The following is a 55,984-nucleotide window of genomic DNA, read 5'->3' as shown; positions in this document are numbered from 1 at the left end:
CACATGCACGTCCTGAGCGGTTTGTGCCGCCCGCCGCAGCCCGCGCGCATGACTTTCCGCCTCGGGACGGGTCGCGGCACTGACGATGATGCCGGCGAGGCGGCCGAAAGGAGGCAAGGCCGAACGCTCGCGCTCGGCGATCTCGCGGTCATAGAAGGCCTCCGAATCGCCCGAAACGATCGCCCGCATCACCGGATGGTCGGGCTGGAAGGTCTGCAGCAGGCCTATACTCTTCTTGCCGGTGCGCCCTGCCCGCCCCGTCACCTGCGATAACAGCTGGTAGGTGCGCTCGGCGGCGCGCGGATCGCCATTGGCGAGCCCCAGATCGGCATCGACCACGCCGACCAGCGTCATGTTGGGAAAATTGTGGCCCTTGGCGACAAGCTGGGTGCCGATGACGATGTCGGCCTCGCCATTGGCGATCGCCTCGAGCTCGAGCCTCAGCCGCTTCACCCCGCCCAGCATGTCCGACGACAGCACGATGGTGCGCGCGTCGGGAAAATGCGACACGACCTCCTCTGCAATACGCTCGACACCGGGTCCGCAGGCGACGAGGTGATCGAAAGTGCCGCATTCCGGGCAAGCTTCGGGGCGCCTTTCGTTGTGGCCGCAATGGTGGCAGACGAGTTGGCCGCGGAAGCGGTGCTCGACCAGCCAGGCCGAGCAGACCGGGCAGCCGAACCGGTGGCCGCAGACCCGGCAGAGCGTCAGCGGCGCATAGCCGCGACGATTGAGGAACAACAGCGACTGCTCCTGGCGGCCGAGATTCTCCCGCATCTTACCGAGGAGGACGGGGGACAAAAATCCGCCGCGCGCCGGCGGCGAGCGGCGCATGTCGATGGTCACCAGCCGCGGCAGCGCCGCTTCGGCGAAGCGCGCCGACAAGACCGACCGCGCATACTTGCCCTGCTCGGCATTGACGCGGCTTTCGACCGAGGGCGTCGCTGACGCCAGCACGACGGGGAAGCCGCCGATGTGGGCACGGACCACCGCCATGTCGCGGGCGTTGTAGAAGACGCGGTCCTCCTGCTTGTAGGCAGGGTCGTGCTCCTCGTCGACGACGATCAGGCCGAGATTGTTGAACGGCAAAAACAGCGCCGAGCGCGCGCCGGCAACCACCCGCACCCCACCTTCCGCCACCTGGCGCCAGACGCGCTCGCGCATCCTGGGCGGCAGGTCCGAGTGCCACTCCGCCGGCTTGGCCCCAAAGCGGTTCTGGAAGCGCTCGAGGAAGGCTTGGGTCAGCGCGATCTCGGGCAGCAGGATCAGCACCTGCTTGCCCTTCTCGAGTGCTGCCGCCACCGCCTCGAAATAAACTTCCGTCTTGCCCGAGCCTGTGACGCCGTCGATGAGTGTGACGCCAAAGCGGTCGGCCGCGACCTGCTCGCGCAGCTTTGCTGCCACCGTGGCCTGGTCGCCCGTCAGCTCGGCGCCGGCATAGGACGGGTCGGGCGCGGCCACCACTGGTCGCGGCGGGATCATCACCGTCTCGAACACGCCTTGCGCCCGAAGCCCCTCGACGACGGTCGAGGACACGCCGGCGGCGTGCGCCAGGCCGGAGCGGGTCCAGGCCATGCCGTCGCTTGCCATCTCGAGAACGCGTTCCCGCGCCGCCGTCATTCGGTCCGGCTCGGCCTCGGTGCGCCTGAGGCCCTCGGTCCACGGTTCCGGATCGAAGGCTTCCGGCGCGCGCAGGATCATGCGCGCCACCATGCCCGGCGGCGAGATCGTGTACTGGGCCACCCAGTCGACAAAGCGGCGCATCTGCTCGTCGACCGGGGGGCAATCGAAAAGATGGGCGATTGGCCTGAGCTTTTTCGGATCGACCGCCTCGACCGGCCCGTCCCAGACGATGCCGGCAACCTCGCGCGGGCCGAGCGGCACCCGCACGATCGAGCCTGGCACCACCACCATGCCCTCGGGCACCGCATAGGAGTAGGCGCGCTCGGCCGGCATCGGCACGAGCACGGGGGCGGCCCTTCTTGTTGGCGAATCGGCAGTCATGACGCGTGACCTTGCCCCGAACTTCGGCTAGAGCAAAGGCCAGCAGGTTTGGCGCCGCGCAGGTGCCCCGCAATCGCCAAGGAGCATGCCATGAAGTTTTTCGTCGACACCGCCGACGTCAAGGAAATCCGTGAGCTCAACGAGCTCGGCCTCCTCGACGGCGTCACCACCAATCCGTCGCTGATCCTCAAGTCGGGCCGCAACATCCACGAAGTGACCAAGGAAATCTGCGACATCGTCGAGGGTCCGGTTTCGGCCGAGGTCACCGCGACCGAATATTCCGAGATGATGAAGGAAGCGGCGATCCTGTCGAAGATCGCCGACAACATCTGCATCAAGGTGCCGCTCACCCTCGACGGCCTCAAGGCCTGCCGCTCGCTGACCTCTGACGGCCGTCTGGTCAATGTCACCTTGTGCTTCTCCGCCAACCAGGCCCTTCTCGCCGCCAAGGCGGGCGCCACCTTCATCTCGCCCTTCGTCGGCCGTCTCGACGACATGGCCGTCGACGGCATGGAACTGATCGCCGAGATCCGCCACATATATGACAATTACGGCTTCGACACCGAAATCCTGGTCGCTTCGATCCGCTCGACCGAGCACGTCAAGCGCGCGGCAATGATCGGCGCCGACGTCGCCACCATTCCGCCGGCAACGCTCAAGGCGTTGGTCAAGCACCCTCTGACCGACAAGGGCCTCGAGATGTTCTTGGCCGACTGGGCCAAAACCGGCCAGAAGATCGGCTGATTCCCTTAATCCGAAAGCAAAGAGCCGGCGCATCCGATGCGCCGGCTTTTTTTGCGACCAATAGCTGGTCAGTCTTCCTCGGGCATCATCCCGGTTGCGCGCATCCCCTCGATCGTTGTCGCGCCGTCGCGGCGCATGACCGTCAGCGCCCTTGCCCCGGTCCGTTCACGCACGAGGTCGGCCAGTTCACGGGAGTGGGTGACGATCCACACCTGGGTGCGCTCGGCGGCCGCCGCGATCATGTCGGCAAGGGCCGGCATCATGCGTGGATGCAGGCTCGCTTCGGGCTCGTTCAGCGCAATCAGCTTGGGCAGCCGGTAGGACATCAGCGCGCCGGCAAGCGCCAGGAACCTCACTTGCCCGTCTGACAGTTCCTGCGGCCGGAAGATGCGCTGCGGAAATTCCGGCAGGACCAGGCCGAAGGTCGCGGTCTGGGCCGGCACCGGCACGTCGAGCTGAGCCCCACCCAGTGCCTCGGCGATGCAACGGTCGAGCTCGACGGTGTCGCCGCGGATATGCCTCAGCGTCGCAAACACGGCGGCGAGGTTCGCGCCGTCCTCGTCGAGCATCGGCGACGTCGTCGCCAGCGCCGACCGGCGGACCGGCGATTCGGCGTCGGTGCGGAAGCCGTGGTAGAAGCGCCAGCCGCTCAATGCGGCGCGCAGGTCGCCGATCTCGGGGTAGCGCCCCGCCCCGCCGAGCAGGGCCAGCGCCGTCTCGGAGTTCAGGATGCGCTCGGGATGCTCGACGCGCCGGCCATCGGCATCGCGGGCGAAGATGGCCTGGCCCTTGCGGGTCATCATCTCGACCGGGCGCCGCCCGGCGTCCACGGCCAGGGTCTCGTCCTTGACGTGGGGCTCGAAGGCGAACCCCGCGGACACCGGAGGCGGCAGGCCGATCTCCACCTTGTAGGTATATTTCGCCGCGGTCTCGTCATCGAGGAACTCGGCCTCGATGACGATGCGGACAGGCTGCCCCATTCGCCTCTTGCCGGACCAAAGGGCCGAGGCCATGCCGCCTTCGCCCGCTATTTCGCGGGCCAGCCTGCCCTCGGCCGAGGCCTTGATGAGTTGGAGGGCACGATAGAGGTTGGACTTGCCGACCCCGTTCTCGCCGACGAAGATCGAGACTTGGCCGAGGTCAAGCCTGATCTGCTTGAGCGACCGGTAGCCGGAAACCGAAAACGAGGTCAGCCGCATCGACCGAACCGCCCCATGGTCGAAGCCTCAGCGTTTCGACATGTCCTGCGCGATGGCGAGCTGGAGCATTTCCGCCAACTCGCGCGCGGCACGATTCTCCGCATCGCGTTCGGCGCGCCAACGGGCGAATTCCTGGCGCGGGCGGTCATAAGCCGACGACACGCTGCGCTTGCCCTTGGCGATTTCCTTCCCAGTCTTGATGTCGGTGACGACATAGGTAGCCGTCAGCGTCATCGTGCCTGCGGTCGGCTCGTCGTCCCTGGTGGTCACTCGCGCATACAATAGCTGTTCGTTGCGCTCCACGACCGCGAGATCCATCGAATAGGGTGCCGCAGCCGGCTGGCCTGCGCCGCCATTGAAAATGAAGATCAGGTGGTTGCGGACTTCCTGGGCGTAGCGCGTATTGACCGGCTTGATGTTGATCGAGGCCAGCTGTGTCGCCGTACCCGTTTCGACGCCGGCCGAAACCGGCCCATCAGAATAAAGCGGCCGCACCGTACAGGCCGAAGCCAGCACGAGCGAAGTAAACAGTGCCAGCCCCGCGGCGACGCGCCGCGAAGCGGAAGATTTCCGCGCTTCAGGCAACGACATTGACGATCCTCTGCGGCACAACGATCACCTTGCGCGGGGCCTTTCCATCCAGCGCCTTCTGCACTGCTTCCAGTGCCAGCGCCGCCTTTTCGACCGTCACTTGATCTGCGTCGCGGGCAATTGTCAAATCCGCCCGCTTCTTGCCGTTGATCTGCACCGGATAGGTGATTTCGTTGTCAACAACGAGTGCCGGATCGAACTTCGGCCATGGCCGGTCGGCGACCATGCCGTCGCCTGCCAGCGCGACCCAGCATTCCTCCGCCAGGTGCGGCATCATCGGCGCGATCATGACGATCAGGATGTCGACCGCCTCGCGCAGGGCGGACACCATCTCGACCGATGCCTTGCCGGCCGCAGCATCGGCAAGCGGCGCCTGCAACGCATTGCTCAGCTCGTAGATACGCGCGACGGCCTTATTGAAGGCGAGCTTGGCGATGTCCTCGCCGACCGCCTTCAGCGCCTTGTGGGCCGCCTTGGACACCGCAGATGCATCGCCCTCGGCTGCCGCCTTGGCCTCGGCCTTGGCCAGCACTTCGGCCGATTCCGAGATCAGCCGCCACACGCGCTGGACGAAGCGATGGGCGCCCTCGACGCCGGCCTCGGTCCAGATGACGTCACGCTCGGGCGGCGAATCCGACAGCATGAACCAGCGCGCCGTGTCGGCGCCGTAGCTGGCGATAATGTCGTCGGGGTCGACCACGTTCTTCTTCGACTTCGACATCTTCTCGATCGAGCCGATTTCGATCGGCGTGCCGTCGGAGAGCAGCGCGGCACGGCGCTTGCCGTCGACTTCCTCGATCTTGATCTCGACCGGCGTCACCCAGCCGTCCGGCCCCTTGTAGGTCTCGTGTACGACCATGCCCTGCGTGAACAGGCCCTTGAACGGCTCGGCGATGTTCAGGTGGCCGGCCTCGCGCATGGCGCGGGTGAAGAAGCGCGAATAGAGCAGGTGCAGGATCGCGTGCTCGATGCCGCCGATATACTGGTCGACCGGCAGCCACTCGTTGGCCGCCTTCGGATCGGTCGGCTCGTTGAGCCAGGGTGCGGTGAAACGCGCGAAATACCACGAGGAATCGACGAAGGTGTCCATCGTGTCGGTCTCGCGGCGCGCCGCCTTGCCGCATTTCGGGCAGTTGACGTGGCGCCAGGTCGGATGACGATCGAGCGGATTGCCGGGACGGTCGAACTCGACGTCGTCGGGCAGCTTGACCGGCAGGTCGGCCTTCGGCACCGCAACCACGCCGCAATCGTCGCAGTGGATCATCGGGATCGGGCAGCCCCAGTAGCGCTGGCGCGAAATACCCCAGTCGCGCAGGCGGAACTGCACCTTGCGCTCGCCCATCGGGCGATTGCCGATCGAAATCTGCTCCAGGCGGCTGGCGACGTCGTTGAAGGCGTCCTTCGGCTTCATGCCGTCGAGGAAGCGCGAATTGATCATCACGCCGTCGTCAGTATAGGCCTCCTCGGTGACCTGGAAGGTCGCGGCATCCGCGCCCTCGGGCATCACCACCGGTACGACCGGCAGGCCATATTTGTTGGCGAAGTCGAGGTCGCGCTGGTCGCCCGACGGGCAGCCGAAGATGGCGCCGGTGCCATAGTCCATCAACACGAAGTTCGCGACATAGACCGGCAGCGTCCAATTCTCGTCGAAGGGATGGACGACACGGATGCCGGTATCAAAACCCTTCTTCTCGGCGGTCTCGAGCGCCGCCACCGAGGTGCCCATGCGGCGCACCTCTTCCATGAAGGCAGCGAGTTCGGGCTTGTTCTCGGCTGCCTTCTTGGCCAGCGGATGGTCGTCCGAGATCGCCATGAACGAGGCGCCGAAGATCGTGTCCGGACGCGTCGTGTAGACCTCGAGCTCGGTCTCGCCTGATGGTGCGGTTCCTTCGGCCAGCGGCCAGCGGATCAGCAGGCCTTCCGAACGGCCGATCCAGTTGCGCTGCATCAGCTTGACCTTTTCGGGCCACTCGTCGAGTCCATCAAGCGCGTCCGACAGATCCTGCGCGAAGTCGGTGATCTTGAAGAACCACTGCGTCAGCTCGCGCTGCTCGACCAGCGCGCCGGAGCGCCAGCCGCGCCCGTCGATGACCTGCTCGTTGGCAAGCACAGTCATGTCGACCGGGTCCCAGTTGACCTTGGAAGACTTGCGCGTCACCAGGCCCTTCTCGACGAAGTCGATGAACAGCATCTGCTGGCGGTGGTAGTAGTCGACGTCGCAGGTGGCGAACTCACGGCTCCAGTCGAGCGACAGGCCCATCGACTTGAGCTGCGTGCGCATCGTGTCGATGTTCTGGTAGGTCCAGGCCTTGGGGTGGACCTTGTTCTGCATCGCGGCGTTTTCCGCCGGCATGCCGAAGGCGTCCCAACCCATCGGGTGCAGCACGTTGCAGCCCATGGCGCGGCGGTAGCGCGCCACCACGTCGCCCATCGTGTAGTTGCGGACGTGGCCCATATGGATGCGTCCCGACGGATAGGGGAACATCTCAAGCACGTAATATTTCGGCCTGGGATCGTCGTTGTTGGTCTCGAAGAGCTTCGCCTCGGCCCAGGCCTTCTGCCATTTGGGTTCGGACGCGCGGGGATTGTATCGTTCGGTTGCCATCGGATGTTTTTCACTTAAAAGCGTGCATGGACCGGGGCGAAAACCCGCGGATCAGGAAATCGTTGCCGGGTGTTCACCATGGATTCCCGGACCCGTCAACTCCGACTGGCCGGAGCCGGGCAAAATGCAGCAGGGCGATGGTATGGAAAGTTCGGTCGAACAGCTAGCGCTGGTGAAGCAGAAGATAGGCGCGGCAGAGCGCGAGGCCAACCGCCCGGCAGGCTCCGCCGTGCTCGTCGCGGTGTCCAAGACCTTCGATGCCGAGCACATCCGCCCCGTCATCGAGGCCGGCCAGCGCGTCTTCGGCGAAAATCGCGTCCAGGAAGCACAAGGCAAATGGCCTGAACTGAAGGCCGAGTTCCCCGACATCGAATTGCACCTGATCGGCCCGCTGCAGTCCAACAAGGCCAAGGAGGCCGTTGCCCTGTTCGACGTCATCGAGACGGTCGACCGCGAAAAGATCGCAGTCGAACTGGCCAAGGAGATCGAGAAACAGGGCCGCGCCCCGAAGCTCTTTGTGCAGGTCAACACTGGCTCGGAGCCGCAAAAGGCCGGCATCGAACCGCGTGAGGCTGTCGCATTCGTCAAGCGCTGCCGCGACGTTCACGGCCTCGCCATCGAAGGCCTGATGTGCATCCCGCCGGCCGAGGAGAATCCCGGTCCGCATTTCGCCCTGCTCGAAAAGCTGGCGCGCGAGGCGGGCGTCGAAAAGCTGTCGATGGGCATGTCCGGCGACTATGAGATCGCCGTCGCCTTCGGCGCCACCAGCGTACGTGTGGGTTCGGCGATTTTCGGCAGCCGATAGAGGTGCCATCACCACGGCTCAGTTGAGTGGAACGTCGTTCTTCACTATATTCTGGCTAGCCAAGCTAGCCAGGTGATGACGATGAACTGGCATCTGCAGGACGCCAAGAACAATTTCTCCAAGCTGGTCCAGCGCGCCCGAACGGAGGGGCCGCAGACGGTCACCGTGCGCGGCGAACCGGCCGTGGTCGTGCTGTCGGCTGAAGAATACGAGAAGCTGGTGGGCAAACGGAAATCGCTTGCCGAGTATCTGCTGTCCGGTCCGGTTTGGGATGAAGAGTTTGCGGCAGAGGTGGAGCGCCGTTCGGACACGATGGTCCGCGATATCGAGTTTTGATATGTATCTACTTGATACGAACATTGTCTCCGACGTCCAAAGACGTCTGCCCAAACCCACGGATTGGCTTGCCTCCATCGACCCGTATTCGGTCAATTTGAGCGTGATCACCATCGGCGCGATCGAACGCGGTATCGTCAAGCGACGGCAGCAGGACGCCGAGCGGGCGAAGCCGTTGGAGCTTTGGTTGTGCGAGCTGCGTCATGAAAACGCGGATCGAATTCTGCCGATAACAGAAGAAATAGCGCTGGCTTGGGGCCGACTGACTGCTGGCCGGACAAGAGGCAGTGCCGATACGCTCATTGCCGCAACATCGCTGGTTCACGATCTGGTTCTTGTGACGCGAAACGTCGCCGATTTCGAGGGCATCGGCCTTCCGCTGCTGAACCCCTGGACTCTCTAGGCCTGCCGGCACTGTGTGAGCGTGGACTAAACATTCATAGGCGCAAGCAAAAAGGGCCGGGATTTGCACCCCGGCCCTCTTGAAAGAAATTCTCGCCGGCCTATTCAGCCGCGACGATCTTGCCATTCTCCCACTTGAACAGCGAGAAGCTCGGCGAGGTCAGGTCGCCGCTTGCGCCATAGGTCAGATTGCCGAGCGCGGTGGCGATCGGCTCGCCCGACTTGAGGGCTGCGGCAACGGCTGCCGTGTCGTCGGCCTTGCCAGCCTTCTCGATGCCGGCTTTCAGCACCTCGACCGCCGCATAGGCGTTGAGCGTGAAGGCTTCCGGCGGAATGCCCTTGTCCTTCAGGATCTTCACGGCATCGGCGGAAGCCTCGCTCTTCAGCGCATCGGCGGCATTGGTGAACAGAGTGCCGGCCGCGGCATCGTTGGCGATTGCCCAATACTCGGTGTTCGACAGCCCCTCGCCGCCGATGATGACGACCTTGATGCCGCCATCGTGCAACTGGCGGGCCAGCAGGCCGCCCTCGGGGTGATAGCCGCCGAAATAGATCACATCAACATTGTCGGCCTTGAGGCGAGTGATGAGCGCCGAGAGGTCCTTCTCGCCCGGCGTCAGCGAGTTGTACTGCACTTCCTGCAGGCCGCCGGCATTGATCGCCGCCTTGAAGGCATCGGCCAGGCCCTTGCCGTAGGTGCCCTTGTCGTTGATGACGGCGACGCGCTTGTCCTTCATGTTCTTGAGCACGTAGGCGGCGGCGACTTCCGCCTGCTGGTCGTCGCGGCCGCAGGTGCGAAGCACGTTGGTAAGACCCCGGGTGGTGAGGGCCGGTGCGGTCGCGGTCGGCGTCACCATCAGGATACCGTTCTCGGCAAAGACGTCGGAAGCAGGAATCGCCACGCCCGAGGTGACGGGCCCGACAACGTACTGCACGCCTTCGCCGACCAGCAGGTTGGCGGCCGAGACACCCTGCTTGGGGTCGCCCGCGTCGTCGGCAAATTTCAGCACGACCTTCTCGCCAAGGATGCCACCCTTTTCGTTGATGGCGTCCACGGCCGCCTGCGCGCCGTTCTTGACCTGGTCGCCATAGGCCGCGACCGGTCCGGTGAGCGGCGCGACGAGGCCGATGGTGATGTCGGCCCACGCAGCCGATACGAATGCAACAGAAGCCGCGAGCGTGACGCCCGCAAGGGTTTTCATGTTCATGGCGTATCTCCTCTAGAACCCCCAAAGGGTTCGGCGGAAGTCCTCGTGCCGGGATACGCCTCCCGGCGGCGCCTCGCAACCGGCCGCGCCGCCCCGTGACTTGAATTGATTTGTGCCCGCCGGCCGGCACGCCCCCGAAAATCGCCCTGCCGGCATTTGAAACCGCAGGCACCAGCCCCACATGCACTATATGTTCCAAACACCTGGAGCGAGCCGATGCGCTACAACCAGCTTGGAAATACGGGGATGTTCGTCTCCGAAATCTGCCTCGGCACCATGACGTTCGGAACGGGGGGCGAGAATGTGCACTGGGGCGCCATCGCCAGTCTCGGCCAGGACGGGGCCGACGCCATCGTACAGCGCGCGCTCGCCGCCGGGGTCAATTTCTTCGACACGGCCGATGTCTATTCGTTGGGACAGGCCGAGCGCATCCTCGGCCAGTCGCTGCGCAACCTCGGCGTCAAGCGGCAGGATGTCGTCATCGCCACCAAGGTCCACGGCGCAATGGGCGACGGGCCAAACCAGCGCGGTTCCTCGCGCGGCCACGTCATGGATGCAGTCGATGCCAGCCTCGAGCGCCTGCAGACTGACCACATCGACCTCTATCAGCTTCACGGCACCGATACGGTAACGCCGATCGACGAGACGCTCGGGGCGCTCGACGACCTCGTTTCGAGCGGCAAGATTCGCTATGTCGGCGTATCGAACTGGCAGGCGTGGCGCATCGCCAAGGCGCTGGGTATTTCTGACAAGAATGGTCTTGCCCGCTTCGTAACCGTCCAGGCCTATTATTCCATCGCCGGCCGCGACCTCGAGCGCGAAATCGCGCCCCTGCTCGACCAGGAAAAGCTGGGCCTGATGGTCTGGTCGCCGCTTGCCGGCGGGCTGCTCTCCGGCAAATACGGGCCCGGCGCACCCGGCCTTGGCGCGGGACGCCGCGCCACCTTCAACTTCCCGCCAGTGAACGAAGACCGCGCATGGGCCGCGGTCGCGCTGATGCGCGAGATCGCCCAAAAACATGGCGTCTCAGTCGCCACGGTCGCGCTCGGCTATGTGTTGGCCAAGCCTTTCGTGATGAGCGTCATCCTCGGGGTGACCCGCATGGACCAGCTCGAACAGGATCTTGCTTCGACCGAACTCAAGCTTGACGAGGACGATCTGGCGCGCCTCGACGCGGCCAGTGCGCTGCCTGCCGAATATCCCGGCTGGATGGTCGAGCGCCAGGGAATGGGAAGGCGTCCCGCTCCATTCACGCCGCAGTGACCGACGCTTGGCGCGGGCCGCGGCGTTTCAATGCAGCTGGAACTCGCCGTCGACCTTGCGCCATTCGTTTGGCGCAATCAGCTTGCGATGGGTGTAGTGCACCGAGTGCAGCGGACCGTCGAGCTTGGCGCGCCAGAATTCGATGAAGCCGAACAGGTTGGGGAATTTCGGGGCGAGATCGTAGTCCTGCCAGATGAAGGTCTGCAGCAAATGGGGGTGATCCGGCAGGTGATAGAGAATTTCCGCCGTGGTTAGGCCGTAGCCCTTGAGCATAAGTTCCAGTTCAGAAGCGTCGCGCATCGCAAACCTTCCACAGCGAACGGTTCCTCCACGGTCAAAGCCTGCGCAGCCAAGGTTGACCATCCGTTAAAAAAACGAAAGCCACAATCGATAGTTCCGTAAATTCAGACATTTAGCAGCCACCTGGCCGATCTGCTGACAGTCGGGCAGTCTCTGCGGCCTGCCGCAGCGCAATGTCGCGACACAAATCCAAGGTCTAATATTGTGGTGCGCCGGGAATTGATAATAATGCGCCCAACGCGCGGCACAGGTGCCGCCATCCGCCGGCAATGACAAAGTGCCGGCTCGTCTTCCGGGAGGAAAGGAAAAAAATGTCCGAAGCCCGTGTCCACCGCGTCCAGCCGGCGTGGAAGAAGAATGCGCTCATCGACAACGAGACTTACCTGAAATGGTATGCCGATAGCGTCAATCACCCCGAGGCATTCTGGGCCGAGCATGGCAAGCGCATCGACTGGTTCAAGCCTTACACCAAGGTCAAGAACACCTCCTTCACCGGCGACGTCTCGATCAAGTGGTTCGAGGACGGGCTGACCAACGTCTCCTACAACTGCATCGACCGCCACCTCGAAGAGCGCGGCGATCAGGTCGCCATCATCTGGGAAGGCGACAACCCCTACGACGACAAGAAGATCACCTACAACGAACTGCATGAGCGCGTGTGCCGCCTCGCCAATGTGATGAAGAAGCACGGCGTCAAGAAGGGCGACCGCGTCACCATCTACATGCCGATGATCCCCGAAGCGGCCTATGCGATGCTTGCCTGCACGCGCATCGGCGCCATCCATTCGATCGTCTTCGGCGGTTTTTCGCCCGACGCGCTCGCCGGCCGCATCGTCGACTGCGAATCGACCTTCGTCATCACCGCCGACGAAGGTCTGCGTGGTGGCAAGGCGATCCCGCTCAAGGAAAACACCGACAAGGCGATCGACATCGCCGCCAAGAATTTTGTCATGGTCAAGAACGTGCTGGTGGTGCGCCGCACCGGCGGCAAGACCGGCTGGGCCAACGGCCGCGACCTGTGGTACCACGACGAGGTCTCGAGCGTTGCCGCCGAATGCGAGCCCGAACAGATGAAGGCGGAAGACCCGCTGTTCATCCTCTACACCTCGGGCTCGACCGGCAAGCCCAAGGGCGTGCTGCACACCACCGGCGGCTATCTCGTCTTCGCCTCGATGACCCACCAGTATGTATTCGACTACCAGGACGGCGACATCTACTGGTGCACGGCCGATGTCGGCTGGGTCACCGGCCACAGCTACATCGTCTATGGCCCTCTCGCCAACGGCGCCACCACGCTGATGTTCGAGGGCGTGCCGAACTACCCGTCGCCCTCGCGCTTCTGGGACGTGGTCGACAAGCACAAGGTCAACATCTTCTACACCGCGCCCACCGCCATCCGCGCGCTGATGGGGGCGGGCGACAACCATGTGACCAAGACCTCGCGCAAGACGCTGCGCGTGCTGGGCTCGGTCGGCGAACCGATCAACCCGGAAGCCTGGGAGTGGTATTTCAACGTCGTCGGCGAACAGAAGGTGCCGATCGTCGACACCTGGTGGCAGACCGAGACCGGCGGCATCCTGATCACGCCGCTGCCCGGCGCCACCGACCTCAAGCCCGGCTCGGCAACGAGGCCGTTCTTCGGGGTGGTTCCCGAACTGGTCGACAACGAGGGCAATATTCTCGAAGGTGCTGCCGACGGCAATCTGTGCATCGCCGATTCCTGGCCGGGCCAGATGCGCACGGTCTATGGCGACCACGAGCGCTTCATCCAGACCTACTTCTCGACCTACAAGGGCAAGTATTTCACCGGCGACGGCTGCCGCCGCGACGAGGACGGCTACTACTGGATCACCGGCCGCGTCGACGACGTCATCAACGTATCGGGCCACCGCATGGGCACGGCGGAAGTCGAGTCGGCGCTGGTCAGCCACGACAAGGTCTCGGAAGCCGCCGTCGTCGGCTATCCGCACGACATCAAGGGCCAGGGCATCTACTGCTACGTCACCTTGATGAACGGGGTGGAATGGTCCGACGACCTGCGCAAGGAACTCATCGCCCATGTCCGCAAGGAGATCGGCGCCATCGCCTCGCCCGACAAGATCCAGTTCGCGCCGGGCCTGCCCAAGACGCGTTCCGGCAAGATCATGCGCCGCATCCTGCGCAAGATCGCCGAGGACGATTTCGCAGCCCTCGGCGACACCTCGACGCTGGCCGATCCGGCTGTCGTCGACGATCTGGTCGAAAACAGGCAGAACAAGCGGACCTGAACCTGGCTACCCCCTCGTGCCACCGGTGCGAGGGGATGCGGCCATTGCGAACTTGCAAAAGCCACAAAGGCACCCCACCTTGTGCCGGTGTTCAACGAACTGAAAGGAGGTGATCCGATGTCGAGTGATTTCGTTTTCCAGAACGTGGCCTCAGCGGATTGCCCTTTCGGGAAGCAGTCTTCCCGCTAAGGCGCGCGACGCGCGGCCGGTGACCTCAGAGTCACGGCCATGAGCCGCGTCTGGACGGAAACACGGAAGGCCGCGCTTCGCAGGAAGCGCGGCCTTTTTTTCATGTCGGTCTGGTTCCGCTACTGCGTCAATGCCAGCTGTTCGATGTTGCGGGCGATGGCTTGGAAGGCCTCATCGAGTTCGGCGCCCGTCGCCGCCTCGAAGTAGCGCTTCATGGAGCCGGAACCCGGCGACGCGCAGTCCTTCATCGTCTGCTTCGCCGCCGCGTTGTCGAGCTGGAAACCGACCGTGAAGATCTCGATGCCCTTGTTGCGCATTGCCTTGCACAGGGTGGTCGCGGCCGTTCTGGGGGCCTGCTTGCCATTGTCGTTGTAGACCTCATCCGAGGTGGAGGCGTCGAAGTAGGAAAGGTTGAACTCGCCGTCCGTCATGAGAATGGCAACCTTGGTGACATCTTTCGGATCGGCCTTCGCCGGCCGCTCCGAGGCCTTCATCACCTGGCCCCAGTTTTCCGAAAGCGTGTACCAGGCCCACTGGATGCCGATATGGCCTGCGGTGCCGCCGGAGGCCACGTAGCTCTTGATCGAGGCTTTCAGCGCCGCGCTGTCGGCAGTGAGCGGCATGAGCGTCGCAGCGGGACAGGTCGTAGTGCTATTTTCCTGTGCGTATTTCGTCAGCAGGTAGTCGCGATTGACCATCGCGATATCGGGCCCGGCATCGGTGTATTGCTCGTTGCCCTTGCGTTCGGTGGCGCAATTGTCGGGCCGCGGCGAAGCGGAAGCCAGCTTCGAGTCGTACATGCCCGGAGCCTGCTTGCGTTCGCTGCCCTTCTGCTCGACGAAAACCGTACTTTGGGCGAGCGCCCCGACATTGATGGAGTTGGCATAGGGCACCAGTGAAACACGCACGCGGGGATTGGCGGCGTCCTGGCCACCCAGCAGCTGGTCGACCGCATTCTGGGCCGCCTTCTTGAGATCACCGATCTTGTCGGTCTTTTTGGTCGCCTTCATCGACCCGGTGACGTCGAGCATCATCGCCACCTCGATCTTCTTGTTCGAGTAGAGCGACGCTGTCGTGGCCGTCACACGCTGACGATTGGCGGTGCCGAAGAGCGGGAAGTAGACGTTGACATCGATATCGGCGGTCGCCTCGACCGTACCTGCCAGCCTGTCGACGAACACGTTGCGCAGCACCACCTTCTCGCCCGGCGCCAGCAGCCGCGCGGCGTTGGCCTCGAGAAAGGCCCTCACCATGGTATCCGCATCCTCGGCCTTGATCTTGCCGGTAGTCAGGTCCCGCGCTGTCGAAGTCACGGCGGCATCGACCGCGTGCTTGAGGCCCGACTTGACGTTGTAGAGCTGTGCGATGTTGATGCCGAAGCCGGCCGCCATCGCCAGCATCGAGACGGTGAGGCCGCCGAGGATCGCGAAATTGCCGCTGGCATCGCCTGCCAGGTCCCTTGCTGCCTGTACGAGATTCCGAAGTCGCCGCATGTCCCACCCTCCAGTGCCGATGCAAGGAGCGGTGCAGGAATCCGGCCGGACTCCCGCCTCAGGCGAGGCGGGTCAGGCGACAAATCGTCAAGGCATTGATTTTTATCGACTTCGTTCGAAGCGATGGTAAATGGATGATTAAGCTTGGTGCGCGACGCCGGCTTTCTTCACCATCTGCTCACCATGATCGCCATGACCGACATATGCGGGACGGCGGCCCGCCCCATTCTGGTGCGCCATACCGTGCCAAAACGGGTCAGCCGCACCAGCCTTGCCGCTTGCCGCCGCCATAGGGTCGCGCCAATCCCTGGTCGAGCATCGCGGTCGCCACGGTCTCACCCGCTTCGGTGGCGACATCGGCCAGCACGCGGCCGTAATATTTGGCGCCGCCGATGTTGGAGAGCGAGATCGCTCCGCCGGCGACCAGATCCGACAAGGCCGCACGCGCCCTGAGCGCTGCCTCGCGCTCGGCCCGGCAGCGGCTTTTCATTTCTGGTGCATCGATGCCACGAACGCGAATATTCACCCGCAAGGTCTGCCCCGGCCAGATCTCGGCCTCGGCGAGCAAGGTGTCGCCGTCGAGCACCTCCAGCACCCGCGCGCTGACGGGGCCGGCGAAATTGTTGCGACGCTTGGCCATGGCTGGAGCAGGCGCGGCGAGCAGGGCAAAGACTACCGCCGATAGTGTGCATACCTTGAAAGACATCGAATCCATTCAAGGTATTTATTCCTATTTATGGCCATATGCAACCCGGCAGACCACCCGATCACCGCCTGTGATCGCCGCTGATCGCGTCGATCTTGAGTTCCACCTTGGCATTGTCGGTCGTGTAGTAGGTCACGTCGTAATAGCCGTCGGTGTTCCATTCCGCGCTGGAAATGAAGCGGAACTGGCCGCGTTGCTCGATCTTGGCAATGATGTCGGAAAGCTTGAGGGCCTTGTCCGAGGGAACGGGCGGCTCTCTCGTCTGTGCCTGCGCTTGACTGGCTGCCAGGACAACAGCAGCCACAACTGCCAGAACCGTTGATTTCTTCATGACCGTCCCTTTCACGCAATGCGGGAAAACGAACGATCCTCGATTTCGGTTCCACCAGAGCGCCGTGCGTCCGAAGAGACGCACAAAGGACACTCCAGATTGTTGGTTCTGCGCATCGAGCTTGCCGAAAAGCGGTGCCGATTATTGGGCCGATGCGCTGGCCATGCGGTCAAAAATCGCTGGTCAGGCCCTTCACTTCCCAGTCGCCGTAGCGCCCGGGCTCCTGGCCGCCGCGGCCGCCGATCTCCCTTGGCAGCTTGGCCTCCTGGGCGCGATAGGCTTCGCGCCGCGCCTCGGCTTCGGCCAATGCGCGCTTGGCTGCCGGCGACAGTTCCTTCGGCTGCTGTTCGTCCTGGGGGACCTCAGGCTGGGCGTCGTTCATGGGAATCCTTCGCCGATGATTGAAACGGATCGTTGGCTCTCCCATCATATAGAGAAAGCCGGCGCAAGCTGCGACCTCGCGCGGCTATATCGCGCGGCTGCATGGAGTAGACAATGAATATGATGCGGACGGCAATGCTACTGGCGACCATGACGGCGCTGTTCATGGGCGTCGGCTACCTGATCGGCGGCACCGGCGGCATGACCATCGCCTTCCTGATGGCGGCGGGCATGAACCTGTTCAGCTACTGGAACGCCGACAAGATGGTTCTGCGCATGAACAACGCCGTCGAGGTCGACGAGCGCAACGCACCCGAATACTACGCCATCGTGCGCGGCCTGGCCGCCAATGCCGGCCTGCCGATGCCCAAGGTCTTCCTGATCGACAATGATCAGCCCAACGCCTTTGCCACGGGCCGCAACCCTGAGAATGCTGCGGTTGCAGCCACCACCGGCCTGCTGCAGCGCCTCAGCCACGAGGAAGTCGCAGCCGTCATGGCCCACGAACTCGCCCATGTGCAGAACCGCGACACCTTGATCATGACGATCACGGCGACCATTGCCGGCGCGATCTCGATGCTCGGCAATTTCGCCTTCTTTTTCGGCGGCAACCGCGAGAACAACAGCAATCCGCTCGGCATCGTCGGCGTGCTGGTGGCGATGATCGTCGCTCCCTTCGCCGCCATGCTGGTGCAGATGGCGATCAGCCGGACGCGCGAATATTCGGCAGACCGGCGCGGCGCCGAGATCTGCGGAAACCCGCTTTGGCTGGCCTCCGCACTTGACAAGATCGCCCGCAACGTCGAACGCATCCACAACCCCGAAGCCGAACGCAATCCCGCCATGGCTCCGCTCTTCATCATCAATCCCCTATCCGGCGAGCGCATGGACAATCTCTTTTCGACCCACCCCAACACCGAAAACCGCATCGCCGCATTGCAGGCGATGGCACAGGAAGGCGTCGGCCGTCCCGCCGCGCAAAAGGCACCGCAGCCGGCCGCACGATCGGGCGAAGGTCCGTGGGGCCGCAAACCTTCCGGGCCGAAGGGCCCGTGGTCGTGACGGGGGAAAAGCGCGACCGCCAGCCGAACCGCACGCGCCCCGGCAACAAGAAGAACGCCAGACCCGACGCAGCACCCGCCGCTCCCGGCCTTGCCGCGCGCATGGCCGCAGCGCGCCTGCTTGCGGCAACCATCGACGCCAAGACATCGCTCGACGGCCTGACCGACCATGAGCATGGCCATCCGCAGTTCCGCGCGCTCGACATGCGCGACCGTTCGCTGGTGCGCGCCATCCTGGCGACCGCGCTGCGCTACCGCGTCACCATCGGCAAGCTGATTGCGCGCCGGCTGGAAAAGCCGCTGCCGGCCAACGCCACCGTGCTGTCCCACATCCTGCACGTCGCCGCCGCCCAGATCCTGTTCCTCGACATTCCCGACAGCGCAGCCGTCGATCTCGCCGTCACCCATGCCAAGTCCGACCCGCGCACGGTGCGCTTCTCCGGCCTCGTCAACGGCGTGCTGCGCGCGCTGGCCCGGGCCAAGGCCGCCGAGCTGCCTGTGATGCTGGCCGAGACCGACGACGCGCCCGAATGGTTCGTCGAGCGGCTTACCGCCGCCTACGGCGCCGCCCAGGCGAAAGAAATCCTGGCCGCCCATCGGCTCGAAGCGCCAGTCGACTTCACCGTCAAATCCGATCCGGCGAAATGGGCCGAGCAGCTCGGCGGCGTCGTCCTGCCGACCGGTTCGGTGCGCATCGAAAAGCTGTCCGGCGCTGTCTCCGACCTGCCCGGCTTCGCCGAAGGTGCCTGGTGGGTGCAGGATGCCGCCGCCGCCCTGCCCGCGCGCCTGTTCGGCGACATCGCCGGCAAGCGCGTCGCCGATCTTTGCGCGGCACCCGGCGGCAAGACCGCCCAGCTGGCGCTCGCCGGGGCAAAGGTGACCGCTGTCGAAGCCTCGAAGAACCGGCTCGCCCGGCTCGCCGCCAATCTCGACCGGCTCGGCCTCGACGCCGAGAAGGTCAACGCCGACCTGCTCGCCTACGAGCCGGTGGAGAAGTTCGACGCCGTGCTGCTCGACGCGCCCTGCTCGTCGACCGGCACCGTGCGCCGTCACCCCGACGTGCTCTGGACCAAGTCGCCCGCCGATATCGCCAAGCTCGCCGACGTCCAGCGCAAGCTGCTCGACGGTGCGGTCTTGCTGGTCAAGCCCGGCGGCAGGATCGTATTCTCGAACTGCTCGCTCGATCCACAGGAAGGCGAGGCGCTCGTCGCAGGCTTCCTCAGGGATCATGCGGGCAAGGTCGAACTCGATCCGGTTCGGGCTGACGAAGTGGCCGGCATCGCCGAATTCGTGACAGCCGAAGGCTTCCTCCGAACCACGCCGGCCGGCCTCCATCTCGGCAATCCCGCGATCTCAGGCCTCGACGGTTTCTTCGCCGCGCGCTTCAAACGCCTCGCCTGAGGCGTTTACGAAAAATTCACCCTCGCGCAGGCCTTTGAAAACACCTAACTTGGCCGCGGGGTACAGCACGTCTGGAGGGACATTGTCGATCGCGGCGGACGACACGACGCGCCTGTGGGGGCTCGTTGCCAGGGAGCTTTGGCGAAAGACGCGCCAGCGCCTGCGTGCCGGCGCGATCTATCGCTGGCGCTATTCCGGCCGCACGCCCGAACGCGTGCTCATCGCCCCGCCCGACCTGCGCCTTGCCGATCCGCAGATCGCACTGGAAATCTATTACGGCCGCTTCCCGCTGTCCGGCCATCTCGTCGAGACCGGCGGCCAGTCGCCCTTCCTCGTCGAGGTGCCCAACCGCGGCTGGCAGCGCAGCCTTCACGGCTTCCGCTGGCTGCGTCACATGCGCGCCGCCGGCACCGAACTCGCCGCCGCCAATGCGCGGGCGCTGGTCTCCGACTGGATCGCCATGCACGGAAACCGCATCGCCGGCACGGCATGGGAGCCCGCCACCACCGCCAAGCGCATCATCGCCTGGCTGCAGCATTCCTCGGTGGTGTTGCAGGGCGCCGAATTCGCTTTCTATCGCGCCTTTTTGCGCTCGCTCGCCATGCAGATCCGCTACCTCAAGTCGATGGCCCGCGAGATGCCCAACGGCAAGGACCGGCTCAGGGCCCGCATCGCGCTCGCCTTCGCCGCCCTGTCGTTGCCGGTGCCGGCCGCCACGCTGCGGCTGGCGACGCGCAGCCTCGCCGATGAACTCGAGCGCCAGATCCTGCCCGACGGAGGCCACATCTCGCGCAATCCGATGGTGGTGCTGGAAATCCTGGCCGACCTTCTGCCGCTGCGCCACACCTATGCCAACCAGGCCGAACAGCCGCCGGCAGCACTGATCAACGCCGTCGATCGCATGTTGCCGGCCCTGCGCTTCTTCCGCCACCAGGATGGCAGCCTCGCCCGCTTCAATGGCATGGGCGCCACCATCCACGACCGCATCGCGGCAATCCTGCGCCATGACGACACCGGCGGCGCGCCGCCGCTGCATGCCACCCATTCCGGCTACGAGCGCCTTTCGATGGGCGGCACGACCATCATTGCCGACACCGGCGCACCGCCGCCCATCGACGTGTCGAACCATGCCCATGCCGGATGCCTGTCCTTCGAGATGTCGTCGGGCCGCCAGCACTACATCGTCAATGCCGGCGTCGACACCTATGGCATCGCCGAGCTCAGGCCGCTGGCGCGCGCCACCGCCGCCCACTCGACAATCACCATCAACGACACCTCGTCGGCCAGCTTCTCGCATTCCGATCGCGTCAGGGGCCTGCTCGGCAGCCCGATGTTCGACGGGCCGAGGTCGGTGCCCTCAGAGCGTACCGACAAGACGGGCATTCAGGGTTTCATCGCCCGCCACGACGGATATGCACGACGCTTCGGCCTCTACCACGAGCGTGAGATCTCGCTGGCTGCCGGCGGCAACATAGTGTCGGGTTGCGACCGCATCCTTCGCGGCGGCAACGCGCCGATCCGGAACAACGGACGCGACGACATCGCCATCCGGTTCCACGTCCATCCCGACGTCCAGTTGTTCCGCGACCAGAAGGAGCGGCTGGTGCTGACGGGCCCCGACCTCGACACCTGGGTCTTCACCTCGGCGAACGTCCCCTCCGAAGTCGAGGAATCGATCTATTTCGCCGGGCTTGGCGGACCGCGCCGCTCGCACCAGATCGTGCTGTCCTTCAAGGCCTCGGAAATCTCCGAGGTCCACTGGCAATTGTCCCGCACGCGCATCATCAGCCGCATCGAAAACGACCGCGCCTGACAGCGAAGCGACGCGACATGCTTTTCGGGCCGGGGGAGGCGTAGGAGCCCCAAAAACAGGCCGGCGGGTCTCGGCGAAAAAGACCTTTTTCAAACAAAATCTTAGCGCCTCGCCCGCCCCCTATCGGGATCGGGCGGGCCCAGTTGCAGCGCCGAAAACCTTGATTTCCGGGGCTCATGTGCTAGGCCGCGCGCGAGCAGCCCCACCCACCCAGCTTTGAAAGGCCCCGCCCATGGCCGTCGCTTCCAAGAAGATTCCCGCCCCCGATCTCGTCCCGATCCGGCGCGCCCTGCTTTCGGTGTCCGACAAGACCGGCCTGATCGGCTTCGCCCAAAACCTCGCCAATCTCGGCGTCGAGCTGGTCTCGACCGGCGGCACGGCCAAGAGCATCGCCGCCGAGGGCATCGCCGTCCGCGACGTCTCCGAACTGACCGGCTTCCCCGAGATCATGGACGGCCGCGTCAAGACGCTGCACCCGTCGGTTCACGGCGCGCTTTTGGGCGTCCGCGACGATCCCGAGCACGTGGCCGCGATGTCCGAACACGGCATCCAGCCGATCGACCTCGTGGTGGTCAATCTCTATCCCTTCGAAGAGGTCCGCAATTCGGGCGCCGACTACGCCTCGATCGTCGAGAATATCGACATCGGCGGGCCGGCCATGGTCCGCGCCTCGGCCAAGAACCACGCCTATGTCGCCATCGTCACCGATCCGGCCGACTACGCCCAGGTGCTCGAGGCCATCACCGCCAACAATGGCAGCCTGCCGCTCGCGCTGCGCAAGAAGCTCGCCGCCAAGGCCTTTGCCCGCACCGCCGCCTATGATGCGGCCATCTCCGGCTGGTTCGCCGAAGCCCTTGAGATCGAGACGCCCGACTGGCGCGCCTTCGGCGGCCGGCTGCAGAGCGTCATGCGCTACGGCGAAAACCCGCACCAGACGGCCGGCTTCTACCTGACCGGCGACAAGCGCCCCGGCGTCGCCACCGCGACCCAGCTCCAGGGCAAGCAGCTCTCCTACAACAACATCAACGACACCGACGCCGCCTTCGAGCTCGTCGGCGAATTCGATCCGGTCCGCACCGCCGCCGTCGCCATCATCAAGCACGCCAACCCTTGCGGCGTTGCCGAGGGCGCCACGCTGAAGGCAGCCTACGAAAAGGCGCTGGCCTGCGATCCCGTCTCGGCCTTCGGCGGCATCGTGGCGCTGAACCGCATCCTCGATGCGGAAGCCGCCGAGGAGATCGTCAAGATCTTCACCGAGGTCATCATCGCCCCTGATGCCACCCCCGAAGCCCAGGCCATCGTCGCCGCCAAGAAGAACCTGCGCCTGCTGGTCACCGGCGGCCTGCCCGATCCCGATCGCGCCGGTGTCGCGGTCAAGTCGGTTGCCGGCGGCCTGCTGGTCCAGTCGCGCGACAATGCCGTCGTCGACGGCCTTGAACTCAAGGTCGTCACCAAGCGCCAGCCGACGCAGCGCGAGCTGGAGGACCTGAAGTTCGCCTTCCGCATCGCCAAGCACGTCAAGTCGAATGCCATCGTCTATGCCCGCGACCTCGCCACCGTCGGCGTGGGTGCCGGCCAGATGAGCCGCGTCGATTCGGCCCGCATCGCCGCCCGCAAGGCGCTCGACGCTGCCGAGGCCGCCGGCCTTGCAGAGCCGCTGACCAAGGGCTCGGTCGTCGCCTCCGACGCCTTCTTCCCCTTCGCCGATGGCCTTTTGTCGGCGGTCGAGGCGGGTGCAACGGCGGTCATCCAGCCGGGCGGCTCGATGCGCGACGACGAGGTCATCGCCGCCGCCGACGAGCATGGCATCGCCATGGTCTTCACCGGTGTCCGGCACTTCAGGCACTGAGGGTTTTTACCCTCCCCCTTGTGGGGAGGCCTATAGCATGTGGATGCCTTGAGGGGGGTTGACCGACTTTGTACCCCCACCCCTAACCCCTCCCCACAAGGGGGAGGGGGACGATTTCATCGCCGCTACCACCAGATTCGTCGAAGATCAGTGCTGGCGCCCTGCTCCAAAGTCCCCTTCCCCCTTGTGGGGAGGGGTTAGGGGTGGGGGTATCTTCAAACGCGATTGCCCTCCCCTTGCAGGGAAGCCGCCTCTCACTCCTCCCCATCCGCCGGATAGGGCGTGCGCAAGAGCACCAGAAGCCCCACGACAAAGAATGCGATGATCATCGCCATGCCGAGGCGCGGCGAGCCGCTCGCCGCCGTGACGGTCGCGACCAGAAACGGAGCGACGAAACTCGTCGCCCGGCCCGACAGCGCATAGATGCCAAAATAGCGCCCTGCCTCCTCGGCCGAGACGCTGCGCGCCATGTAGGAGCGCGACGAGGCCTGCACCGGCCCGAAGGCGATGCCGACCAGCAAACCGAAAGCGATGTAGGCCTTTTCCGCCGCCGTGCCGAACAGTCCGTCCGTATCCTCGCCCGGCATCTGCCACAGGCCGAACAGCGTGTAGCCCGGTCCGGTCGAGACGATGCCGACGGTGGCGACGGTCAGCAGCACCAGTGAAATCAGCACCACTGTCTTGGAGCCGAAGCTCATGTCGAGGCGGCTGGCGACGAGGCAGCCGAAGATGGCGACGACATTGAGGATGATGCCGTAGATGCCGATCTCGGTGATCGACCAGCCGAACATCGCCGCCGCAAAGGCGCCGCCGAGCCCGAGCAGCGCGTTGACGCCGTCCTGGTAGATCATGCGTGCCACTAGGAAGCGGAAGATGCCGCTGCGCTTGCGCACCTCGCCCAGAGTCGAGCGAAGCTCGGCCAGCCCGACGCGTACCGCCGGGCGGATCGCCAGGCCCTTGCTGCCATCTGGAGTGAAGAAGAACATCGGCAGAATGAAGATAAAGTACCAAACCGCCGCGATCGGACCGGTGGCGCGGGCGTCCTCGCCAAGCTTGGGATCGAGGCCGAACAGCGGCTCGGCGCCGATGATGGTCCTGCCAGTCTCGGGCGATGCTGCAAGGATCGCGACGACGAAGATCAGCACGATCATGCCGCCGAGATAGCCGAGTCCCCAGGCAACGTTGGAGACCTTGCCGATTTCCTCCTTGGAGACCAGGCGCGGCATCATCGAATCGTTGAAGACGATCGAGAATTCCGCCGCCACCGAGGCGAGCGAGAACAACAGCACCACCGGCACCAGCGGCGAGCCGGGTGCTGCGAACCACAGCATGCACAGGCAAAAGATCTTGATCGCGGCGAAGAAGGCGATCCACGGCTTGCGCGGGCCGGTCTGGTCGGCGATCGAGCCCAGCACCGGCGACAATATGGCGATGACGAAGCCGGCGGCAGCGATACCGTAGCCCCAGGCCGCCTGCCCCATCGCCGGATCGGTCGCCATGCGCGCGACGAAATAGGGCCCGAAGATGAAGGTCGTGACGACGGTGAAGAACGGCTGCGCCGCCCAGTCGAAGAACATCCAGCCCCAGATGCCGCTTCGCGGCGCGCGTCCAGCAACCATTGTCTCGGCCATCATCTCCCCCGCACGCGTCGTTATTGCGCGTGGCCTGACCATAGCGTGCGAGCCTTGCACGATCCTTTAGAAAAAGGCCCGCCGCGGCGATCGCGGCAGGCCAGATCGGAGTGCGGTCACCGCGCCGAAAGATCGCTCATCAGCCCGGCAGCCACCGTCAGCCGCGACACGGTGATGTCGCCGCCTTCGGTCAGTGCCTGAAGACGCTCGCGGATGCGGCCGATCCGCGCGCCGCCGGCTTCGAGCCATGCAGCCACCGGATCGGCGGCGTTGCCGAAGCCAGCCAGGGCTGCGACCGCGATGCCGCGCCTTGCCGCGCCGATCGTGTCCGATGCGCGCGACAGCGCCAGTCCCTCGTAATAGTCGGACGTCGCAATCGAATTTGCGGCATCCTCGATGCGCGGAATGCGGAAAGCTTCGCTGACGCCGAAGAACGCCTTGGCGGCATCGACGATGTCGGCCATGGCCGTCTTGGCCACCAGTGCAATATCCGGCACCATCTCTCCGACCTCGAGCAGCGACAGCCGTTCCGCCAGCTTCTCGGGCGCGCCGGCCGCGACAAAGCCTGCCTTGCGCCGCTCGATGCGATCGCGCGTGAAGGCGGGCACCATGCCGGCGAATTGCTGCTCAAGAGCGGCACGCGCGCCCTGTAGCTCGGCGATGCGGCTGGCAAGCGGCGCATCGCCATGCTCGTTCCTCAGATACCAGCCGCCGGTAGCGAAGATCAGCCGGCTCACCGCCTGATAGAGGTCAAGCTGCGTCGTGCCGTCGACGATATTGTCGAGCGCATCGATCTCGGCATAGAGCGCCGGCAGTGCAAAGCCATCGCGCACCACGGCGAAGGCACGCGCCACGTCTGCCGCCGTGCGGCCGCTCGCTTCCTGCAGCCGGTTGACAAAGGACGGACCACCACGGTTGACGAGATCGTTGACCAGAACACGCGTGATAATCTCGCGGCGCAGCCTGTGCCCGGCGATTTCAGCCTCATACTTCTTCGCCATGCGCGCGGGGAAGTAGCCCATCAGGTCGCGAGCGAATTGCGGGTCGTCGGGCAGGTCGGAGGCAACGATGTCGGAGAACAGCACGATCTTGGCGTAGGCAAGCAGCACGCCAAGTTCCGCCCGCGTCAATGGCTCGCCGCGTGCCTCGCGCTCGGCAAGGGCTGCCGCATTGGGCAGGTTCTCGACTGCGCGGTCGAGCAGCCCACGCGCCTCGAGCGCACTCATGAAGCGGCCCTGATAGGCGATGTCCTGCAGGCCGCGGTGGCTGGCCAGCGACAGCGCCAGCGTCTGCTCGTAGTTGTTGGCGAGAACGAGCCCTGCGACCTCGTCGGTCATCTCGGCCAGCAGCTTGTTACGCGCCGGCCGCTGAAGCGTGCCCTTGCGCATGGCCGACGCCAGCGCGATCTTGATGTTGACCTCGACGTCGGACGAATTGACGCCGCCCGAATTGTCGATGGCGTCGGAATTGCAGCGCCCGCCCTTGAGCCCGAACTCTATGCGTGCCCGCTGGGTCACGCCGAGATTGGCGCCTTCGCCGACCACCCTGGCGCGCACCTCGGTGGCGGTGACCCGGATTGCATCATTGGCGCGGTCGCCGACCTCCTGGTTGCTTTCGCTGCTCCCCCGCACATAGGTGCCGATGCCGCCGAACCACAAGAGATCGACCGGCGCGCGCAGGATGGCAGTCATGATCTCGACCGGCGAGGCGGTCGTCTTGTCGAGCCCGATCGCCGCCGCCGCCGCATGCGGCAGCGTCACCGACTTCTGCGCCCGCGAGACGATCACGCCGCCGGCCGAAAGCTTCGACTTGTCGTAGTCCTGCCAGCTCGAACGCGGCAGGGCGAACATGCGCTTGCGCTCGGCGAACGACGCAGCTGCATCCGGGTCCGGATCGATGAAGATGTCGCGATGGTCGAAGGCCGCGACCAGCCGCGTCTGCTCCGAAAGCAGCATGCCGTTGCCGAACACGTCGCCCGACATGTCGCCGACGCCGACGACGCTGAACGGCGTTTTCTGGATGTCGCGGTTCATCTCGCGGAAATGCCGCTTCACCGCCTCCCAGGCGCCACGCGCGGTGATGCCCATCTTCTTGTGGTCGTAACCGGCCGAACCGCCAGAAGCGAAGGCGTCGTCGAGCCAGAAGCCATGCTTTTCGCTGATGCCGTTGGCCGTATCGGAGAACGTCGCCGTGCCCTTGTCGGCGGCAACCACGAAATAGGGATCGTCGACGTCGCGCCGCACCACGCCTTTCGGCGGCACGACATGGTCGCCGTCGATATTGTCGGTGATCGACAGCATCGAGGAGATGAAATTGACATAGGCCGCCTTGCCCGCCTCGAAGACGGCGTCACGGCTGACGCCCACGGGCAATTGCTTCGGGAAGAAGCCGCCCTTGGCGCCGACCGGCACGATGACGGCATTCTTGACCTGCTGCGCCTTGACCAGCCCCAGCACCTCGGTGCGATAGTCCTGCGCACGGTCCGACCAGCGCAAGCCGCCGCGCGCCACCGAGCCGAAGCGCAGGTGCACGCCCTCGACCTCGGAGCCATAGACGAAGATCTCGCGCCATGGCCGCGGCTCGGGCAGGCCGTCGATGCCGCGCGAGTCGAGCTTGATCGCCAGGGACTGGCCTTTTTCCTTCTTGCCGGCGACGAAATGGTTCGTCCTGAGCGACGCCTCGATCAGGTTGACGTAGCGCCGGATGATGGTGTCGTCGTCGATATTCGGCACCGCCTCCAGCGCATCCCTGATCTTGGCCTTGAGGTGCTTGGCGGTGACCAGCCCTTCCTTTTCCTGCGCCGGATCGAGCCGCGCGAGGAACAGTTCGTGCAGCCCGCGCGCGATGTCGGGATAGCGGTTCAGCGCCGCGGCGATGAAATCCTGGCTCTGCGGAATGCCCGCCTGCTGCAGGTAGCGGCCATAGGCGCGCAGGATGACGATCTCGTTGGAGCCGAGCCCCGCCGTCTGGGCCAGTGCGTTGTAGCCGTCATTGTCGGCGTCACCTGTCCATACCGACAGGAACACCTGCTCGAACAACGCGCCGTTGTCCTTGAGGTCGACCGGCTGGCCGTAGGCGTTCTCCAGTTCCATGTCGTGGATGAAAATCTGGTCCTGGCCCTTGTCGCCGAGCTCGAAGGTGCGCTCGCTGATGACGCGGAAGCCCATGTTCTCGAGCAGCGGCACGCGCCGCGACAGCGCTACCGGCGCGCCATGATGGTAGATCTTCAGGGACGCCTGTTCCGGCGTCTGGCCGGTATCGCGGTAACAATCGATGACGATCGGATTAGCGGCATCGATCTTGGCGATCCGCTCGGCATCGAGCAGGGCCGTCGCCGGTGAGAAGCTATTGCGATAGTTTTCCGGAAAACGGTTCGCGACGCTGACCAGCGATGCCGGCGAGCCGGCAGCTGCCGAGGCTTCGCGCAGACCGTCCTCCCAGGTGGTGACGATGTCGCGGATCGCCGCCTCGATGGCGGCCTGTTCGACCTTGGGCGTCTTGCCGCCGGAGCGGCCGATGATGAAATGCACGCGCGTCAGCCCACCTTCCGGGAAGGCCGGGTAGTAGGCCGAAACCCGCCCCTCGAAGACCGTCTTGAGATAGGCGCCGATCCTTTCGCGGACGATCGAATCGTAGCGGTCGCGCGGCACGAAGACGAGCACGGAAACGAAGCGGTCGAACTGGTCGACCCGCACCAGCGCCCGCACCCGCGGCCGCTCGACCAGCCCAAGGATCGCCTCGGCATGCTTGCGCAGTGTCGGCACCGCGATCTGGAAAAGCTCGTCCCGCGGATAGGATTCCAGAACGTTGATCAGCGCCTTGCCGGAATGATCGGCGGGATCGAAACCGGATTTGTGGATCACCGTCTCCGCCTTCGAGCGCAGATAGGGGATCTTCATCACCGAGCGCGTGTAGGCAGTCGAGGTGAAAAGGCCGACGATGCGCAGTTCGCCTGAAAGCTGCCCCTTGGCATCGAAGGTCTTGACGCCGATGTAGTCGAGATAGGCGCGGCGGTGCACCGCCGACTTGGCGTTGGCCTTGGTGACAATCAGCGGATCCGGCCCGTGCAGGAAGGCCCTGATCTCCGACGTCGTCGACGTCGCATCGACGGTATCGCGGCGCAGCACCAGCACATCGGGGTCGGCGAGGATGCCAAGGCCCGGCTTGTCGGCGCGATGGAGCATGCCGCTCTTTTCGCCACCCGAATATTCGAACTCGCGCATGCCCAGGAAGGTGAAGTTGTCGTCGCGCAGCCATTCGAGGAAGGCGATGGCCTCGGTTACCGCGTGTCTGTCGAGCGGGATCGGCGCGTAGCGGAATTCGGAGATCGCCTGGTCGAGCCGCGCCAGCATGGGCTTCCAGTCGGTCACAGCTGCTCGAACCTGGCCGAGCAGCTTGTCGAGCCGCTCGCGCAGGGTCTCCGCTGCGTCCTTGCCGAGTTGCGCGATATGGACGTGGATCACGCTTACCTTGTCAGCGGCCTGCTCACCCTTGTGGCCGCCACCATCGCTGACGATCTCATCGACGCCGCTACGGCCGTGGCGCACCGCGATCACCGGATGGGTGACGAGCACAGGTTCGCCAGCGGCGTCGGTGATCTCACCGATCACCGAATCGAACAGGAAAGGCATGTTGTCGTTGACCACGGTCACGACCGTCACCGGCCTGCCATGGCGAATGACGCCCGCGTCGGTCTCGATGTCGATCACCGACGACCCCTTACGGTGCTTGAGCACGGCCTGCTCGGCCAGATGTGCGGCGCGTTCGAGCATGCCGGGCCCGTAGCCGGCCAGATCCTCGGCCGGGGCGCGGGCAAGCAGGAGTTCGAGCAACTGCGGCGCCTTGACTGGGGATTTCGAGGAAGAGGTTGCCTTGGCGGATTTCGCCGTGGACTTCACAGATGCGGCCATGACGTCAGTTTCTCCATCCCGTCATATGCTTTTGCGGTCATCGTAGCAGATGGCCTGCCTATAGCGACAAAGGTTTGACGGAAGGTTCTGAAAAATGCCTGCGCAACAGGCACAAAGTGCTCAAGAATGAAGCTTACGCAGCGTCCGCAAGGCGCACGATGCAGTTGGCTTGATGAAAAAAGAGTCGTTACCTGGCGGCAATTGCTGCGGCAGCCCCGGCCATGGTCGTCGCGCTGACCCGGTTGGCGATGCGCATAGCCCTTTTGCTCTTCAGCAGCCTGCGCGCCTGGGCCGCCGCAAACACCCAGGCAAGATCGATGGCGACCAGAACCACCGCCATGGTCAGCGTCAGTTCCAGCCAGCCGACCAGGTTGACCGAGGCAAGGTCGATGATCGTCGGCAGCAGCGCCAGGTAGAACATCATGATCTTGGGGTTGCCCAGCGTCACCGCCATGCCGGCGGCGAACAGCCTGAGCGCCGAATCCTCGCGTGGCATCTCGCTTTCGCGGGCATCGACAGGCGCGGTCCACATCTTCCAGGCGAGATAGAGCAGGTAGGCGACGCCCGCCCATTTCACCATGACGAAGGCAAGATGAAAGGTCTGCGCCACCACGGCCAGCCCGAACACCGCCAGCGACAGCCAGATCGCCTCGCCGATCCACATCGCCGCCAGGAAAGGCAGTACGTCGCGAAATCCCTTCGAGATTACCCGCGCCACCAATGCGGCAATCGACGGGCCAGGCGAGCCGGCAGCAACGAGAAGCGCACCGGCGAAGATCACAAGCGAGGTCGGTTCCATGTCGCCACTCCCGAGGGCTGAAGGATGAGAATTTATGGCAAGCGCTGGAACTTGCAACTCCCCCGCCCGCGTACCGGACCACCCATCAACTTTCCGCGATGGGAACCGACGCGGGTTGCCCATGAAAGCCCGTGGGCGATTGAATGACCGACGCGCCGGACCGATGCCGGGTGGTCGGCATGGCGGCGCGCCAAGGGGAGAGAAGGTCATGACCAAGTTTCTCTACGTCTATCACGGTGGCGGCAAGCCGGCATCGGAAGAGGAAGGTGCCAAGGCAATGAAGGCCTGGATGGACTGGTTCGGCGACCTGGGCCCGGCCGTCGTCGAAGGCGGCAATCCTGTCGGCAAGTCGCAGACGGTCGTTGCCGACGGGTCGGTCGTAGACAATGGCGGCGCAAACCCGACGAGCGGCTATTCCATCATCGACGCCCGCGACGCAGCCGACGCTGCCGAGAAGGCCAAGGGCTGCCCGATCCTCGCCTCGGGCGGCTCGATCGAGATCGCCCCGATCATGGAGATTGGCTGAAGCATGGGGTGCCGCACCGCCGGCATCCCCCGAAACGAAAAGGGCGCCTCCACCGGAGACGCCCCTTTTATTCATGTCACGTGACTTATGCCGCGCCCTTCGACTTCTCGAAGCGCTTGCGCTCGTTCGGGTCGAGATAGAGCTTGCGCAGGCGAATGGTCTTCGGGGTCACCTCGACCAGCTCGTCGTCCTGGATCCAGGCCAGAGCGCGCTCCAGCGTCATGCGGATCGGCGGGGTCAGCTTGACCGCCTCGTCCTTGCCGGCGGCGCGGATGTTGGTCAGCTTCTTGCCCTTGAGAACATTGACTTCAAGGTCGTTGTCACGGCTGTGGATGCCGATGATCATGCCCTGGTAGACCTTGACGCCGGCGTCGATGACCATCGGGCCGCGATCTTCCAGGTTCCACATCGCATAGGCAACGGCTTCGCCCTGCTCGTTGGAAATCAGCACGCCGTTGGTGCGGCCGGGTAGTTCGCCCTTGTAGGGCTGATAGGAGTGGAACAGACGGTTCATCACCGCCGTGCCGCGCGTGTCGGTCAGAAGTTCCGACTGGTAGCCGATCAGGCCGCGCGTCGGCGCATGGAACACCAGGCGCTGGCGGTTGCCGCCGGACGGACGCAGCTCGACCATCTCGGCCTTGCGCTCCGACATCTTCTGCACGACGACGCCGGCATGTTCCTCATCGACGTCGATGACGACTTCTTCGACCGGCTCCAGCAGTTCGCCGTTCTCGTCCTTCTGCATGACCACGCGCGGACGCGACACGGCAAGCTCGAAGCCTTCGCGGCGCATCGTCTCGATCAGCACGGCAAGCTGAAGCTCGCCGCGGCCGGAAACGAAGAACGAATCCTTGTCGGCCGATTCTTCGATCTTGAGCGCGACGTTGCCTTCAGCTTCCTTGAGCAGGCGGTCGCGGATGACTCGGCTGGTCACCTTGTCGCCCTCGGTGCCGGCCAGCGGCGAATCGTTGACGATGAAGGACATGGTAACGGTCGGCGGATCGATCGGCTGAGCGGCCATCGGCGCGTTCACCGACGGATCGCAGAAGGTGTCGGCGACGGTGCCCTTCGAGAGACCGGCAATGGCAACGATGTCGCCGGCATGGGCTTCTTCGATCGGCTGGCGTTCGATGCCGCGGAAGGCGAGGATCTTGGTGACGCGGCCATTTTCCAGCAGCGTGCCGTCATGGTGCAGCACCTTGACTGCCTGGTTAGGCTTCAGCGTGCCCGCCTCGATGCGGCCAGTGATGATGCGGCCGAGGAACGGATTGGCCTCGAGGATGGTGCCGATCATGCGGAACGGGCCGGGGTGAACCGTCGGCGCGGGAACATGCTTGAGCACGAGGTCGAACAGCGGCGCCAGGCCCTGGTCCTTGGGGCCTTCCGGATTCTCGGAAACCCAGCCATCCCGGCCCGAACCATAGAGGATCGGGAAGTCGAGCTGCTCGTCGGTGGCGTCGAGCGCCGCGAACAGGTCGAACACCTCGTTGATGACTTCCTGGTGGCGAGCGTCGGGGCGGTCGATCTTGTTGATGACCACGATCGGCTTGAGGCCCACCTTGAGCGCCTTGCCGACCACGAACTTGGTCTGCGGCATCGGACCTTCGGCAGCGTCGACCAGCACGATGGCGCTGTCGACCATCGACAGGATGCGCTCGACCTCACCGCCGAAATCGGCGTGGCCCGGCGTGTCGACGATGTTGATGCGGGTATCCTTCCAGTCGACCGAGGTCGCCTTGGCCAGGATGGTGATGCCGCGTTCTTTTTCGATGTCGCCCGAGTCCATCGCGCGCTCCATGACGCGCTGATTTTCACGGAACGAACCGGATTGCTTGAGGAGCGCATCGACGAGCGTGGTCTTGCCATGGTCGACGTGCGCGATGATCGCGATATTGCGGAGGTTCATATGTCTACTCGGGAGCGTTGCGGGCACTGCCTGACGACGCGCCGCGTTTCGTGTGGGCGGGCTCTTACAGGTTTTTTCGCAAATGCGAAAGGGGGGCGGGCAAATCGACTGATTTTCCGCGCCCCGGCAAGGCTACAAAATGTCGCCCCAGTCGGCGCGGCGCGCCGTCTTGAACAGCTCGCCGTCGCGCTTGGTAACGAGCTTCTCCTCGACCGAGCCGTCGGCCTGGCAGAGCTTGAGCTGGATCTTTCCCGATCCGCCGCGCGCCGGCGCCAGAACCCGCGCGGCAAATCGCTCGGCAGGCTGTCGTGCGGCAGCAATGAAGATGTATTTCTCGTCCTCCCACGGCACTTCGCCGCGCTTGGTCAGGCGATGCAGGCGCGAACGCGCCACGCGCCGCGAGAAATGGCACCAGTCGGGCTCGGCGATGGGACAAGCCTGGCTATGCGGGCACGGCGCCACAAGATGCGCACCCAGTTCGACAAGCCGCGACCGCACCGCCATCATGCGCCGCCAGCCGGCCGGCGTGCCCGGCTCCACGATCACCAGCAGCCCCGATACGGCAGCCCAAAGCCGTTCGGCCAGCGCAAGCCCTTCCGCCGCCGACAGTTCGTCCAGCACATAGGCAAGCGTGACGAGATCGGCTTTTTGTGCCTCGAAGCTCTTGGAGGCATCTGCCGCGCGCCACTCGACACGCTCGACACCCGAATGAGCGGAAAGCTCCTCGCCGACCTTGCGGATTGACTGGCTCGCTTCCAGCAGCGTGGCCGAGCCAAGCGTCGGCCAGCAATCGGCCGCCGCCCAAAGTGCGGTTCCGGGACCGGCGCCGACATCGAGCAGGCTTTTCGGTTCGAAGCCGGGCATCAGTTCGGCAGCGCTCTCCATGCTGGCGCGCACAGCCGCAAATGTCGCCGGCAGCCGCGTCGCCAGATAGGCACGGGCAAACATCTCATCCGACAGGTGCAGCCGGCCGTCGCGCGTTTCGGCGCGATAGCGGGCGGACAGCGTGTCGGCGGCGCGTTGCAGATCTGCAAGCGGCACGCCTTCCAGCGCCCGGTCGACCGCCGCTCGCAATGCTGCCGGTAGTTCCATTTCTATCCGTTCCTAGCCGATACTCTTTATGGCGTTGATACCCCCACCCCTACCCCTCCCCACAAGGGGGAGGGAACGCCAGCCTTGTCTTTGTTGTCCAAACGTCAAAAGTCGACGCCAGCGCCGCCAAGTCCCCCACCCCTTGTGGGGGAGGGGTTAGGGGTGGGGGGAATTCCCGACAGGGCCTATCAAGCTGGGAGTCAGTTCAACCCGCGCTTCTCCATCATCGCCTCCGGTGACGGCATCTTGCCGCGGAAGGCCTTGTAGAGCTCTTCCGGATCGGCCGAGCCGCCGGCCGCGTAGATATGCTTGCGCAGCTTCTCGGCCATGTCGGGATTGAAGGCGTCGCCCGTCTCCTCGAAGGCCGCGAATGCATCCGCGTCGAGCACTTCCGACCACATGTAGGAATAGTAGCCGGCCGAATAGCCCTCGCCCGAGAAGACATGCAGGAAGTGCGGCGTGCGATGGCGCATGACGATCGCCTCGGGCATGCCGAGCTTTTCCAGCGTTTCGGCCTCGAAAGCCACCGGGTCCGCCGGCGCGTCTGGCCGCGCGTGATAGGCCATGTCGACCAGCGCCGAAGAGGTGAACTCTACTGTGGCGAAGCCGGCGCCGAAGGTCTTCGCGGCCAGCATCTTGTCGAGCAATTCCTTGGGCATCGGCTTGCCGGTCTTGTAGTGCAGCGCGTGCTTTTCCAGCACCGCCGGCACCGTCAACCAATGCTCGTAGAGCTGCGAGGGAAGCTCGACGAAGTCGCGGCTGACCGAAGTGCCTGAGACCGACGGCCAGGTGACGTCGGTCATCATCCCGTGCAGGGCGTGGCCGAACTCGTGGAACAGCGTCCTGGCCTCGTCGAGCGACAACAGGGCTGCCTCGCCTTCCGCAGGCTTGGCGAAGTTCATGATGTTGTAGATGATCGGGCTCGCACCCTTGCCCAGCTTGTAGCCGGACTTGAGCGAGCTCATCCAGGCGCCCGAGCGCTTCGACTGACGCGCGAAATAGTCGGCCAGAAACAGCCCGCGCTTGCTGCCGTCGGCATTGAACACCTCGAACACCCGCACGTCGGGATGCCAGGCGGCAATGCCCGTCTTCTCCTTGAAGCTTATGCCAAACAGCCGCGTCGCCACGTCGAAACAGGCGTCGATGATCTTTTCGAGCTGCAGGTAGGGCTTCAGCTCGGCCTCGTCGAAGGCGTATTTTTCCGCCCGCAGCTTCTCCTGGTAGAAGCGCCAGTCCCACGCCGCGAGCTTGTCGTTGCTGCCGGCGCTTGCTGCCAGCCGCTGAAGCTCCGCCTCATCGGCCGCCGCCTTCTCGCGCGCCTTGTTCCACACCGGCTCCAGCAGTTCCATGACTGCCGTCGGGTTCTTGGCCATGGTGTCGTCGAGCTTCAGTGCCGCATAGCTTTCGTAACCCAGCAGCCTGGCCTTTTCGGCGCGCAAGCTGAGTGTGTCGCGCACCACGCTCGCATTGTCGGTGGCGCCGCCCGTCTCGCCGCGTCCGGCAAAGGCCTTGAACGCCTTTTCGCGCAGGTCGCGCCGCTCGGAAAAGGTGGTGAACGGCTCGTAGATCGAGCGCGACAGGGTCACAGCATATTTGCCCTTCTGCCCGCGCGACTCAGCCGCCTGAGCCATCGCCCCGCGCACGAATTCCGGCAGGCCGGCAAGGTCGGCCTCATCGAGGAACAGTACCCATTCCTTCTCGTCGGCAAGCACGTTCTGGCCGAATTTCGCGCCGAGCGACGCCAGTTCCTCGTTGATCGCCGCCAGCCGCTTCTTGCCTTCGGGATCGAGCTTCGCGCCAGAGCGGACAAAGCCCTTCCAGGTCTTTTCGAGCACGCGCAGCGTCTCGGCATCGAGCCCGAGTTCCGCCCGGCGGGCGTAGAGGTCGTCAATACGCGCAAACAGCTTCTCGTTCATCGAGATGGCCGAGAAATGCCTGGCCATCTTCGGCGAGATCTCACGCTCCATGGCCTGGATCGCATCGTTGGTGTGGGCGCCGGCGCGGCACCAGAAGATCGACGAGACATGGTCGAGCGGCTCGCCCGCCAGCTCCAGCGCTTGAAGCGTGTTGGCAATGGTCGCCGGCTCGGGATCGTTGGCGATCGCCTCGACCTCGGCCGCATGGGCAGCAAGCGCCGCATCGAACACCGGGCCGAAATCGCCGTCCTCGATCCTGGTGAAATCCGGCAGGCCAAGCGGCCCCGTCCATTGGGTCAGCGGATGACGCACGAGATCGATTTTTTGGCTGGCGGACATGTGACGGCTTCCTCGATTGGCATTCGGCTCGGACAGCTCCGATGTAGGGCCGGACCGAAGGCTGCGCAACCATCTTGACTCGCAGCGCGAGAACAAACTAAGTAAGACTGATAATAAGGAATGCTTAGCATTATGCAGACCAGCACCGAGACCGAGACCTTCGGCTTCATCGTCAACGACATCTCCCGCCTGATCCGCGCCGAAATGGACCGCCGCACCACCGAAGCGGGCCTCGGCCTGACCACCGGCGAAGGCCGCGTCCTGCTCAACGTCCGCCGCTTCGGGCCGACCCGCCAGAACCTGCTCGCCGAGCGTCTCGGCGTCGAGGCGATGACCTTGAGCGGCCTTGTCGACCGCCTGGAAAGCAAGGGCTACGTCGAACGCCAACCCGACCCGGCCGACCGCCGCGCCAAGCTGGTGACGCTGACCGATGAAGGCGAGGCGGTCGTCTGCGGCATGGAACCGATCACCGCGGCGATCAGGGCCGATGCCGCCCGCGGCATCGACCCTGATGACTGGCAGCTGCTGCTCGCTGTCCTGAAAGTCGCGCGGAACAACCTGATGGCCGCCAGGGCCGAGGCTCAGTCCGCCGAGAGTGCAGCAGCATGAACATGCGTTCCGAAATCACGGCCGCCCAAACGGCTGATGCCACGCCTGCGCCCACTGCACCTATCATGAGCGAGCGCCGGGTGTCGCTGATCGGCGGCCTGATGGTGGCGGTCGGCCCGATCTCGCTCGCCCTCTTCACCCCTGCGATGCCCGAAATCGTCCACGCCTTCGGCACCACCGAGGCCGCGGTCAAGATGACGCTTTCGCTCTATTTCGGCGGATTCGCCTTCGCCCAGTTGGTCTGCGGGCCGCTGTCCGACGGTTTCGGCCGTCGCCCGATCACGCTTGCTTTCATGGCAATCTATCTCGCCGCCAGTGTGCTGGCACTGGTAGCGCCCAACATCGAAACGCTGGTTGTCGCACGGTTCCTTCAAGGGGTGGGGGCTGCGGCAGGCGTTGCGGTTTCGCGTGCGGTCGTGCGCGACATCTTCACCCATGAGCGCTCGGCCCGCATCATGAACATGATCGGCATCCTGCTTGCCGTCGGCCCAGCCATTGCGCCGACGATCGGCGGCCTGACGATGGAGTTCTTCGGCTGGCACGCCATCTTTGTCATCATGGTCCTGATCGGCAGCATCGTCACGCTGGTCACGTTCGTCGCCCTGCGCGAGACCGTGACGCGCGATCTCAGCCGCATCCGGCCGGCAGCGCTACTCAGATCCTACGGGTCGTTGCTGCGCAGCCCCCAGTTCATCCTGTGCTGTCTCGTCATCGCCGGAACATCGGGGGCGATCTACACCCAGGCGACCGTGCTTGCCTTCATCCTGATGGAACGCGTTGGCCTCACCGCCACCCAGTTCGGCCTCGGCATGCTGATGCAGACGGCGAATTTCATGGCCGGCTCGTTCATCATGCGCATGATCATGCCGCGCTATGGCGCCGCGCGGATGGTGCCCGTTGGCCTGACCTTCATCGCCATCGGCTCCATTGCCATGGCCGTACTGCTCAGGATGCACGAGCCGACCTTCCTGCTCGTCATGGGCCCGATCGGTATCTATGCCTTCGGCATCGCCATGGTCACACCGGCGATGATGACCGCGGCACTCGCCCCCTTCCCCAGGAATGCAGGCGCAGCATCGGCGATGATGGGCTTCTTCCAGATGGGGGCTGGCCTCGTCGGCGGCACCGCTGCGGCGATGATCGGCGATCCCGTGACGGCCCTCGCCACGGTCGTCCCGACCATGGGCCTGATTGCTGTCCTGTCCTGGCTGGCGTGGCGCAGGCTGCCGAGCCTTCCCCTGTGACCGCTGCCTAGAGCAATTCCAGCAAAAGTGCGCAGCGGTTTTGCGTCAGGAATTGCGTAAAAACAAAGAGATAGAGCATTTCCGCGATTCGGAGAAAAGCGGAAATGCTCTAGATGCCCTCGCAATCTTCGCCGATCGTCATCTGCGTATTCGCAACGATGCGACCATCCCTGGTGGTAAAGGTCTCGCGCATGGCCATGTCGTTGTTGGGGAAGTCGTAGCAGGTCAGCACGACAACCGTATCGCCCACCTCGCTCTCGACCCTGTGCCGGATCGCGGCTCCCTTCACGGCGGACTGCCACTCATCCATCGAGGCGATGAACTCGTCCTTGCTTTGGGTCACGCCGAGATCGTCGAGCCTGATCGTCGCATCGTCGGCCAGCAGTTCCGAAAGTGCTGCCCGGTCAGCCTGGAGCAGCGCCGCATACCAGCGGTCGACGATGCTTTGCTGGGCAGACGCGTGAAATAAGCCGGCCTGAAGGACCATACTCAGCGCGACAGCCACCACAATTGCCTTGATCGCCTTCATCGCCGCTCCTCTGCAACGAACCTTCCAGGCCCATTAAGCCCAGATAGCGACCGGAATGCCATAGCCATCCCTGCCTGGCGGGGTGGGAAAGCTCACCGTCTCGCCGCGCCTGTGCCGACAGGCGATCAGCATCATCGCACAGGCGTCGAGAAAGTCGTCCGCTGCCGCCCCTCGTGGCAGCGCCTGCTCGAGAAAGGCGCGGTCATGGCCCACCCGCGCCAGCAGCGCCTTGCGCTCCTCCATGCCCTCAGGATTGACGCTGCCCTTCACCTTCTTCGGCAGGCTCATCGCCTGGCCGCCGTTGAGCCGCCAGAACGCCATCTCGGGATGCGATTCGATCACCCTTTCGCGCAGCTCCGCCCGCGCGATCATCAGCGCGTCGATCTCGCGGATCTTCGAAAAGATGCCGAAGGCCTGGATCGACACCCCGCGCGGCGGCTCCGAGGTGCGCATCGCAACTTCGCTTGCCCGCCGATGCGCCGCATACCATTCCTCGACAGTGGTGAAAGGTGCCGTCTCGGCATGAACCGACGCGCGCGACGGAATGGAAAAGACGCTCGACTGGCGTTGCCCAAGCAGCGGCCGCACCAGCGCCTCCGGCCCGCGCCCGCCCTTGCCTGTGAAATCAGGCAGGCCGATCGGCATGTCGACTGCGACTGTGGCATCGCCGGGCAATGCGCCGATCAGCGTCGCGAAGCTCGCGAATACCTTGGCCTCCGGCAACTCTGCAGCGTCTTGCCGGATCACCGCGATCCAGCCGGCCTTGCAGCCGTCGACGCCGGCAACCGTCAAGCCCCCGATTCCACGCCGGGTTTTCGGCTCCGCGCGGGATGGATAAGGTTGCGCAGCTCCACCATCGCCATCGGATGCGACAGGCTCTGCGCATCGGTCTCGAGCTGCAGCTCGTCGCCGCCGCGCTTCGATGTGCGGGCAAGGATTTCATAGACCGAGGCAGTGGTCGACTGCAGCGCCTTGGCCCCCGGCTGGCCGGCCAGCAGACGGGCGAGGAACACCGCCGCCGTCAGGTCGCCGAGCCCGTTCGGCGGCCGCTCGACCGTGCGGTGCTCGGCCAGCAGCGCCTGCGATTGCGTGACCAGCAGATTACCGGTGCCGCTCGCCATCATCGCTGGCGCCGAGGTCACCAGCATCGTTGCCGGCGCCGCCGCATGGGCGGCGGCCATGGTCGCCCTGAGATCGTCGAGCTTGGCACCCGCCAGCCATTCCAGCTCATAGCGATTGGGCGTGGCGATGTCGGCCAGAGGCAGCAGCCGGTCGCGAATGCCGGCAGCCAGCGCATCAGCGACATAAAGCCCGCCGGCATCGCCGATGACCGGATCACAGACATAGAGCGCGCTGGGGTTTCTGGCCTTGACCGTCTCGACCAACGAAGCCACCGCCTCGACCTGGCCCGGCTCGCCGAGATAGCCCGACAACACCGCCGTCACTTCGCCGAGCCACGGCGCCCGCTCGAGGTCGGCCATCAGTGCTGCAAACTGTTCGGTCGGCGGCACGATGCGGGTGGCGCGACCATGCCCGGGATGCCATGGCAGGATCACCGTCGGCACCGCCCAGACCGGGTGTCCCAGCGTCTCCAGCGCGAACACCGCCGCGCGGTTGCCCACCGATCCGCGCGCCACATGGCTCGACACGACGATGACCGCGCGCGGCGCGGCTGCCTCAGCTTGAGATGTCATGAAATTATCCGCCTCGAACGAGAAAATGGATCAGCCACAGAAGCAGGCCGATGGTCAGGACAAAGCCGAGGATACGGCCGATGCGTGTACCGATTTGCTCGACCGGATCGGACTTGTCGACATCGGCGGCGGCAAGATGGTCGCGCATCTCCGTGGTCTTGCGCGCCATATAGGATGCGCCGCCGCTTTCGCTTTCACGCGCGATGCGATCGAGGATGCGGCGCGATTCCTTTTCGCCATCGCTGTCTCGGGGCGACGCCATCGTCAAAATTCTCCCAGCGTCATCGCCAGTTCACGACCGGTTATTTCCGACCGTGTTTGTGATAATGCTTTGCGACCAGTTGCTTTGTCGAGGATATTCATATGCAAACGCGCGCTTCGTCGGCACTTCCCTCTTTCCGTATCCTCACCGCATTTGCGTTCCTGCTGCTTGCAGCTCCATTCCTTTCGGCCTGCGGCTACAACACCATCCCAACCCAGGAAGAGCAGGCGAAGGCTGCCTGGAGCGAGGTGCTCAACCAGTACCAGCGCCGCGCCGATCTCATCCCCAATCTGGTCGAGACGGTGAAGGGTTACGCCTCGCACGAAAAGGACACGCTCGAAGGCGTCGTCCAGGCCCGCGCCAAGGCAACCCAGGTCACCGTCACGCCGGAGACACTGACCGACCCGAACGCCTTCAAGGCATTCCAGGAAAACCAGGCCGGGCTCACCAGCGCGCTGTCGCGCCTGCTCGCCGTCGTCGAGAACTATCCCGACCTCAAGGCCAACCAGAATTTCATCGCGCTGCAGGCCCAACTCGAGGGCACCGAGAACCGCATTGCCGTTGCCCGCCGCGACTACATCGAGACCGTGCGTGTCTACAACACCACGCTCAAGACCTTCCCGGCGATGCTGTGGAACTGGCTCTGGTTCCACAGCCAGCCGTTCCAGAACTTCACCGTCGCCGAAGACAAGCTCGAAGCGCCCAAGGTCGATTTTGGCACCAAGCAGGGCGGGTGACACGCAACGCTGGCCCCTACTGGTGAAGTGGCGGAAATGACCTCGAGCGCAAGCGTTTGGACAGGTCAGAGGGGGGTGCTCAAGCGCCCCCTCGGCATAGCCAGCGCTATTTTCCTGCTTCTGGTGCTTGCGCTGCCTGCGCTCGCCGCCGAGCTTCCCGCCCTCACCGGCCGTGTCGTCGACGATGCCGGCATCCTCGATCCCTCAACGAAGGCGGCGCTCGTTCAGAAACTCGCCGATTTCGAGAAGAAATCCTCCGACCAGATCGTCGTCGCCACGATTCCGAGCCTCGGCGGCGAAGAGATCGAACCCTACGCCAACCGCCTGTACCGCGCCTGGAAGCTTGGCCAGGCCGGCGAGGACAATGGCATCCTGGTGCTCGTGGCACCCAACGACCGGCGCATGCGCATCGAGGTCGGCTACGGCCTCGAAGGCACGCTGACCGACCTGCACAGCAAGCTGATCATCGAAAACACCATGGTTCCGGCCTTCCGCGCCGGCGACTATTCCGGCGGCGTCTCCAAGGCCGTCGACGACGTCATCATGGTGCTCGAAGGCAATGGCGAGGAACTTGAGGCGCGCGCCAGGCGCAACGAGCAGACCAGCTCGACCGGCCTCAGCGAGGACGAGATCATCTTCTTCGTCTTCCTGGCGCTGTGGGCCACCATGCTCTTCGGCGGCATGGCCATGGCCGTCCTGCCGCGCATGTTCGGCCGCAAGCTCGGGCCGGCGCGCTACGAATGGCTGGGCATGACCTTCGACTACAACAAGCGCTCCGGCTCTTCGTCCGGCGGCGGCTGGACATCAGGCGGCTGGTCCGGCGGTGGTGGCGGATGGTCGTCCGGCGGCGGCGGCTTCTCCGGTGGAGGCGGCTCTTCCGGCGGCGGCGGCGCCTCGGGTGGATGGTAGGACGACATGGCTGAAGCAACCCTCAATCCAGGTGATCACGAGCGCATCGCCGCCGCCATCCGGGCCGCCGAGGCCGAGACCGCAGGCGAGATCTACTGTGTCGTCGCCCGCCGCAGCGAAGGCTATTTCTTCGCCTCGGCGTTTGCCGCCACGCTTGGCATCCTGGTCGTCGGCGTCGCCGCCGCGTACCTCTTGCAATACTGGTGGATCGACATCAGCCTGCCGCATTTCCTCATCGTCCAGCTGCTCGCCGTCGCCGCCGTCTGCGCTCTCTTGTGGTGGTGGCCGCCCTTGCGCATCTGGCTGGTGCCGCGCCGCCTGCTCTACCGCGCCGCCCATGCCAATGCGCTGCGGCAATTCTACGCCCGCAACGTACATCTGACGGCGGCGCGCACCGGGGTGCTTGTCTTCGTCTCGCTGGCCGAACGCTACGCGGCCGTCATCGCCGACGCCAGCATCGACGCCAAGGTCGACCAGGCGAAGTGGGACGGCGTCGTCCGCGACCTGATCGGCCACGCCCGTGAAAACCGCCTTGCCGACGGCTTCGTTGCCGCCATCGCCACAGTGGGCGGCCTGCTGGCCGAGCACTTTCCGGTGTCGGCGAAAGACGTCAACGAACTCGACGACCACCTCGTCGAGATCTGACCCGCCATTCGTTCCCAATCGTGTGAAATGCCGCTCGGCTGGCAGGCGGACTCTTTGCAACAGGCGAATGGCGGTTTATGGTTAAGAAACCATGAACACGCTGACGATCGACATCAGGAAAGCCGAGCCGCGCGATGCGGATGCCATCGCCGAGGTCCATCACGAGGCATGGCGCGGCGCCTATTGCGGCATCATCCCGCACCGCGCGCTGACCGCCATGATCAACCGCCGCGGCGGCGAGTGGTGGGCCAACGCGATTCGCCGCGCCGCCACCGTCCTGGTCATCGAGATCGGCGGCAAGGTCGCCGGCTACGCCACGCTCGGCCGCAACCGGGCCCGTGAACTCAAGCAGCAGGGCGAGATCTACGAGCTTTACCTTCGCCCCGAGTGCCAGGGCATCGGCCTGGGCAGCCGCCTGTTTGCCGCAGCGCGTCAACGGCTTGCCGACCACGGCCTCAAGGGCATGGTCGTCTGGGCGCTGGAAGAGAACGAGAACGCGTTGGCCTTCTATGCCGGCGCCGGTGGCCGCGACATCGCCGAAGGCGTCGAGGTCTTCGACCAGAAGGCGCTGAAGAAGGTCGCCTTCGTCTGGGAGTGACCGGGGCCTGAGCGCCTCTCGCCTTTCGCCGCTGCAATATTGCATTGCACACGCAGCCCAAGGCGGTTATCGGGAGGCACCTTAAATCTGGAGCTTCCCCCATGCGCATCGATGCCATTTCGATCGGCAAGAATCCGCCCGAAGACGTCAACGTGATCGTCGAAGTGCCCGTCGGCGGGCAGCCGATCAAGTACGAGATGGACAAGGACGCCGGCACGCTGGTCGTCGACCGCTTCCTCTACACGCCGATGACCTATCCGGGTAACTACGGCTTCGTCCCGCACACGCTTTCCGGCGACGGCGACCCGATCGACGTGCTGGTCTGCAACACCCGCCAGCTCATCCCCGGCTGCGTCATCAACGTGCGCCCGATCGGTGTGCTGGTCATGGAAGACAATGCCGGCCAGGACGAGAAGGTCATCGCCGTACCCTCGCCCAAGCTGACGCGCCGCTACGAGAACGTGTTCAATCACACCGACCTGCCCGAGATCACCCTCAAGCAGATCGAGCACTTCTTCCAGCACTACAAGGATCTCGAGCCCGGCAAGTGGGTCAAGATCGGCGGCTGGCACGACGCGGCCTACGCCAAGAAGATGATCGTCGAGGCGATCGAGCGCGCCAAGCAGCAAAAGGCCTGAGGCCTCAGCACTTTCGATCCGAAATCCGCAAGCGCATCGGCCCGCAAATCAGAACCGATTTGCGGGCCGTGTCATGTGTTGCGCTTTCCGGGGGCATGCACTACCGCGCCGAGCTGTCGTGCAGGTCGAATTCCGGCATCGGTCCACCGACCACGATGCGCTTGTCTTGGCCACAGACAAAGTCCCGCGCCTCCTGGTCGGCGATCCCGCGTGCAATCTCGATCGCATCGGGCCTGCCGGTGGCGAGCACCAGACCGACGGTGCAGCCATCGGTCGAATCGGGCTGGGCGACCTTGGCCACCACCAGGATCTCGATTTGGTTCGATGAGTCCGGACTGTCGGCGACATACCAGCGATGGATTGCCGCAAACGGCGTCGACACCCCATGATGCGTCGATATCCGCCATTCGATCGTCCCTCCGGTCGAGTTGAAGGAGCCGAAACTCTCCAGCTTCAGCCTGTCGAGGTCACTAGGAGGAAAGCCGTAGAACAGCGACTGGCGCAGGTCGCTGGCAAACAGTAGCACCGGATAGCCGCGATAGCCCGGACAGACGAGGCGGGCGAACTCGCCCTGGCCGAAATTGTTTCCATCGAAGGTCGTGCAGTCGCGCGAGGCCCTCAGTTCGGTGTAGGCGCTCGAAATCCCGTCCGTCCAGGCCGCTTGAGTGAGCAATCCAGCGAACACGGCAGTGACCAGCATGCGCATCGCGGCCTCCTTCCGGTATTCCCGCGGCGACAACGCGCCACGGGCCCAGAAGATGCGCCAATGCGAAGATTTTAGCGCAGCGCCTGCGCCAATGCATCAAGCCTTGCCGAGATCTCGTTCACGTCACCGGCAATGCGCACCGTCTTCAGCCGCGACGTGCCGCCGGCGATCACCGAGACGGTTTTCTTGGGAAGGCCGAGCGCTGTTGCCATGAGCTTTTCCAGCGCCGCATTGGCCGCACCCTTTTCCGGCACCGCGCGCACCCGCGCGGCGAGGTGGCTGCGGCCGTCGGCGGTCGCCTCGACGCCCTCGATGGTATCCCTGGGGGATTTCGGCGTCAGCCGCACATGAAGCTCGACGCCGTCGCGGCACTCCCGGAAGAAGCCGGACACCGAGAGGACGGTCAGAGGATGAGCGGAACGATGGTCGTCAGGAAGAACTGCCTGACGAAGAACAGCGCCAGAAGCAGGATGATCGGCGAGATGTCGACGCCGCCGAGGTCGGGCATGAAACGACGGATCGGGCGCAGCGCCGGCTCGGTCAGCCTGTAGAGCATGTTGCCGATGGCGCCGACGACCTGGTTGCGCGGGTTGACCACGTTGAAGGCATAGAGCCACGAAAAGATCGCCGAGGCGATGATGATCCACCAGTAGAGGTCGAGGGCCAGAACGATCGTCTGAATGAGGGCGAGCATGCCGTTCTCCAATGAGTTGCCGACATTTAGCCATTGCCTGGCTGCGCGGCAAGACCCGGCACGATGGGCATGGCTTGCCCCGACCAGACTCACGGTAGCGGAATGCCCATGCTGGTTTCCGCCTCACGACCCTCTGCCGCGGCCCGGCCCGCCTTCGTCAGGCTCCAGGCACCTCACCAAGCATTACTGATCAAGACAAGAAAACGCTCCCTTGACAGAAGGCCCGCGCAGCCAATAAATGCGGCATCCGCTGGATGGGGCTGTAGCTCAGCTGGGAGAGCGCGTCGTTCGCAATGACGAGGTCAGGAGTTCGATCCTCCTCAGCTCCACCAGCGGATCAATTTCGTCTATTTTTCTCAATAAAATCAACAACATAGAGTGGGCGCTAGGTATCCTGCGTACCCAGCCAAGTACCCACGGGGGGAACATCCCTGCCCTAGTATATGTGGATATGGAAACAAATTTCTCGCAGAAAAGGTCGCATGGCCTTCATTACGTATTTCTAAATGACTGACGACCGCGAATCCTAGACACAATAAATGGCGTGATACTGCCTTCGCGAGCAATGGCTGTCTTCAACATCACGGAATGACAATATTCGACCACTTTCAACATTACGCGGCTTTCGTTACACTATAAAAATCTACCATTCACAATCTGTTCAAAGCTGGCCGTATGACGAAAGCACTTCGCTTACGCTTGCTATCCTCAGCACTGATCGCGGGTATGTGTTCTGCTCTCGCTTCGTGCGGTGAGGACGAACAGCCAGCGGTCGACATACAGCGTCTCGCCACCGACGTTCATGTGGCAATCGCAGAACACATACTGGTTCTCCCTTTCATTGCCTTGGAAGACTACGCTTATCGAAAGCAGTCCTTTTCCTTCGATCGAAAGGGCGACAACGAACGCGCATTGGACGCGGCAAGCAAAGTCTTGCGCGATGCCGCAAACCCAAGGCACCCGTTGGCGCTTGATGAGCTTTCTGTCGAGGTGAGAACATACGGCTGGAACGACTTCGACATGCGCCAACGTGAGATGTGCCCGCTGCTGACCCGAGAATGGGCACGGTCTGTATGCGACAATCCCTGGGCCGCCATCCAACAGGCGCTTCCCGTCAATCGTTTCAAACTCGTGGACCTACGCCAGTTCGCCGATATGCGCGGGCCGTTCAATTGCAGCAACTCAGATGAGCAACGACACCCCCTACCTCAGATGCCGGGGGAGGCTGTGATCGTCTGCCAAGCGCAAGTTTACACGAGTCCCGACAGGACCTTCTATCGAGCGGCGGTACGGATCGACGAGAATCTCGGCGCTCTGTGGACCGTCTGGGGGCATGGTCAGAATGGAGAAACCGCCGAAGCGATGACCGATCGAGAGGGGAAGGCGATCGTCGCATTCGTTCAGCACGCGCTTGGAGCAAGTGAGAACTTCCCGACACTCCACGCATTCATGTGCCGCCTCCGCCGCCCGAACTCGGATGACAGCCCCAAGGGCGCGGATTGCGCGAAGGGGTCGTAAGGGATCTGATCTGGGTGCGAGTTTTGTAGTCCTTGTAGAAGCTATAACGTCCACTTCAGCTTTGACCGACCAAAGGGCGGATGGACCGCTTCCCACCCGTAGGAGGGCAACGGATACTTCATCGCCAACTCTGGCGGAGACGCCACCAAATGGCGCATACAAAGCACACTTGGGCGAGTGAGCGAACCAATCGCCTCAATGCCATCGCCGAGTCCCGGGCGATGCCTGCGTCGGGATTCAAAAAGCGGACCATTGCAGCACCACGCCTCATATCCAGACCGCCCCCACCGCGCGAAATTCGAAGTTGCGCAAGCATCATCCTCAAATTAGCATCCTCTTGAACGTATTGTTGATCGAGGATGCCTTGCTGATCTCGACGCAGTTCAATTTCCTGTTCGTGCACATACCGAAGACGGCAGGGCTGTCGGTAAAGACGATGTTTCGTCCTTACGCGATCCGACCGCAGCGAACACAACTGCGCCGCGTACTTTCAAAACTGCCTGTGCGCGAAAATCCGCGGCTCATGACACCGCCGCAGCATGCAACCGCGGAATGGGCCCGGCGCAAGCTGGGAGATGAGCGCTATTTCGCGCTCACATCGTTTGCGGTGGTCAGGCACCCTTACGACCGCGCCATTTCCTACTACCAGTTCATCAGCCAGCATGGCAGCCACCATCGCCACGAGATGGTCAAGCAGATGTCCTTCGAGGACTACCTCGACTTTCTGGCGGAACGGCCACGGCAAAAGCGCCAAACCCAAACGGACTTTCTGGTCGATGGGCGCGGGTCGATCATCGTGAGCAGGATATTGCGCTTCGAGGCCCTCAACGCCGGGATCGAGGCACTTTGGGGCGAGTTGGGATTGCCCGGCCGCCCCGAAGTCCCCCATCGCAACGCGTCGGCTCGGCGTGCCACAGAGGAATATCTGTCACCGAAGGCACGCGACCTCATTTTCGAGCTCTATCGCGAAGACTTTGTCAGGTTTGGCTATGCGCGCTAGCCGCGCGCCATGCGATGCCGAGCCCGTCTACACCCGCGCTTCGGCGAAGGTGACCAGCCGCCGGCGATGCTCGCACCACAGCGCCAGTTTGATGCAGGCCACGCTTTTTCGGAATGTCAGCTTTACGCTCTGGCTGGCAGCGCGCAGTTCTGCACTGCCGTCGAAACAGGCCTGCAGACGGTAGAACGGCACGCGGCTGCACAGATGGTGGATATGATGCAGGCCAATCGACCCGGTCAGCCACTGTGCGACGCGCGGCATCGCGTACCAGGAACTGCCGCCGAAGGCCGCGACATGCAGGTCCCAGGCCTCGCCCTTGTCCCAGCGCGTCTCTTCGAATTGATGCTGCACGTAGAACAGCCAGCCGCCGGCCCATGCACCCATGACCACGACCGGCAGGACCGCCAGCATCACCGCCCAGCCGGCCAAGTAGACGAGGGCGCCATAGAAGACCAGCAGCGCCAGATTGAGCCCGCCGGCGCTGCGCCATGCCTCGGCCCTGGGAATGGCATCGTTGTAGGGCAGCCGGTGCATGATGAGGAAATAGAGCGGCACGCCGATCACGATCAGCAGGACCGGATTGCGATAGAGGCGGTACATCAGCCGCTCGCTGGTGGTCATCGCGGCATACTCGGCCACCGTGCGGGTGTCGATGTCGCCAATTCCGCGCTTGTCGAGATTGCCCGACGAGCCATGATGGATCGCATGCGATTTCTGCCACAGCATATAGGGGGTGAAAGTGAAGAGGCTCAGCAGCCGCCCGATCAGGCGGTTGGCCACGCGCGAGGTGGTGAAAGAGCCGTGGCCGCAATCGTGCTGGATCGCGAAAAGCCTGACCAGAAACGCCGCGCAGACGGGCGCCAGCAGCGCCAGCAGCCCCCAACGCCAGCCGCCGAGCAGCGGTTCAGCATAGGCGGCGAGCCAGATCAGGGCGGCCCCCATCGCCAGGAACGGAACCAGCGTCACCGCCAGTTCGAAGGCGGCGCGGCGGTCGTCGGCATCGCGAAAGCGGTTGCAATGCGCGGCAAGCCGGCGAACCATTGCCTTCTCGGCAGCATTGTCGGCCTGCGGGCCAAATCCGGATGTCAGAATCCGGTCGTCCGGCTTGGACGACATCAAATTTGTCATTCAGTCCCCGAAATCTCGCGACGCTCGGGCGAGCGCGCTATTTTTCCTTAGAGGCCGAATAAGGCGATGGCTAGGGGCAGGGGCGTGGCAAATTGGCTGTATCCAGTGCCGATGCAGCGGCCCGACCCGATTGTGGCTCACATAGGCTTGCGTGGAACGGCTGCCACGCTTTTTCCTGTTGAGTGAAGCGGCCAGAACGTCTTAGGTCGCAGGCACGACAGGGACCCGGGCGGTCCCGCGACATCAATCGTCGGACGGCGAGGATCAGATCAGCCATGGTTTCATTGGAAATTTCCGCCGCCCCTGCGAAGTGGAGCACACTGAAGACCCACCGCCTGTGGCTGCTGCAGCAGGCCGACGCGCTGTTTTCCTTCTTCGAGCGTGAAAGCCTGAACCCGCTCGGCGGCTTTTACGAGCTCGACAACCAGGGCCGACCACTGGCCCCAGGCGCGGTGCCCGGAAAACATGCTGGCCGCCAGATCCATGTCACCACGCGCATGGTCCACTGCTTTGCCATCGCCCACCTGCTCGGACGTCCTGGTGCCGATACGCTGGTCGACCACGGCATGGACTTTCTGTGGAACGGCCATCGCGACACCAGGCATGGCGGCTATTTCTGGGGCGTCGGCTACGAGGGGCCGACCAACGACACCAAGCAGGCCTATGGCCACGCCTTCGTGCTGCTCGCCGCCTCGAGCGCCAAGGTCGCCGGCCATCCCGACGCCGACCGCTTGCTGACCGACATCTCGACGGTACTGTCGGAGAAATTCTGGGAAGACGCGCACGGCGCGGTCGCGGAAGAATTCACCCGTGACTGGCAGACCTACGACAACTATCGCGGCCAGAATTCCAACATGCATCTCACCGAAGCGCTGATGGCCGCCTTCGAAGCGACCGGCGACGGCACCTATTTGGCCATGGCCGAGCGCATCGCCGACCTGGTCATCCGCCGCCATTCGGCCGCGGCCGGCTGGCGCCTGCCCGAGCATTTCACCACCGACTGGCAGGTCGACCGCGACTACTCCGGCGATCCGATGTTCCGTCCCTATGGCACCACACCGGGCCACTCGCTGGAATGGGCGCGGCTGCTGCTCCAGCTGTGGGAACTCGGCGGCCGCAAGCGCGACTGGCTACCCGGCGCGGCGAAAAGCCTGTTCGCCCAGGCGACGTCGGACGGCTGGGATCGCGAAAAGGGCGGCTTTTACTATACGCTCGAATGGGACGGCTCCGCCCGCATCACGGATCGCTACTGGTGGCCCTGCTGCGAGGCCATCGGGGCGGCCGCCTTCCTCAACGCCGTCGACGGCGACACTGCCTATGAGGAATGGTACCGCCGCATCTGGAGCTTCTGCGCCACCCGTTTCATCGACCGCCGCAATGGCGGCTGGCACGCCCAGCTCGACAACGACCTCAAGCCCAATGCCGGCCCCTTCTACGGCAAGCCCGACATCTATCATGCGCTCCAGGCCTGCCTGATCCCGCTGCTGCCGACCAGCGGCAGCATCACGCACGGCCTCGTCCGGACGGGCATCCAGCTCTGACCCGGCAGACCGACGCCCGGAAAAATCAGTTGATCCAGCCGCGCAATGTGGCGCGCCGGGCGGAATTCTGCGCTAAGCACGCCCGCCGGCTCGTCATGAGAGCCAGCGAGGAAACAGGTGTTTTCGCGACCAGATGACCGTCCAGACCGCCATTACGCCCCAAGAACGCTTTGCCGCCTTCCGCCACAGTGCGTTCTCGCGCTTCTGGCTGGCGCGTTTTCTCACCACCTTTTCGACCCAGATCGTTTCGGTCGGAGTCGGCTGGCAGATCTATGACCTGACGCGCGACCCCTTCGATCTCGGCCTGGTCGGCCTCATCCAGTTCGCGCCGGCGCTGCTTCTGGTGCTGGTCACGGGTGCTGTCGCCGACCGGTACGGCCGGCGGCTGATCATGGCGCTGGCGTTGCTGCTCGAGGCCGGCTGTGCCGCGGCCCTTCTGGCCCTCACCTTCCACGGTCTCGCCGGCCCGATGCCGATCTTCGTCGTCCTGGCCGTCTTCGGCGTCGCCCGCGCCTTCTTCGGCCCGGCCTCGGCATCGCTGGTCGCCAATCTGGTGCCGGCCGAGGATTTTGCCAACGCCGTCGCCTGGAACTCGTCCGCCTGGCAAACAGCCACCATCGTCGGCCCGGTCGCCGGCGGCCTGCTCTACGGGCTGTCGGCCGAGGCCGCCTATGCCACGGCAACCGCCTTCATGCTGGCGGCATCAGTGCTGATCTTCTCCATCCCCAAGCCAGCACAGCACAGTGTCGCCGAAAAGACGTCCTCGGAAACGCTGTTTGCCGGTTTTCGCTATATCTGGGGCGAAAAGATCGTGCTCGGCGCCATCTCGCTCGATCTCTTCGCCGTGCTCCTGTCGGGTGCAGTGGCCCTGTTACCGGTCTATGCCCGCGACATCCTCGAGCTTGGGCCGTGGGGCTTGGGCATGTTGCGCGCGGCCCCCGGCGTCGGCGCCATCGTCGTTGCCGTCTGGCTCGCCGGCCACCCGATCCGCGACCATGCCGGACTGGTGATGTTTGTCTTTGTCGCCCTGTTCGGCGTCAGCACCGCCGTCTTCGGCATCTCGACCGTGCCGTGGCTGTCGATCGCTGCGCTCGCGCTGCTCGGCGCCACAGACATGGTCAGCGTCTATATCCGCGAGACGCTGATCCAGCTGTGGACGCCCGATCGCGTCCGCGGCCGGGTCAATGCGGTCAACGGCGTCTTTGTCGGCGCCTCCAACGAGCTCGGCGAATTCCGCGCCGGCGCCATGGCCGCCCTCATCGGCACCGTTCCGGCGGTCGTCTTCGGCGGTGTCGGGGCGGTGGCCGTGGCCGGCATCTGGGCCTGGGCCTTCCCGGAGCTGCGCAAGGTCAGGCGGCTCGACGGCCGCACCTGACATTTCAGCGCCGCGCCGGCCTGCCGAATATCCGGGCCAGGAACTCGTCGAGCCAGCGCTTCAGATGCATGTCCCAGATCAGCCGGCCGCCCAGATGGTCGCGGCCGGGCTGGGCGCCCGGCAGCACGAAGCGCTCGGCGCCGCGGACCACCCAACGGTGCATCATGACGCGGGTGAGTTCGGCGTGGAACTGGATGCCCCAGGCGTTGTCGCCATAGCGGAAGGCCTGGTTGGGGTAGGTTTCCGACGAGGCCAGCAGCACCGCATCGCCGGGCAACGAAAAGCCCTCGCGATGGAACTGGTAGACCATCTCGGGCCAATGCATCAGCTTGCGGCCCTCCTCGGTCGCCTTGATCGGATACCAGCCGATCTCGACAAGCCCCTCGCCATGGCCGGCAACCCTGCCACCGAGATGGTTGACCAGCATCTGCGCGCCGAGGCAGATGCCGAGGAACGGGCGGTTCTCCCTGAGCGGCACGGCCAGCCAATCGGTTTCGCGCCGCACGAATTCATGATGGTCATTGGCGCTCATCGGCCCGCCGAAGACGACAGCGCCGGCATGGCTGTCGAGTGTTTCGGGCAGATGGTCGCCCAGCGGCGGGCGACGGATGTCGAGGTCGAAACCGTTTTCGACCAGCACATGTCCGACCCGTCCGGCGCTGGAGTGTTCCTGATGCAGGACCACCAGGATCCTTGGCTTCGTCTTCGCCCGCATCGCCCCCCGCATCGAAATCCCTATTCGTCCCCTTCAAGTCCTGTCGAACGTGCGGCGCGTTGCGCCGCCTTGCGCTTGGCCTCGATCCGGTCGCGGCTTTCGACCCCGATCAGCTCGGCAATGCGCCAGATGGTGTTGTCCTCGATCTCGTGCAGTTCCCCGTCGGCGTAGACGATCTCCCACATCATCGCGACGAAGTCCTTGCGTGCGTCCTCATCCAGGCTGCGCTTGAGCACGCTGGTGAAGGCGTAGAGGTCGATGGCCTCGTTCTCAGCCTGCTCGCCGGCCTTCGCCAACCGGTCGAGTTCGTCGCCGGAGATGCCGTAGCTTTGCGCCAAAAGTTGCTTGACGCGTTCCCACTCGACGTCCTGACGATCGCCGTCCGCATTCATGACGTGATACATCAGCGCCGCGGCAGCGACGCGCGGATCGTCCTCGCGCGGCCTCTTGCTGCCGGCGGAAGGAAGATCCTTCAGAAACGAAATCATGCGTTCGAACATTGGCGAATCCTGCTTCGGCAAAGCCCTGATCTAGGCATGCCGGCCATTCAAAACAAACGGAAGCGGCGTTGCGTGTCCGCCCGCGCTTCGTCGGGATCGACGCCGGGATCGTCGGGCAAGCGGACCGGTTCCGCCGGCTCGTCATCCTCGGCGGTCTCGGCGCTGTCGGGTGCAAATGGACCGTCGTTTGCCACCGCCCTGTCGGCGCTCGTCTGGGGCTTCGCTTCGACGTCGCTGTCGACTGGCACATCGACGATGTCGTCGGTGTGGGCGACGGAAATGCTCGGGATCACCACCGGCTCGGGGCGCTCGTCGTCCTGTTCGATCAGATGGCCGAGCCGCTCTTCCGGCGCGCGCCATTCGAAGGCGTCGAGCCTGCCCGTCACCGGCGAGAACGGCGCCCAGCGCTCCGATACCACGCCGTCGGCAACCCAGGCCGGGTCGCGCGGCGCACGCACCGCCTTGGCAAGCCATTGCCTGACCTTGCCCTGGTTGCCAGTCTCGGCTTCCTCGATGTCGGCGAGCAACAGATAGGCGCCTTCGCGTGGCTGCATCCGCGCCGCAGCCTCGGCCTCGGCGCGGGCAAGCGCATAGTCCTGCGCATCGAGTGCCGCACGCGCCACCGCAAGCGAGGATTCGGGATGGTTCTGCCTGAGCGACTGCAGCTTCTTGGCCCGCGCCAGCCGGTCGAGCACCGCGTCGCCCGGGCGGCCATGGACGTAGAGATCGGCGATTTCGGGCTGCGGCTCGGCCTGCCAGGCCACCTCCAGCACCTTCGAGCCCTTGCGCACGTCATTGTTGCGGAACAGTGCCTTGGCAGCAACCACCGCCGCCGGCCCGAATTCAGGCCGCAGCCGGTTGGCTTCGAGGGCGGCTACACGAGCGGCGTTGAAGTCGCTGTCGTAAAGCGACATCGCCTTGGCGGTCAAAAGCACGGAGCGCTTGTTGTTGGCCGTTTCACGCTCGATCTGCCGGGTCGATTTCTGCGCGTCGACCAGGGCCAGCGCGCCGTCCCAGTCGCCGCGCTCGGCTCGTTCCTCGAGCGTCGAATCCGCCGCCCAGCCAAGCTGCGGCGCAAGGTCCGCGGCACGGCCGGCATAGTGGCGGGCTGCAGCCCGGTCGCCCAGCCTTTCGGCCTCGAGATAGAGCCCGCGCAGGCCGAGCAGCCGCATCTCCGGATCGTCGAGCATCGCCTCGAACTTCTGCCGTGCGCCGTCGTGGTCGCCTTCGAGCAATGCCGCCTGCGCATCAAGCAGATGGATCAGCGGCTCTTGGTCGGAGCGGATCAGCTTGGCCGCCTCCTTATTCTTCCTGCGGGCAAGGGCTGCATCGCCCGCGCCAGCGGCGATCATGCCGGTCGACAGCGCCTGGTAGCCGCGGTCGCGCCGGCGGGCGCGGAAATGCCGGGCGATGGTATAGGGGCTGTTCCACAGCGCCTTGGCCAGCCACCACGACAGCATCACCGCCGCGACGATCGCGGTCACAGCGACGGCAGCGACCATCAGGCTGACCTGATATTGGTAGCCGCCGAAGGTCACGACCATGTCGCCCGGCCGGTCGGCCAGCCAGGCAAAGCCGAGCCCGAGGGCGAAGACGATGGCGAGATAAAACAGGATGCGGATCATCTTGCGGTCCTTCGCCTCACGCCTTCATCGCGCCGGCGACGATCTGGTTGACCTGCGCCTCGACGTCCTGACGCGCCTTGAGCTTGCCAGCGAAGTCGGCTCCGGCCACCTTCACCGGGTCCGGCAGCGTCTCGTATTCGGCCAGCGCCTTGGCGAAATCGCCCTGCTTGACCGCCATCTCCATGCGCGCCACCGTTTCCGGCACGCCGGGACCTTCCACAGCACCTATCGGCCTGACCTTGACGAGTGATTCGGCACTCGCGACCAGCCGCTCCATGATCCCGGCGTCCGGATTGACGGGTTTTGCCGCCGCGATCATCGCATTGGCGGCCGCATCGGTTTCCGCCACGATGTCGGCCCTCGTCGCCACACCTTTTTCCGCATAGGCCCGCAAGGTGGCGAGCTCCGGTGCATTTGGTGAGATTGCCGCGAATGTCTCGAGTTCGGCGGCAAACGCCCCGCCGCGATCGACCGCCGCCTTCAGCGCCGACGCCGCGATCGCCAGCGCGATCTTGGGCTGCGAAGCCTGCGCCTCGACTTTGGACGTGAGCGCGGAAACCGACTGCTCCAGCACAGCAAGCTTGCCGTCCTCGGCGCTGGCGGCTTCGCCTGCCGATTTCACCGCCGCATCGAGCGAGGCTATCTGCTCCTTCAGCGCTGCGATCTCTGCCTCCGCGCTTCCGCCCTGGCCGAGCGAGCCGACCTGCGTTTCCACCGTCTTGATCCGCGCGTCGAGCCCAGCAAGCGCATCGGCCGATCCGGCCTGCCCGGCCGCCGACTTCAGCCCCTCGACCTCGGATTCCACCTGTTCGACCGTCGCAGATAGCCCTGCGACCGTTCCGCTCAAGTCGCCGCTGGCATTGGCCGCACCGAGATCGGCGATCTGCGACCTGAGCGATGCGACTTCCGCCTGCAGTTCCTCGTCGCCGGCCGGTGCAACCGCGCCGGGCGTGCCAAGCAAGCCGGCATATTGCAGCCCGCCCGCAACCAGGAGCGCGATCAGACCACCTGCCAGACCGGGTCCGATGCCGGATGTCCGCTGCCGCCCAGCTGCCGCCTTGGGTGCGCTGGCAGCATTGGCATCCGACGAAGCCGGACGCGGCTGCGCTTCGGGATTGGGCCGTTCCGAAGGCTGCATGTTTTCGAACCCATAGTCGCGCCCCGCCGAAGCAGCCTCGGCCTTGGGGTTTGCTTGCACGCTCTCCGCCGCAGCCAGCGCCTCGTCGCCGATCGACGCCGCAATGGCCTCG

50 protein-coding genes and 1 tRNA gene (2 of these 51 cut by a window edge) are annotated in these 55,984 nt (G+C 64.5%); 23 read left to right on the top strand and 28 right to left on the bottom strand.

The features are described from left to right. Positions 1 to 2,004: the 5' portion of a primosomal protein N' gene (locus tag ABSY17_RS25350; RefSeq protein ID WP_378947146.1), read on the bottom strand. Its footprint begins 180 nt before the window's first position; 2,004 of the gene's 2,184 nt are visible here — the first part of the coding sequence; its start codon is at positions 2,002 to 2,004; its stop codon lies beyond the left edge, outside the window. 90 nt (positions 2,005 to 2,094) lie between these two features. Between ABSY17_RS25350 and fsa the strand changes: the two genes are divergently transcribed. After that, the gene (gene fsa / locus ABSY17_RS25345; RefSeq protein ID WP_378947144.1) at positions 2,095 to 2,748 is read left to right on the top strand and encodes a fructose-6-phosphate aldolase; all 654 of its coding nucleotides are present in this window, start codon (positions 2,095 to 2,097) and stop codon (positions 2,746 to 2,748) included. A 68-nt stretch (positions 2,749 to 2,816) separates the two neighbouring features. On the opposite strand, the gene ABSY17_RS25340 is transcribed toward fsa, so the two are convergent. From ABSY17_RS25340 to leuS, 3 genes are read right to left on the bottom strand one after another with little or no spacing between them, the layout of a single operon-like run. Beyond that, entirely contained in the window at positions 2,817 to 3,947 is a 1,131-nt protein-coding gene (locus ABSY17_RS25340; protein WP_378947141.1) for an AAA family ATPase, read from the bottom strand. A gap of 27 nt (positions 3,948 to 3,974) precedes the next feature. Further along, positions 3,975 to 4,538: an LPS assembly lipoprotein LptE gene (lptE, locus tag ABSY17_RS25335; RefSeq protein ID WP_378947138.1), complete on the bottom strand. Its 564-nt coding sequence runs from the start codon at positions 4,536 to 4,538 to the stop codon at positions 3,975 to 3,977. After that, positions 4,525 to 7,143: a leucine--tRNA ligase gene (gene leuS / locus ABSY17_RS25330; protein ID WP_378947135.1), complete on the bottom strand. Its 2,619-nt coding sequence runs from the start codon at positions 7,141 to 7,143 to the stop codon at positions 4,525 to 4,527. The genes lptE and leuS overlap by 14 nt, the downstream gene beginning before the upstream one ends. Before the next feature lie 142 nt (positions 7,144 to 7,285). Between leuS and ABSY17_RS25325 the strand changes: the two genes are divergently transcribed. From ABSY17_RS25325 to ABSY17_RS25315, 3 genes are all read left to right on the top strand, one after another. After that, a complete protein-coding gene (locus tag ABSY17_RS25325) occupies positions 7,286 to 7,948 on the top strand; it encodes a YggS family pyridoxal phosphate-dependent enzyme (RefSeq protein WP_378953015.1) in 663 nt (220 codons plus the stop codon). Positions 7,949 to 8,029: 81 nt separating this feature from the next. Further along, positions 8,030 to 8,284, top strand: coding sequence for a type II toxin-antitoxin system Phd/YefM family antitoxin (locus ABSY17_RS25320; RefSeq protein ID WP_378947133.1), 255 nt, complete (start codon positions 8,030 to 8,032; stop codon positions 8,282 to 8,284). 1 nt (position 8,285) lies between these two features. Then, positions 8,286 to 8,687, top strand: a complete 402-nt coding sequence (locus ABSY17_RS25315; protein ID WP_378947131.1) for a type II toxin-antitoxin system VapC family toxin — start codon at positions 8,286 to 8,288, stop codon at positions 8,685 to 8,687. Positions 8,688 to 8,787: 100 nt separating this feature from the next. On the opposite strand, the gene ABSY17_RS25310 is transcribed toward ABSY17_RS25315, so the two are convergent. Then, positions 8,788 to 9,894 (bottom strand): branched-chain amino acid ABC transporter substrate-binding protein, encoded by a 1,107-nt coding sequence (locus ABSY17_RS25310; RefSeq protein WP_378947128.1) that lies wholly within the window; start codon positions 9,892 to 9,894, stop codon positions 8,788 to 8,790. 216 nt (positions 9,895 to 10,110) lie between these two features. Between ABSY17_RS25310 and ABSY17_RS25305 the strand changes: the two genes are divergently transcribed. Next, positions 10,111 to 11,157, top strand: a complete 1,047-nt coding sequence (locus ABSY17_RS25305; RefSeq protein WP_378947125.1) for an aldo/keto reductase — start codon at positions 10,111 to 10,113, stop codon at positions 11,155 to 11,157. Between the two features lie 27 nt (positions 11,158 to 11,184). Here ABSY17_RS25305 and ABSY17_RS25300 read toward each other — a convergent pair whose 3' ends face one another. Further along, on the bottom strand, positions 11,185 to 11,457 hold the full coding sequence (locus ABSY17_RS25300) for an usg protein (RefSeq protein WP_378947122.1): 273 nt from the start codon (positions 11,455 to 11,457) through the stop codon (positions 11,185 to 11,187). Positions 11,458 to 11,768: 311 nt separating this feature from the next. On the opposite strand from ABSY17_RS25300, the gene acs reads away from it, so the two are divergent. Further along, entirely contained in the window at positions 11,769 to 13,724 is a 1,956-nt protein-coding gene (gene acs / locus ABSY17_RS25295; RefSeq protein ID WP_378947119.1) for an acetate--CoA ligase, read from the top strand. A gap of 308 nt (positions 13,725 to 14,032) precedes the next feature. Here the strand turns inward: acs and ABSY17_RS25290 are convergent, their stop codons facing one another. From ABSY17_RS25290 to ABSY17_RS25275, 4 genes are all read right to left on the bottom strand, one after another. Then, entirely contained in the window at positions 14,033 to 15,406 is a 1,374-nt protein-coding gene (locus ABSY17_RS25290; RefSeq protein ID WP_378947116.1) for a hypothetical protein, read from the bottom strand. Positions 15,407 to 15,662: 256 nt separating this feature from the next. Further along, entirely contained in the window at positions 15,663 to 16,112 is a 450-nt protein-coding gene (locus ABSY17_RS25285) for a thermonuclease family protein (protein ID WP_378947113.1), read from the bottom strand. Between the two features lie 61 nt (positions 16,113 to 16,173). After that, on the bottom strand, positions 16,174 to 16,443 hold the full coding sequence (locus ABSY17_RS25280) for a PepSY domain-containing protein (protein ID WP_378947110.1): 270 nt from the start codon (positions 16,441 to 16,443) through the stop codon (positions 16,174 to 16,176). A 169-nt stretch (positions 16,444 to 16,612) separates the two neighbouring features. Beyond that, on the bottom strand, positions 16,613 to 16,825 hold the full coding sequence (locus tag ABSY17_RS25275) for a DUF1674 domain-containing protein (protein WP_378947107.1): 213 nt from the start codon (positions 16,823 to 16,825) through the stop codon (positions 16,613 to 16,615). Between the two features lie 113 nt (positions 16,826 to 16,938). Between ABSY17_RS25275 and htpX the strand changes: the two genes are divergently transcribed. The 4 genes from htpX (at position 16,939) to purH (ending at position 22,948) form a co-directional block, all read left to right on the top strand. Then, on the top strand, positions 16,939 to 17,886 hold the full coding sequence (htpX, locus tag ABSY17_RS25270; RefSeq protein WP_378947104.1) for a zinc metalloprotease HtpX: 948 nt from the start codon (positions 16,939 to 16,941) through the stop codon (positions 17,884 to 17,886). Continuing rightward, positions 17,844 to 19,286, top strand: coding sequence for an RsmB/NOP family class I SAM-dependent RNA methyltransferase (locus ABSY17_RS25265; protein WP_378947101.1), 1,443 nt, complete (start codon positions 17,844 to 17,846; stop codon positions 19,284 to 19,286). The genes htpX and ABSY17_RS25265 overlap by 43 nt, the downstream gene beginning before the upstream one ends. Before the next feature lie 82 nt (positions 19,287 to 19,368). Next, positions 19,369 to 21,099 carry a heparinase II/III family protein gene (locus ABSY17_RS25260; RefSeq protein ID WP_378947098.1) on the top strand — a complete coding sequence of 577 codons (1,731 nt, stop codon included), beginning with the start codon at positions 19,369 to 19,371 and terminating at the stop codon, positions 21,097 to 21,099. 232 nt (positions 21,100 to 21,331) lie between these two features. After that, a complete protein-coding gene (gene purH / locus ABSY17_RS25255; RefSeq protein WP_378947095.1) occupies positions 21,332 to 22,948 on the top strand; it encodes a bifunctional phosphoribosylaminoimidazolecarboxamide formyltransferase/IMP cyclohydrolase in 1,617 nt (538 codons plus the stop codon). Positions 22,949 to 23,202: 254 nt separating this feature from the next. Here purH and ABSY17_RS25250 read toward each other — a convergent pair whose 3' ends face one another. The 3 genes from ABSY17_RS25250 to ABSY17_RS25240 all read right to left on the bottom strand — a co-directional run bounded on the left by ABSY17_RS25250 (position 23,203) and on the right by ABSY17_RS25240 (position 30,288). Beyond that, positions 23,203 to 24,567, bottom strand: a complete 1,365-nt coding sequence (locus ABSY17_RS25250; protein WP_378947092.1) for an MFS transporter — start codon at positions 24,565 to 24,567, stop codon at positions 23,203 to 23,205. Between the two features lie 128 nt (positions 24,568 to 24,695). Next, positions 24,696 to 29,489: an NAD-glutamate dehydrogenase gene (locus ABSY17_RS25245; protein WP_378947089.1), complete on the bottom strand. Its 4,794-nt coding sequence runs from the start codon at positions 29,487 to 29,489 to the stop codon at positions 24,696 to 24,698. A gap of 187 nt (positions 29,490 to 29,676) precedes the next feature. Further along, on the bottom strand, positions 29,677 to 30,288 hold the full coding sequence (locus tag ABSY17_RS25240) for a LysE family translocator (RefSeq protein ID WP_378947086.1): 612 nt from the start codon (positions 30,286 to 30,288) through the stop codon (positions 29,677 to 29,679). Positions 30,289 to 30,496: 208 nt separating this feature from the next. Between ABSY17_RS25240 and ABSY17_RS25235 the strand changes: the two genes are divergently transcribed. Continuing rightward, positions 30,497 to 30,814, top strand: coding sequence for a YciI family protein (locus tag ABSY17_RS25235; RefSeq protein WP_378947083.1), 318 nt, complete (start codon positions 30,497 to 30,499; stop codon positions 30,812 to 30,814). An 85-nt stretch (positions 30,815 to 30,899) separates the two neighbouring features. Here ABSY17_RS25235 and typA read toward each other — a convergent pair whose 3' ends face one another. The 3 genes from typA to ABSY17_RS25220 all read right to left on the bottom strand — a co-directional run bounded on the left by typA (position 30,900) and on the right by ABSY17_RS25220 (position 36,067). Beyond that, complete coding sequence (typA, locus tag ABSY17_RS25230) at positions 30,900 to 32,720, bottom strand: translational GTPase TypA (protein WP_378947080.1); 1,821 nt, start codon at positions 32,718 to 32,720, stop codon at positions 30,900 to 30,902. Between the two features lie 132 nt (positions 32,721 to 32,852). Continuing rightward, positions 32,853 to 33,812 (bottom strand): small ribosomal subunit Rsm22 family protein, encoded by a 960-nt coding sequence (locus ABSY17_RS25225; RefSeq protein ID WP_378947077.1) that lies wholly within the window; start codon positions 33,810 to 33,812, stop codon positions 32,853 to 32,855. A gap of 200 nt (positions 33,813 to 34,012) precedes the next feature. After that, positions 34,013 to 36,067, bottom strand: a complete 2,055-nt coding sequence (locus ABSY17_RS25220; protein ID WP_378947074.1) for a M3 family metallopeptidase — start codon at positions 36,065 to 36,067, stop codon at positions 34,013 to 34,015. A gap of 132 nt (positions 36,068 to 36,199) precedes the next feature. Here ABSY17_RS25220 and ABSY17_RS25215 point away from each other — a divergent pair, with 132 nt between their 5' ends. Continuing rightward, entirely contained in the window at positions 36,200 to 36,676 is a 477-nt protein-coding gene (locus ABSY17_RS25215) for a MarR family winged helix-turn-helix transcriptional regulator (protein ID WP_378947071.1), read from the top strand. Between the two features lie 2 nt (positions 36,677 to 36,678). Further along, positions 36,679 to 37,920, top strand: coding sequence for a multidrug effflux MFS transporter (locus ABSY17_RS25210; protein WP_378947068.1), 1,242 nt, complete (start codon positions 36,679 to 36,681; stop codon positions 37,918 to 37,920). 109 nt (positions 37,921 to 38,029) lie between these two features. Here ABSY17_RS25210 and ABSY17_RS25205 read toward each other — a convergent pair whose 3' ends face one another. From ABSY17_RS25205 to ABSY17_RS25190, 4 genes are read right to left on the bottom strand one after another with little or no spacing between them, the layout of a single operon-like run. After that, positions 38,030 to 38,449, bottom strand: a complete 420-nt coding sequence (locus ABSY17_RS25205) for a nuclear transport factor 2 family protein (RefSeq protein ID WP_378947065.1) — start codon at positions 38,447 to 38,449, stop codon at positions 38,030 to 38,032. A gap of 33 nt (positions 38,450 to 38,482) precedes the next feature. Further along, entirely contained in the window at positions 38,483 to 39,241 is a 759-nt protein-coding gene (locus tag ABSY17_RS25200) for a DUF429 domain-containing protein (protein WP_378947062.1), read from the bottom strand. Then, positions 39,238 to 40,143, bottom strand: coding sequence for a pyridoxal kinase PdxY (gene pdxY / locus ABSY17_RS25195; protein WP_378947060.1), 906 nt, complete (start codon positions 40,141 to 40,143; stop codon positions 39,238 to 39,240). The genes ABSY17_RS25200 and pdxY overlap by 4 nt, the downstream gene beginning before the upstream one ends. Before the next feature lie 4 nt (positions 40,144 to 40,147). Beyond that, positions 40,148 to 40,405: a hypothetical protein gene (locus tag ABSY17_RS25190; RefSeq protein WP_378947057.1), complete on the bottom strand. Its 258-nt coding sequence runs from the start codon at positions 40,403 to 40,405 to the stop codon at positions 40,148 to 40,150. A 101-nt stretch (positions 40,406 to 40,506) separates the two neighbouring features. Between ABSY17_RS25190 and ABSY17_RS25185 the strand changes: the two genes are divergently transcribed. From ABSY17_RS25185 to ppa, 5 genes are all read left to right on the top strand, one after another. Then, entirely contained in the window at positions 40,507 to 41,142 is a 636-nt protein-coding gene (locus ABSY17_RS25185; protein ID WP_378947054.1) for a LemA family protein, read from the top strand. A 36-nt stretch (positions 41,143 to 41,178) separates the two neighbouring features. Continuing rightward, a complete protein-coding gene (locus ABSY17_RS25180; RefSeq protein ID WP_378947051.1) occupies positions 41,179 to 42,051 on the top strand; it encodes a TPM domain-containing protein in 873 nt (290 codons plus the stop codon). A 6-nt stretch (positions 42,052 to 42,057) separates the two neighbouring features. Then, on the top strand, positions 42,058 to 42,696 hold the full coding sequence (locus ABSY17_RS25175) for a TPM domain-containing protein (RefSeq protein WP_378947048.1): 639 nt from the start codon (positions 42,058 to 42,060) through the stop codon (positions 42,694 to 42,696). Positions 42,697 to 42,787: 91 nt separating this feature from the next. Then, the gene (locus ABSY17_RS25170; protein WP_378947045.1) at positions 42,788 to 43,294 is read left to right on the top strand and encodes a GNAT family N-acetyltransferase; all 507 of its coding nucleotides are present in this window, start codon (positions 42,788 to 42,790) and stop codon (positions 43,292 to 43,294) included. 101 nt (positions 43,295 to 43,395) lie between these two features. Continuing rightward, positions 43,396 to 43,932, top strand: coding sequence for an inorganic diphosphatase (gene ppa, locus ABSY17_RS25165; protein ID WP_378947043.1), 537 nt, complete (start codon positions 43,396 to 43,398; stop codon positions 43,930 to 43,932). Positions 43,933 to 44,032: 100 nt separating this feature from the next. On the opposite strand, the gene ABSY17_RS25160 is transcribed toward ppa, so the two are convergent. The 3 genes from ABSY17_RS25160 to ABSY17_RS25150 all read right to left on the bottom strand — a co-directional run bounded on the left by ABSY17_RS25160 (position 44,033) and on the right by ABSY17_RS25150 (position 45,332). Next, positions 44,033 to 44,638: a hypothetical protein gene (locus tag ABSY17_RS25160; RefSeq protein ID WP_378947041.1), complete on the bottom strand. Its 606-nt coding sequence runs from the start codon at positions 44,636 to 44,638 to the stop codon at positions 44,033 to 44,035. 71 nt (positions 44,639 to 44,709) lie between these two features. Continuing rightward, complete coding sequence (locus tag ABSY17_RS25155) at positions 44,710 to 45,030, bottom strand: DUF167 family protein (protein ID WP_378947038.1); 321 nt, start codon at positions 45,028 to 45,030, stop codon at positions 44,710 to 44,712. An 11-nt stretch (positions 45,031 to 45,041) separates the two neighbouring features. After that, on the bottom strand, positions 45,042 to 45,332 hold the full coding sequence (locus ABSY17_RS25150) for a YggT family protein (RefSeq protein WP_378947035.1): 291 nt from the start codon (positions 45,330 to 45,332) through the stop codon (positions 45,042 to 45,044). 256 nt (positions 45,333 to 45,588) lie between these two features. Between ABSY17_RS25150 and ABSY17_RS25145 the strand changes: the two genes are divergently transcribed. The 3 genes from ABSY17_RS25145 (at position 45,589) to ABSY17_RS25135 (ending at position 47,850) form a co-directional block, all read left to right on the top strand. After that, positions 45,589 to 45,664, top strand: a tRNA-Ala gene (locus tag ABSY17_RS25145). A 343-nt stretch (positions 45,665 to 46,007) separates the two neighbouring features. Then, complete coding sequence (locus ABSY17_RS25140) at positions 46,008 to 46,850, top strand: hypothetical protein (RefSeq protein WP_378947032.1); 843 nt, start codon at positions 46,008 to 46,010, stop codon at positions 46,848 to 46,850. Positions 46,851 to 47,199: 349 nt separating this feature from the next. Further along, the gene (locus tag ABSY17_RS25135) at positions 47,200 to 47,850 is read left to right on the top strand and encodes a sulfotransferase family 2 domain-containing protein (RefSeq protein WP_378947030.1); all 651 of its coding nucleotides are present in this window, start codon (positions 47,200 to 47,202) and stop codon (positions 47,848 to 47,850) included. Between the two features lie 27 nt (positions 47,851 to 47,877). Here ABSY17_RS25135 and ABSY17_RS25130 read toward each other — a convergent pair whose 3' ends face one another. After that, on the bottom strand, positions 47,878 to 48,978 hold the full coding sequence (locus ABSY17_RS25130; RefSeq protein ID WP_378947027.1) for a fatty acid desaturase: 1,101 nt from the start codon (positions 48,976 to 48,978) through the stop codon (positions 47,878 to 47,880). A 275-nt stretch (positions 48,979 to 49,253) separates the two neighbouring features. Between ABSY17_RS25130 and ABSY17_RS25125 the strand changes: the two genes are divergently transcribed. Continuing rightward, positions 49,254 to 50,519 carry an AGE family epimerase/isomerase gene (locus tag ABSY17_RS25125; RefSeq protein WP_378947025.1) on the top strand — a complete coding sequence of 422 codons (1,266 nt, stop codon included), beginning with the start codon at positions 49,254 to 49,256 and terminating at the stop codon, positions 50,517 to 50,519. A 133-nt stretch (positions 50,520 to 50,652) separates the two neighbouring features. After that, a complete protein-coding gene (locus ABSY17_RS25120) occupies positions 50,653 to 51,894 on the top strand; it encodes an MFS transporter (protein WP_378947022.1) in 1,242 nt (413 codons plus the stop codon). Positions 51,895 to 51,898: 4 nt separating this feature from the next. Here the strand turns inward: ABSY17_RS25120 and ABSY17_RS25115 are convergent, their stop codons facing one another. The 4 genes in view from ABSY17_RS25115 to ABSY17_RS25100 are tightly spaced (at most 47 nt apart) and all read right to left on the bottom strand, a layout consistent with a single transcriptional unit that may run on beyond the window. Next, entirely contained in the window at positions 51,899 to 52,609 is a 711-nt protein-coding gene (locus ABSY17_RS25115; protein ID WP_378947019.1) for a glutamine amidotransferase, read from the bottom strand. Positions 52,610 to 52,629: 20 nt separating this feature from the next. Then, positions 52,630 to 53,109, bottom strand: a complete 480-nt coding sequence (locus tag ABSY17_RS25110) for a TerB family tellurite resistance protein (RefSeq protein WP_378947016.1) — start codon at positions 53,107 to 53,109, stop codon at positions 52,630 to 52,632. Between the two features lie 47 nt (positions 53,110 to 53,156). After that, a complete protein-coding gene (locus ABSY17_RS25105; protein WP_378947013.1) occupies positions 53,157 to 54,734 on the bottom strand; it encodes a heme biosynthesis protein HemY in 1,578 nt (525 codons plus the stop codon). A 16-nt stretch (positions 54,735 to 54,750) separates the two neighbouring features. Further along, positions 54,751 to 55,984, bottom strand: the 3' portion of a protein-coding gene (locus ABSY17_RS25100; RefSeq protein ID WP_378947010.1) for a COG4223 family protein. It continues 128 nt past the right edge of the window; 1,234 of the gene's 1,362 nt are visible here — the last part of the coding sequence; its start codon lies beyond the right edge, outside the window; the stop codon is at positions 54,751 to 54,753.

Origin of the sequence: Mesorhizobium sp. ANAO-SY3R2, from assembly GCF_042466635.1 — a bacterium.
Taxonomy (GTDB): domain Bacteria; phylum Pseudomonadota; class Alphaproteobacteria; order Rhizobiales; family Rhizobiaceae; genus Aminobacter.
The sequence above is the reverse complement of the archived record's forward strand: the minus strand, read 5'-3'. Positions and strand labels throughout refer to the sequence as shown.

What these genes read in the sequence shown, in the direction of transcription:
- fsa (WP_378947144.1), top strand. Translation starts at nt 2,095, where the DNA reads ATGAAGTTTTTCGTCGACACCGCCGACGTCAAGGAAATCCGTGAGCTC.
- ABSY17_RS25340 (WP_378947141.1), bottom strand. Translation starts at nt 3,947, where the DNA reads ATGCGGCTGACCTCGTTTTCGGTTTCCGGCTACCGGTCGCTCAAGCAG.
- lptE (WP_378947138.1), bottom strand. Translation starts at nt 4,538, where the DNA reads ATGTCGTTGCCTGAAGCGCGGAAATCTTCCGCTTCGCGGCGCGTCGCC.
- leuS (WP_378947135.1), bottom strand. Translation starts at nt 7,143, where the DNA reads ATGGCAACCGAACGATACAATCCCCGCGCGTCCGAACCCAAATGGCAG.
- ABSY17_RS25325 (WP_378953015.1), top strand. Translation starts at nt 7,286, where the DNA reads ATGGAAAGTTCGGTCGAACAGCTAGCGCTGGTGAAGCAGAAGATAGGC.
- ABSY17_RS25320 (WP_378947133.1), top strand. Translation starts at nt 8,030, where the DNA reads ATGAACTGGCATCTGCAGGACGCCAAGAACAATTTCTCCAAGCTGGTC.
- ABSY17_RS25315 (WP_378947131.1), top strand. Translation starts at nt 8,286, where the DNA reads ATGTATCTACTTGATACGAACATTGTCTCCGACGTCCAAAGACGTCTG.
- ABSY17_RS25310 (WP_378947128.1), bottom strand. Translation starts at nt 9,894, where the DNA reads ATGAACATGAAAACCCTTGCGGGCGTCACGCTCGCGGCTTCTGTTGCA.
- ABSY17_RS25305 (WP_378947125.1), top strand. Translation starts at nt 10,111, where the DNA reads ATGCGCTACAACCAGCTTGGAAATACGGGGATGTTCGTCTCCGAAATC.
- ABSY17_RS25300 (WP_378947122.1), bottom strand. Translation starts at nt 11,457, where the DNA reads ATGCGCGACGCTTCTGAACTGGAACTTATGCTCAAGGGCTACGGCCTA.
- acs (WP_378947119.1), top strand. Translation starts at nt 11,769, where the DNA reads ATGTCCGAAGCCCGTGTCCACCGCGTCCAGCCGGCGTGGAAGAAGAAT.
- ABSY17_RS25290 (WP_378947116.1), bottom strand. Translation starts at nt 15,406, where the DNA reads ATGCGGCGACTTCGGAATCTCGTACAGGCAGCAAGGGACCTGGCAGGC.
- ABSY17_RS25285 (WP_378947113.1), bottom strand. Translation starts at nt 16,112, where the DNA reads ATGTCTTTCAAGGTATGCACACTATCGGCGGTAGTCTTTGCCCTGCTC.
- ABSY17_RS25280 (WP_378947110.1), bottom strand. Translation starts at nt 16,443, where the DNA reads ATGAAGAAATCAACGGTTCTGGCAGTTGTGGCTGCTGTTGTCCTGGCA.
- ABSY17_RS25275 (WP_378947107.1), bottom strand. Translation starts at nt 16,825, where the DNA reads ATGAACGACGCCCAGCCTGAGGTCCCCCAGGACGAACAGCAGCCGAAG.
- htpX (WP_378947104.1), top strand. Translation starts at nt 16,939, where the DNA reads ATGAATATGATGCGGACGGCAATGCTACTGGCGACCATGACGGCGCTG.
- purH (WP_378947095.1), top strand. Translation starts at nt 21,332, where the DNA reads ATGGCCGTCGCTTCCAAGAAGATTCCCGCCCCCGATCTCGTCCCGATC.
- ABSY17_RS25250 (WP_378947092.1), bottom strand. Translation starts at nt 24,567, where the DNA reads ATGGTTGCTGGACGCGCGCCGCGAAGCGGCATCTGGGGCTGGATGTTC.
- ABSY17_RS25245 (WP_378947089.1), bottom strand. Translation starts at nt 29,489, where the DNA reads ATGGCCGCATCTGTGAAGTCCACGGCGAAATCCGCCAAGGCAACCTCT.
- ABSY17_RS25240 (WP_378947086.1), bottom strand. Translation starts at nt 30,288, where the DNA reads ATGGAACCGACCTCGCTTGTGATCTTCGCCGGTGCGCTTCTCGTTGCT.
- ABSY17_RS25235 (WP_378947083.1), top strand. Translation starts at nt 30,497, where the DNA reads ATGACCAAGTTTCTCTACGTCTATCACGGTGGCGGCAAGCCGGCATCG.
- typA (WP_378947080.1), bottom strand. Translation starts at nt 32,720, where the DNA reads ATGAACCTCCGCAATATCGCGATCATCGCGCACGTCGACCATGGCAAG.
- ABSY17_RS25225 (WP_378947077.1), bottom strand. Translation starts at nt 33,812, where the DNA reads ATGGAACTACCGGCAGCATTGCGAGCGGCGGTCGACCGGGCGCTGGAA.
- ABSY17_RS25220 (WP_378947074.1), bottom strand. Translation starts at nt 36,067, where the DNA reads ATGTCCGCCAGCCAAAAAATCGATCTCGTGCGTCATCCGCTGACCCAA.
- ABSY17_RS25215 (WP_378947071.1), top strand. Translation starts at nt 36,200, where the DNA reads ATGCAGACCAGCACCGAGACCGAGACCTTCGGCTTCATCGTCAACGAC.
- ABSY17_RS25210 (WP_378947068.1), top strand. Translation starts at nt 36,679, where the DNA reads ATGCGTTCCGAAATCACGGCCGCCCAAACGGCTGATGCCACGCCTGCG.
- ABSY17_RS25205 (WP_378947065.1), bottom strand. Translation starts at nt 38,449, where the DNA reads ATGAAGGCGATCAAGGCAATTGTGGTGGCTGTCGCGCTGAGTATGGTC.
- pdxY (WP_378947060.1), bottom strand. Translation starts at nt 40,143, where the DNA reads ATGACATCTCAAGCTGAGGCAGCCGCGCCGCGCGCGGTCATCGTCGTG.
- ABSY17_RS25190 (WP_378947057.1), bottom strand. Translation starts at nt 40,405, where the DNA reads ATGGCGTCGCCCCGAGACAGCGATGGCGAAAAGGAATCGCGCCGCATC.
- ABSY17_RS25185 (WP_378947054.1), top strand. Translation starts at nt 40,507, where the DNA reads ATGCAAACGCGCGCTTCGTCGGCACTTCCCTCTTTCCGTATCCTCACC.
- ABSY17_RS25180 (WP_378947051.1), top strand. Translation starts at nt 41,179, where the DNA reads ATGACCTCGAGCGCAAGCGTTTGGACAGGTCAGAGGGGGGTGCTCAAG.
- ABSY17_RS25175 (WP_378947048.1), top strand. Translation starts at nt 42,058, where the DNA reads ATGGCTGAAGCAACCCTCAATCCAGGTGATCACGAGCGCATCGCCGCC.
- ABSY17_RS25170 (WP_378947045.1), top strand. Translation starts at nt 42,788, where the DNA reads ATGAACACGCTGACGATCGACATCAGGAAAGCCGAGCCGCGCGATGCG.
- ppa (WP_378947043.1), top strand. Translation starts at nt 43,396, where the DNA reads ATGCGCATCGATGCCATTTCGATCGGCAAGAATCCGCCCGAAGACGTC.
- ABSY17_RS25160 (WP_378947041.1), bottom strand. Translation starts at nt 44,638, where the DNA reads ATGCGCATGCTGGTCACTGCCGTGTTCGCTGGATTGCTCACTCAAGCG.
- ABSY17_RS25150 (WP_378947035.1), bottom strand. Translation starts at nt 45,332, where the DNA reads ATGCTCGCCCTCATTCAGACGATCGTTCTGGCCCTCGACCTCTACTGG.
- ABSY17_RS25140 (WP_378947032.1), top strand. Translation starts at nt 46,008, where the DNA reads ATGACGAAAGCACTTCGCTTACGCTTGCTATCCTCAGCACTGATCGCG.
- ABSY17_RS25130 (WP_378947027.1), bottom strand. Translation starts at nt 48,978, where the DNA reads ATGACAAATTTGATGTCGTCCAAGCCGGACGACCGGATTCTGACATCC.
- ABSY17_RS25125 (WP_378947025.1), top strand. Translation starts at nt 49,254, where the DNA reads ATGGTTTCATTGGAAATTTCCGCCGCCCCTGCGAAGTGGAGCACACTG.
- ABSY17_RS25120 (WP_378947022.1), top strand. Translation starts at nt 50,653, where the DNA reads ATGACCGTCCAGACCGCCATTACGCCCCAAGAACGCTTTGCCGCCTTC.
- ABSY17_RS25115 (WP_378947019.1), bottom strand. Translation starts at nt 52,609, where the DNA reads ATGCGGGCGAAGACGAAGCCAAGGATCCTGGTGGTCCTGCATCAGGAA.
- ABSY17_RS25110 (WP_378947016.1), bottom strand. Translation starts at nt 53,109, where the DNA reads ATGTTCGAACGCATGATTTCGTTTCTGAAGGATCTTCCTTCCGCCGGC.
- ABSY17_RS25105 (WP_378947013.1), bottom strand. Translation starts at nt 54,734, where the DNA reads ATGATCCGCATCCTGTTTTATCTCGCCATCGTCTTCGCCCTCGGGCTC.